The sequence below is a fragment of the Halanaerobaculum tunisiense genome (genome assembly GCF_054657635.1).
In genome coordinates this window covers 1-56,855 of sequence record NZ_BAAHYI010000012.1, presented here as the reverse complement: position 1 = coordinate 56,855, position 56,855 = coordinate 1, and the positions used below count along the sequence as shown (strand labels likewise).

67 protein-coding genes, 1 riboswitch and 1 other annotated feature (1 of these 69 running past the window's edge) are annotated in these 56,855 nt (G+C 35.3%); of the genes, 64 read left to right on the top strand and 3 right to left on the bottom strand.

Going from position 1 to position 56,855, the window contains the following annotated elements; translation table 11 throughout:
• The 5 genes from lon to ACYQ3D_RS10475 all read left to right on the top strand — a co-directional run.
• Positions 1-2,038, top strand: partial view of an endopeptidase La gene (gene lon / locus ACYQ3D_RS10495; RefSeq protein ID WP_459838324.1) — the 3' portion only. Its footprint begins 341 nt before the window's first position; the window shows 2,038 of its 2,379 coding nt (coding positions 342-2,379); its start codon lies beyond the left edge, outside the window; it ends in the stop codon at positions 2,036-2,038.
• On the top strand, positions 2,025-2,609 hold the full coding sequence (yihA, locus tag ACYQ3D_RS10490; RefSeq protein WP_459838323.1) for a ribosome biogenesis GTP-binding protein YihA/YsxC: 585 nt from the start codon (positions 2,025-2,027) through the stop codon (positions 2,607-2,609). Before lon ends, yihA begins: the two co-directional genes overlap by 14 nt.
• Positions 2,610-2,769: 160 nt before the next feature.
• Complete coding sequence (menA, locus tag ACYQ3D_RS10485) at positions 2,770-3,666, top strand: 1,4-dihydroxy-2-naphthoate octaprenyltransferase (protein ID WP_459838322.1); 897 nt, start codon at positions 2,770-2,772, stop codon at positions 3,664-3,666.
• Positions 3,659-4,228 (top strand): CPBP family intramembrane glutamic endopeptidase, encoded by a 570-nt coding sequence (locus ACYQ3D_RS10480; protein ID WP_459838321.1) that lies wholly within the window; start codon positions 3,659-3,661, stop codon positions 4,226-4,228. Before menA ends, ACYQ3D_RS10480 begins: the two co-directional genes overlap by 8 nt.
• A gap of 61 nt (positions 4,229-4,289) precedes the next feature.
• Positions 4,290-4,498, top strand: a binding site (T-box leader).
• A 96-nt stretch (positions 4,499-4,594) separates the two neighbouring features.
• Entirely contained in the window at positions 4,595-7,252 is a 2,658-nt protein-coding gene (locus tag ACYQ3D_RS10475) for a valine--tRNA ligase (protein ID WP_459838320.1), read from the top strand.
• Positions 7,253-7,307: 55 nt separating this feature from the next.
• Here ACYQ3D_RS10475 and ACYQ3D_RS10470 read toward each other — a convergent pair whose 3' ends face one another.
• Together ACYQ3D_RS10470 and ACYQ3D_RS10465 are read right to left on the bottom strand one after the other, a co-directional pair.
• Positions 7,308-7,889 (bottom strand): flavodoxin family protein, encoded by a 582-nt coding sequence (locus tag ACYQ3D_RS10470; RefSeq protein ID WP_459838319.1) that lies wholly within the window; start codon positions 7,887-7,889, stop codon positions 7,308-7,310.
• A gap of 71 nt (positions 7,890-7,960) precedes the next feature.
• Positions 7,961-8,506, bottom strand: a complete 546-nt coding sequence (locus ACYQ3D_RS10465; RefSeq protein ID WP_459838318.1) for a folate family ECF transporter S component — start codon at positions 8,504-8,506, stop codon at positions 7,961-7,963.
• Between the two features lie 220 nt (positions 8,507-8,726).
• On the opposite strand from ACYQ3D_RS10465, the gene ACYQ3D_RS10460 reads away from it, so the two are divergent.
• From ACYQ3D_RS10460 to ACYQ3D_RS10325, 28 genes are all read left to right on the top strand, one after another.
• Positions 8,727-9,995 carry a bifunctional folylpolyglutamate synthase/dihydrofolate synthase gene (locus tag ACYQ3D_RS10460; protein WP_459838317.1) on the top strand — a complete coding sequence of 423 codons (1,269 nt, stop codon included), beginning with the start codon at positions 8,727-8,729 and terminating at the stop codon, positions 9,993-9,995.
• Between the two features lie 125 nt (positions 9,996-10,120).
• A complete protein-coding gene (locus ACYQ3D_RS10455) occupies positions 10,121-10,672 on the top strand; it encodes an SPOR domain-containing protein (RefSeq protein WP_459838316.1) in 552 nt (183 codons plus the stop codon).
• Between the two features lie 56 nt (positions 10,673-10,728).
• Positions 10,729-11,097: a hypothetical protein gene (locus ACYQ3D_RS10450; RefSeq protein WP_459838315.1), complete on the top strand. Its 369-nt coding sequence runs from the start codon at positions 10,729-10,731 to the stop codon at positions 11,095-11,097.
• Between the two features lie 33 nt (positions 11,098-11,130).
• Positions 11,131-11,565: an ATP-binding protein gene (locus ACYQ3D_RS10445; protein ID WP_459838314.1), complete on the top strand. Its 435-nt coding sequence runs from the start codon at positions 11,131-11,133 to the stop codon at positions 11,563-11,565.
• Between the two features lie 30 nt (positions 11,566-11,595).
• Complete coding sequence (locus ACYQ3D_RS10440; RefSeq protein ID WP_459838313.1) at positions 11,596-12,897, top strand: [Fe-Fe] hydrogenase large subunit C-terminal domain-containing protein; 1,302 nt, start codon at positions 11,596-11,598, stop codon at positions 12,895-12,897.
• A complete protein-coding gene (locus tag ACYQ3D_RS10435; RefSeq protein ID WP_459838312.1) occupies positions 12,887-13,219 on the top strand; it encodes a DRTGG domain-containing protein in 333 nt (110 codons plus the stop codon). The genes ACYQ3D_RS10440 and ACYQ3D_RS10435 overlap by 11 nt, the downstream gene beginning before the upstream one ends.
• A gap of 1 nt (position 13,220) precedes the next feature.
• Complete coding sequence (locus tag ACYQ3D_RS10430) at positions 13,221-13,937, top strand: PHP domain-containing protein (protein ID WP_459838311.1); 717 nt, start codon at positions 13,221-13,223, stop codon at positions 13,935-13,937.
• A gap of 23 nt (positions 13,938-13,960) precedes the next feature.
• Positions 13,961-14,476: a hypothetical protein gene (locus ACYQ3D_RS10425; RefSeq protein ID WP_459838310.1), complete on the top strand. Its 516-nt coding sequence runs from the start codon at positions 13,961-13,963 to the stop codon at positions 14,474-14,476.
• Positions 14,477-14,682: 206 nt separating this feature from the next.
• A riboswitch (cyclic di-GMP riboswitch) is annotated at positions 14,683-14,766 on the top strand.
• A gap of 7 nt (positions 14,767-14,773) precedes the next feature.
• A complete protein-coding gene (locus ACYQ3D_RS10420; RefSeq protein WP_459838309.1) occupies positions 14,774-15,283 on the top strand; it encodes a hypothetical protein in 510 nt (169 codons plus the stop codon).
• A gap of 130 nt (positions 15,284-15,413) precedes the next feature.
• Positions 15,414-15,992 (top strand): DUF3793 family protein, encoded by a 579-nt coding sequence (locus ACYQ3D_RS10415; protein ID WP_459838308.1) that lies wholly within the window; start codon positions 15,414-15,416, stop codon positions 15,990-15,992.
• A gap of 212 nt (positions 15,993-16,204) precedes the next feature.
• Complete coding sequence (locus ACYQ3D_RS10410; RefSeq protein ID WP_459838307.1) at positions 16,205-17,644, top strand: glucose-6-phosphate isomerase; 1,440 nt, start codon at positions 16,205-16,207, stop codon at positions 17,642-17,644.
• Between the two features lie 484 nt (positions 17,645-18,128).
• Positions 18,129-18,587 carry a hypothetical protein gene (locus ACYQ3D_RS10405; protein WP_459838306.1) on the top strand — a complete coding sequence of 153 codons (459 nt, stop codon included), beginning with the start codon at positions 18,129-18,131 and terminating at the stop codon, positions 18,585-18,587.
• 54 nt (positions 18,588-18,641) lie between these two features.
• Positions 18,642-20,000, top strand: a complete 1,359-nt coding sequence (locus ACYQ3D_RS10400; RefSeq protein ID WP_459838305.1) for an N-acetylmuramoyl-L-alanine amidase family protein — start codon at positions 18,642-18,644, stop codon at positions 19,998-20,000.
• A gap of 102 nt (positions 20,001-20,102) precedes the next feature.
• Positions 20,103-22,316, top strand: coding sequence for an N-acetylmuramoyl-L-alanine amidase family protein (locus tag ACYQ3D_RS10395; protein ID WP_459838304.1), 2,214 nt, complete (start codon positions 20,103-20,105; stop codon positions 22,314-22,316).
• The gene (locus tag ACYQ3D_RS10390; RefSeq protein WP_459838303.1) at positions 22,316-22,810 is read left to right on the top strand and encodes a GerMN domain-containing protein; all 495 of its coding nucleotides are present in this window, start codon (positions 22,316-22,318) and stop codon (positions 22,808-22,810) included. The genes ACYQ3D_RS10395 and ACYQ3D_RS10390 overlap by 1 nt, the downstream gene beginning before the upstream one ends.
• A gap of 169 nt (positions 22,811-22,979) precedes the next feature.
• Entirely contained in the window at positions 22,980-23,792 is an 813-nt protein-coding gene (gene murI / locus ACYQ3D_RS10385) for a glutamate racemase (protein ID WP_459838302.1), read from the top strand.
• Between the two features lie 166 nt (positions 23,793-23,958).
• On the top strand, positions 23,959-24,516 hold the full coding sequence (folE, locus tag ACYQ3D_RS10380; protein WP_459838301.1) for a GTP cyclohydrolase I FolE: 558 nt from the start codon (positions 23,959-23,961) through the stop codon (positions 24,514-24,516).
• Positions 24,517-24,757: 241 nt separating this feature from the next.
• A complete protein-coding gene (folP, locus tag ACYQ3D_RS10375) occupies positions 24,758-25,552 on the top strand; it encodes a dihydropteroate synthase (RefSeq protein ID WP_459838300.1) in 795 nt (264 codons plus the stop codon).
• 3 nt (positions 25,553-25,555) lie between these two features.
• Complete coding sequence (folB, locus tag ACYQ3D_RS10370) at positions 25,556-25,930, top strand: dihydroneopterin aldolase (RefSeq protein WP_459838299.1); 375 nt, start codon at positions 25,556-25,558, stop codon at positions 25,928-25,930.
• On the top strand, positions 25,923-26,399 hold the full coding sequence (gene folK / locus ACYQ3D_RS10365) for a 2-amino-4-hydroxy-6-hydroxymethyldihydropteridine diphosphokinase (RefSeq protein ID WP_459838352.1): 477 nt from the start codon (positions 25,923-25,925) through the stop codon (positions 26,397-26,399). The genes folB and folK overlap by 8 nt, the downstream gene beginning before the upstream one ends.
• A gap of 82 nt (positions 26,400-26,481) precedes the next feature.
• Positions 26,482-26,763, top strand: a complete 282-nt coding sequence (locus ACYQ3D_RS10360) for a DUF2325 domain-containing protein (protein ID WP_459838298.1) — start codon at positions 26,482-26,484, stop codon at positions 26,761-26,763.
• Between the two features lie 78 nt (positions 26,764-26,841).
• On the top strand, positions 26,842-27,054 hold the full coding sequence (locus ACYQ3D_RS10355) for a FeoA family protein (protein WP_459838297.1): 213 nt from the start codon (positions 26,842-26,844) through the stop codon (positions 27,052-27,054).
• Positions 27,055-27,112: 58 nt separating this feature from the next.
• Entirely contained in the window at positions 27,113-28,954 is a 1,842-nt protein-coding gene (gene feoB / locus ACYQ3D_RS10350) for a ferrous iron transport protein B (RefSeq protein ID WP_459838296.1), read from the top strand.
• Between the two features lie 208 nt (positions 28,955-29,162).
• Entirely contained in the window at positions 29,163-29,330 is a 168-nt protein-coding gene (locus ACYQ3D_RS10345; RefSeq protein ID WP_459838295.1) for a DUF362 domain-containing protein, read from the top strand.
• A 165-nt stretch (positions 29,331-29,495) separates the two neighbouring features.
• Positions 29,496-29,708, top strand: coding sequence for a FeoA family protein (locus ACYQ3D_RS10340; RefSeq protein ID WP_459838294.1), 213 nt, complete (start codon positions 29,496-29,498; stop codon positions 29,706-29,708).
• 343 nt (positions 29,709-30,051) lie between these two features.
• Positions 30,052-30,465: a nucleoside recognition domain-containing protein gene (locus ACYQ3D_RS10335; RefSeq protein WP_459838293.1), complete on the top strand. Its 414-nt coding sequence runs from the start codon at positions 30,052-30,054 to the stop codon at positions 30,463-30,465.
• A gap of 13 nt (positions 30,466-30,478) precedes the next feature.
• Positions 30,479-30,961 carry a nucleoside recognition domain-containing protein gene (locus tag ACYQ3D_RS10330; RefSeq protein ID WP_459838291.1) on the top strand — a complete coding sequence of 161 codons (483 nt, stop codon included), beginning with the start codon at positions 30,479-30,481 and terminating at the stop codon, positions 30,959-30,961.
• Between the two features lie 45 nt (positions 30,962-31,006).
• A complete protein-coding gene (locus ACYQ3D_RS10325) occupies positions 31,007-31,891 on the top strand; it encodes a shikimate dehydrogenase (protein ID WP_459838289.1) in 885 nt (294 codons plus the stop codon).
• 27 nt (positions 31,892-31,918) lie between these two features.
• Here the strand turns inward: ACYQ3D_RS10325 and ACYQ3D_RS10320 are convergent, their stop codons facing one another.
• On the bottom strand, positions 31,919-32,095 hold the full coding sequence (locus tag ACYQ3D_RS10320; protein WP_459838288.1) for a hypothetical protein: 177 nt from the start codon (positions 32,093-32,095) through the stop codon (positions 31,919-31,921).
• Positions 32,096-32,350: 255 nt separating this feature from the next.
• Between ACYQ3D_RS10320 and ACYQ3D_RS10315 the strand changes: the two genes are divergently transcribed.
• The 31 genes from ACYQ3D_RS10315 to ACYQ3D_RS10165 all read left to right on the top strand — a co-directional run bounded on the left by ACYQ3D_RS10315 (position 32,351) and on the right by ACYQ3D_RS10165 (position 56,818).
• Positions 32,351-33,553, top strand: a complete 1,203-nt coding sequence (locus tag ACYQ3D_RS10315; RefSeq protein ID WP_459838286.1) for a type II secretion system F family protein — start codon at positions 32,351-32,353, stop codon at positions 33,551-33,553.
• Positions 33,554-34,021, top strand: coding sequence for a GspH/FimT family pseudopilin (locus ACYQ3D_RS10310; protein ID WP_459838285.1), 468 nt, complete (start codon positions 33,554-33,556; stop codon positions 34,019-34,021).
• Between the two features lie 9 nt (positions 34,022-34,030).
• Positions 34,031-34,387 (top strand): type II secretion system protein, encoded by a 357-nt coding sequence (locus ACYQ3D_RS10305; protein ID WP_459838284.1) that lies wholly within the window; start codon positions 34,031-34,033, stop codon positions 34,385-34,387.
• Positions 34,388-34,399: 12 nt separating this feature from the next.
• A complete protein-coding gene (locus ACYQ3D_RS10300) occupies positions 34,400-34,849 on the top strand; it encodes a PilW family protein (protein WP_459838283.1) in 450 nt (149 codons plus the stop codon).
• Positions 34,843-35,652, top strand: coding sequence for a helix-hairpin-helix domain-containing protein (locus tag ACYQ3D_RS10295; protein ID WP_459838282.1), 810 nt, complete (start codon positions 34,843-34,845; stop codon positions 35,650-35,652). Before ACYQ3D_RS10300 ends, ACYQ3D_RS10295 begins: the two co-directional genes overlap by 7 nt.
• A 3-nt stretch (positions 35,653-35,655) precedes the next feature.
• Positions 35,656-36,555: a type IV pilus biogenesis protein PilM gene (gene pilM / locus ACYQ3D_RS10290; protein WP_459838281.1), complete on the top strand. Its 900-nt coding sequence runs from the start codon at positions 35,656-35,658 to the stop codon at positions 36,553-36,555.
• Entirely contained in the window at positions 36,548-37,060 is a 513-nt protein-coding gene (locus ACYQ3D_RS10285) for a PilN domain-containing protein (RefSeq protein ID WP_459838280.1), read from the top strand. The genes pilM and ACYQ3D_RS10285 overlap by 8 nt, the downstream gene beginning before the upstream one ends.
• The gene (gene pilO, locus ACYQ3D_RS10280; RefSeq protein WP_459838279.1) at positions 37,047-37,562 is read left to right on the top strand and encodes a type 4a pilus biogenesis protein PilO; all 516 of its coding nucleotides are present in this window, start codon (positions 37,047-37,049) and stop codon (positions 37,560-37,562) included. The genes ACYQ3D_RS10285 and pilO overlap by 14 nt, the downstream gene beginning before the upstream one ends.
• Positions 37,552-38,088, top strand: coding sequence for a hypothetical protein (locus ACYQ3D_RS10275; RefSeq protein ID WP_459838278.1), 537 nt, complete (start codon positions 37,552-37,554; stop codon positions 38,086-38,088). The genes pilO and ACYQ3D_RS10275 overlap by 11 nt, the downstream gene beginning before the upstream one ends.
• Before the next feature lie 94 nt (positions 38,089-38,182).
• A complete protein-coding gene (gene aroC, locus ACYQ3D_RS10270; protein WP_459838277.1) occupies positions 38,183-39,379 on the top strand; it encodes a chorismate synthase in 1,197 nt (398 codons plus the stop codon).
• Positions 39,380-39,384: 5 nt separating this feature from the next.
• The gene (locus ACYQ3D_RS10265) at positions 39,385-39,897 is read left to right on the top strand and encodes a shikimate kinase (protein ID WP_459838276.1); all 513 of its coding nucleotides are present in this window, start codon (positions 39,385-39,387) and stop codon (positions 39,895-39,897) included.
• Positions 39,898-39,920: 23 nt separating this feature from the next.
• The gene (gene aroB / locus ACYQ3D_RS10260) at positions 39,921-41,009 is read left to right on the top strand and encodes a 3-dehydroquinate synthase (RefSeq protein WP_459838275.1); all 1,089 of its coding nucleotides are present in this window, start codon (positions 39,921-39,923) and stop codon (positions 41,007-41,009) included.
• Positions 41,010-41,438 carry a type II 3-dehydroquinate dehydratase gene (aroQ, locus tag ACYQ3D_RS10255; protein ID WP_459838274.1) on the top strand — a complete coding sequence of 143 codons (429 nt, stop codon included), beginning with the start codon at positions 41,010-41,012 and terminating at the stop codon, positions 41,436-41,438.
• Between the two features lie 542 nt (positions 41,439-41,980).
• Complete coding sequence (locus ACYQ3D_RS10250) at positions 41,981-43,048, top strand: M24 family metallopeptidase (protein ID WP_459838273.1); 1,068 nt, start codon at positions 41,981-41,983, stop codon at positions 43,046-43,048.
• Positions 43,049-43,103: 55 nt separating this feature from the next.
• On the top strand, positions 43,104-44,294 hold the full coding sequence (locus ACYQ3D_RS10245) for a BamA/TamA family outer membrane protein (protein ID WP_459838272.1): 1,191 nt from the start codon (positions 43,104-43,106) through the stop codon (positions 44,292-44,294).
• A gap of 12 nt (positions 44,295-44,306) precedes the next feature.
• Complete coding sequence (efp, locus tag ACYQ3D_RS10240; protein ID WP_459838271.1) at positions 44,307-44,864, top strand: elongation factor P; 558 nt, start codon at positions 44,307-44,309, stop codon at positions 44,862-44,864.
• 134 nt (positions 44,865-44,998) lie between these two features.
• Positions 44,999-45,949 (top strand): stage III sporulation protein AA, encoded by a 951-nt coding sequence (gene spoIIIAA, locus ACYQ3D_RS10235; protein ID WP_459838270.1) that lies wholly within the window; start codon positions 44,999-45,001, stop codon positions 45,947-45,949.
• Positions 45,950-45,960: 11 nt separating this feature from the next.
• Positions 45,961-46,470 carry a stage III sporulation protein SpoIIIAB gene (gene spoIIIAB, locus ACYQ3D_RS10230; protein WP_459838269.1) on the top strand — a complete coding sequence of 170 codons (510 nt, stop codon included), beginning with the start codon at positions 45,961-45,963 and terminating at the stop codon, positions 46,468-46,470.
• Between the two features lie 40 nt (positions 46,471-46,510).
• Positions 46,511-46,705 carry a stage III sporulation protein AC gene (gene spoIIIAC / locus ACYQ3D_RS10225; protein ID WP_459838351.1) on the top strand — a complete coding sequence of 65 codons (195 nt, stop codon included), beginning with the start codon at positions 46,511-46,513 and terminating at the stop codon, positions 46,703-46,705.
• Between the two features lie 12 nt (positions 46,706-46,717).
• Positions 46,718-47,107 (top strand): stage III sporulation protein AD, encoded by a 390-nt coding sequence (spoIIIAD, locus tag ACYQ3D_RS10220; protein WP_459838268.1) that lies wholly within the window; start codon positions 46,718-46,720, stop codon positions 47,105-47,107.
• Positions 47,108-47,120: 13 nt separating this feature from the next.
• Positions 47,121-48,296 (top strand): stage III sporulation protein AE, encoded by a 1,176-nt coding sequence (spoIIIAE, locus tag ACYQ3D_RS10215; RefSeq protein ID WP_459838267.1) that lies wholly within the window; start codon positions 47,121-47,123, stop codon positions 48,294-48,296.
• A 6-nt stretch (positions 48,297-48,302) separates the two neighbouring features.
• The gene (gene spoIIIAF / locus ACYQ3D_RS10210; RefSeq protein WP_459838266.1) at positions 48,303-48,857 is read left to right on the top strand and encodes a stage III sporulation protein AF; all 555 of its coding nucleotides are present in this window, start codon (positions 48,303-48,305) and stop codon (positions 48,855-48,857) included.
• A gap of 14 nt (positions 48,858-48,871) precedes the next feature.
• The gene (locus tag ACYQ3D_RS10205) at positions 48,872-49,441 is read left to right on the top strand and encodes a hypothetical protein (RefSeq protein WP_459838265.1); all 570 of its coding nucleotides are present in this window, start codon (positions 48,872-48,874) and stop codon (positions 49,439-49,441) included.
• A gap of 8 nt (positions 49,442-49,449) precedes the next feature.
• The gene (locus ACYQ3D_RS10200) at positions 49,450-50,055 is read left to right on the top strand and encodes a SpoIIIAH-like family protein (RefSeq protein WP_459838264.1); all 606 of its coding nucleotides are present in this window, start codon (positions 49,450-49,452) and stop codon (positions 50,053-50,055) included.
• A 213-nt stretch (positions 50,056-50,268) separates the two neighbouring features.
• Positions 50,269-52,155, top strand: a complete 1,887-nt coding sequence (gene accB / locus ACYQ3D_RS10195; protein WP_459838263.1) for an acetyl-CoA carboxylase biotin carboxyl carrier protein — start codon at positions 50,269-50,271, stop codon at positions 52,153-52,155.
• A gap of 69 nt (positions 52,156-52,224) precedes the next feature.
• Positions 52,225-53,574: an acetyl-CoA carboxylase biotin carboxylase subunit gene (gene accC, locus ACYQ3D_RS10190; RefSeq protein ID WP_459838262.1), complete on the top strand. Its 1,350-nt coding sequence runs from the start codon at positions 52,225-52,227 to the stop codon at positions 53,572-53,574.
• Positions 53,575-53,608: 34 nt separating this feature from the next.
• Positions 53,609-54,043, top strand: coding sequence for an Asp23/Gls24 family envelope stress response protein (locus ACYQ3D_RS10185; RefSeq protein WP_459838261.1), 435 nt, complete (start codon positions 53,609-53,611; stop codon positions 54,041-54,043).
• A gap of 158 nt (positions 54,044-54,201) precedes the next feature.
• Positions 54,202-54,741, top strand: coding sequence for an alkaline shock response membrane anchor protein AmaP (gene amaP, locus ACYQ3D_RS10180; protein WP_459838260.1), 540 nt, complete (start codon positions 54,202-54,204; stop codon positions 54,739-54,741).
• Positions 54,742-54,755: 14 nt separating this feature from the next.
• Entirely contained in the window at positions 54,756-54,989 is a 234-nt protein-coding gene (locus ACYQ3D_RS10175) for a DUF2273 domain-containing protein (protein ID WP_459838259.1), read from the top strand.
• 468 nt (positions 54,990-55,457) lie between these two features.
• Positions 55,458-55,886, top strand: coding sequence for a transcription antitermination factor NusB (gene nusB, locus ACYQ3D_RS10170; RefSeq protein ID WP_459838258.1), 429 nt, complete (start codon positions 55,458-55,460; stop codon positions 55,884-55,886).
• Positions 55,887-55,888: 2 nt separating this feature from the next.
• Positions 55,889-56,818 (top strand): Kae1-like domain-containing protein, encoded by a 930-nt coding sequence (locus ACYQ3D_RS10165; protein WP_459838257.1) that lies wholly within the window; start codon positions 55,889-55,891, stop codon positions 56,816-56,818.
• Positions 56,819-56,855: the final 37 nt, after the last annotated feature.

The following is a 56,855-nucleotide window of genomic DNA, read 5'->3' as shown; positions in this document are numbered from 1 at the left end:
TCAGATTACGCAAGAAGATCCTTATTTTGCAGCTGATTTTGAAGTTTTAAGAGCTGAAGAAACAGTAGAAGAGACAGAGTTAGAAGCTTTGATGCGCAGTGTAGTTAATAAGTTTGAAGAGTATGTAAAAGATAATAAAAAGTTACCGCCGGAAACAATGATGACAGTTACTAATATAGAGGAGCCAGGACGATTAGTTGACGTAATTGCTTCTCATATGTCATTAAAGGTTAAGCAACAACAGGATATCTTAGAATCTATTTCTTATCGGGATAGACTAGAAAAGATATATAGTATTTTGGAGAAAGAACTGGAAATTTTAGAGGTTAAGAATAAGATTAATGACCAAGTCCGGGAGCAGGTAGAAAAGAGACAAAAAGAGTATTATCTCAAGGAACAGATGAAGGCTATTAAGAATGAATTAGGTGATGGTGCTAATAGTGAAGTAGAAGAGTATAAAGAGAAAATTGAAGCAGCTGATTTACCAGATAATGTAACAGAAAAAGCAATTGAAGAGGCAGAGAAATTAGACAAGATGCCACCTAATGCTAACGAAGCAGTTGTAGTTAGAAAATATTTAGATTATATTTTGGATTTGCCTTGGAATGACTATAGTGAAGATAAATTAATTATTGATGAGGTTGAAGAACAGCTTAATCAAGATCACTATGGTTTAGAGGATGTTAAAGAACGTATTTTAGAGTACTTAGCAGTTAGGAAATTAAGTGATGAGATGAAGACCCCTATTTTGTGTCTTGTTGGCCCGCCTGGAGTGGGTAAGACTTCTTTAGGTAGGTCTGTTGCTGAATCAATTGGAAGAGAGTTTGTTCGACTTTCGTTAGGTGGCTTAAAGGATGAAGCAGAAATTAGAGGTCATAGACGAACTTATGTAGGAGCTAGACCAGGACGGATTATTAGTTCTATGAGTGATGCAGGTACTAAAAATCCTGTCTTCTTATTGGATGAAATCGATAAAGTTAAAGGAGACTTTAGAGGTGATCCTGCTGCTGCTTTATTAGAAGTGCTTGATCCAGAACAGAATAGTGAATTTAGCGATAATTATCTGGAGTTACCTTTTGATTTATCTGATGTACTATTTATTACTACAGCTAATACTACCGATACTATTCCTCGACCTTTATTGGACCGGATGGAAGTAATCAAAATTTCTGGTTATACAGAAGAGGAAAAAGTAGAGATTGCAGATCAGTTTTTACTACCAGAACAGGTAGAGAATCATGGGTTAGAGGAGAATGATTTAAAAATATCTCAAAATGCCTTACAACAGGTGATTAGAAATCATACCCGGGAAGCAGGAGTCAGAACTTTAGAAAGAAAATTAGCTTCTATTTGTCGTAAAGCAGCTAAGAAAGTAGTAGAAGGAAAAGAAAGATCTACTAGAGTTGATTTACGTAACCTTGAGAAGTATTTAGGAATTTCTAAATATAAATATGGTGAGATAGAAGAGGAAAATAGAGTAGGGGTAGTCACTGGTCTAGCCTGGACAACTACTGGTGGAGATATCCTTAATATAGAAGTATCTATTGTCCCAGGTGAAGGTAAACTGATTTTAACGGGTAAGTTAGGCGAGGTAATGAAGGAATCAGCCCAGACTGCTTTAAGTTATGCTCGTAGTAAAGCAGATGAGTTTGATTTTGAGGATGAATTTTATAAAGAGTATGATATACATGTTCATGTTCCCCAAGGAGCAATTCCTAAGGATGGTCCTTCAGCAGGGATTACTCTAGCTACAGCTTTGATTTCTGCTTTAGCTGATAGGCCAGTTAGTGGTAAGATTGCTATGACAGGAGAAGTGACTCTACGAGGTAAAGTACTTCCTGTAGGCGGTATTAAGAGTAAAGTATTAGCTGCGCAAAGAGCTGGTATAGAAAAGGTTATTCTCTGCCAAGAAAACGAAAAGAATTTAGAGAAGGTACCTGATAATGTAAAACAGGAGTTAGAATTTATGCTTGTAGAAGATATGGACCAAATTCTAGCTGAAGTTTTACTTCAGGAGGGTCAAGATGAAGATCAATAATCCTGAATTTATCTGTAGTGCCTACCAGAGAGAGGATTATCCTTATCATAATCTGCCAGAAATTGCTTTAGCTGGGCGCTCAAATGTAGGGAAATCATCTTTGGTTAATCAAATCATTAACCGTCATAATTTAGCTTTTACCAGTTCTCAGCCAGGTAAGACACAAGCAATTAACTTTTATAAGATAGATAATTATTTCTATTTTGTAGATCTACCGGGCTATGGTTTTGCTCGAGTGCCTGATAAAGTAAAAGAAGAGTGGAGTGTGATGATTGAGAATTATCTGTTTAATCGCTCCCATTTAGAAGGTATCATTTTGATAGTTGATGCCCGGCACAAACCAACTGATGATGATATAATGATGTATGATTGGTTATTAGAAATGCAATTGCCTACTTTAGTAGCAGCTACTAAAGTGGATAAATTAAAGAGGAGTGAACGCAAGCCGCAAGAAAAATTAATTAAAGAAACTTTGGAGTTAACTCCTTTTACTCCTTTTACTTTCTTTTCAGCTGAAACAGGAGAAGGGAAACAGGAAGTAGTTAAATTTATTAATCAATTCATTGATTAAGAGTGGGGATAGTATCTCCACTCTTTTCTTATTTAGGCTGGTTGTGTCAGCATGAGGAATCAGTGAATTTTTTACGGAAAGTTTTTATTAAAAATTTGTCTAGTATATTAAATTAACAATTGGGAAATGATATTTTTAAAGGAAAGTAAGGAGGAAAATAATGGCCAGATTAAAGTTATGGCTGAGAGCGGTGCGACCTTTTTCCTTTACTGCTTCTTTATTACCTGTTTTCTTAGGCGGAGGACTTGCTATTAAAGAACAAAGTTTTAATCTGGAATTATTCTTGTTGACTAGCTGTGGAGTCTTATTATTACATAGTGGTACTAACTTGTTGAATGATTATTATGACTATCAGTCTGGAGTGGATACTGAAGAATCTTATGGCTCAAGTGGTATTCTAGTTCAGGGACTGTTGCCAGCTAGATCTATCAAGCAAGTAGGAGTCACCTGTTTTATATTAGTTTTACCTGTTGTTAGCTATCTGGTTTATTTGCGGGGAGTGGTAGTAGCTAGTTTAGCAGTGGTAGGAATTATAGGAGGCTATTTTTATACTGCTCAACCAATTAATTATAAGTACTATGCCTTAGGAGTTCCTATAGTTTTTTGTTTGCTAGGCCCGCTAGTAGTAATTGGAACTTATTATGTGCAGACAGGTCAATATAGTGGAGAAGTATTATTTGTTTCACTACCTTTGGGGTTGTTAGTTAGTGCTATTTTACAAGGGAATGACCTGCGAGATATTGAACATGATTCTAGAGTTAATATTAAGACCTTAGCTATTTTACTAGGTAGAAAAGGTGCGGTTCGATTATATTTAGGGTTAGTTGCTATGGCTTATTTAGTTTTAGTTAGTCTAGTATTTCAGGAATTAGTTACTAACTGGGCTTTAGTTACGTTGTTGACTCTACCTGCTGCAGTTAATAATATTGTTTTAGTAAGTAACTCTATAGTTGATCCCCCACCAGGTTTAGAAAAAATTGATTTTAAAACAGCCCAACTACATGTTAGTTTTGGAAGTTTATTGGTGTTAGCTGTTATAGGGGCCAACTTTGTTTAAGTTAGGATTAATACTTGGGCTGGTGAATATTGGTTGGTTACTAGTCTTTCAAGCTGCTGTGTTAAATTTCTGGTGGCGCTTAATTATAGTAGCTAGTCTTCAGTTATTGCTAGCAGGTAGTTATAGTCGGTTAGATATTTCTTGGGATCTAGCTGATCTAGTCTGGGGTGGATTATCAGCACTTGGTTTATATTTTATTTTTTGGGTAGGAAATAAACTTAGTCCGTTGTTGTTAGTAGATGCTAAAGAAGAGATAGCTACTGTGTATCAGCTTCGTCAGCAGCTAGAATTACCTGTTATTAGTCTGATTTTGTTGGTAGTTGGCCCTAGTGAGGAGATTTTTTGGCGGGGGTTTATTCAACAGAAGTTAGGTTATTGGGTGACTGCTTTCCTGTATGCTTTACTCCATATTTGGACTGGTAATCTAATCTTAATTTTAGCTGCTTTAGTAGCTGGTTTGTTTTGGGGTTGGTTGTTTTTACAGCGTGATAGTTTATTACTAGTTATTATTTCTCATACGTTATGGGATCTATTAATCTTTGTTTTCTTTCCTGTAGCTTGAAATATAGTTGACAATTAACTTAAATAATTATATGATTATAGATGATAATAGCTAAATAAGAAATAAAGCGTAGAGGAAGAGTAGTAGATTAAGCTCTCCCTTACAGAGAGGAGTACTTATAGGGTACTCTAAGGGATCTGAATTGAAGTCGCTTCTAAGCTATCAAATTGAAGTTTAAAAGTAGGTTTGGTCGGGGCTGTCCGTTATCCAGTTAGAGTGCCTTAAGAATTAAGGTGGTACCGCGGAAGTGATTCCTCTTTCGTCCTTAACTAGGATGGAAGGGGTTTTTTAATTTAAAAGGGTTTGATTTTTATGGTTTTAACTGTAAATTGTAAATTATACACTAATATAAAGGGAGGAACTAAGATGAGTGAAGAAGAATTAGCAACAACTTATAATCCAGATCAAGTAGAAGAAAAATGGTATACTTATTGGCAGGAAAATGGTTATTTTGAGGCTGAGGTTAATGAAGATAAAGAATCATTTACAGTAATGATGCCTCCGCCAAATGTAACAGGTCAATTACATATTGGTCATGCTTTAGATATGACTTTTCAGGATATTTTAATCCGTTGGAAGCGAATGCAAGGTTATGAAGCTTTATGGGTGCCAGGAACTGATCATGCTAGTATTGCTACTGAGGTTAAAGTAGTGGATAAGATGCGGCGAGAAGAAGGCCTAGAGAAAGATGATATTACTCGGGAAGAATTTTTAGATCGTGCTTGGGACTGGACAGAAGAGTACGGAACTACAATTACTAATCAGTTAACTAAGTTAGGGATTTCCTGTGATTGGAGTAGACAAAGGTTTACTATGGATGAAGGTTGTAATCAAGCAGTCAAGGAAGCTTTTGTAGAGTTATATGATAAAGGACTTATTTATCAGGGAGATTATATTATTAACTGGTGTCCTGACTGTGAAACTACTCTGTCTGATGTTGAGGTAGAACACGAAGACGAATCTGGCAAATTATATCACTTGAAGTATAATTTCAAGGATAGAGATGATTATATTGTAGTAGCTACTACTAGACCAGAAACAATGCTGGGAGATACGGCTATAGCTGTTAATCCAGCTGATGAACGCTATCAAGATTTGATTGGAGAGACAGTAATTGTTCCTATTGTTAACCGTGAGATTGAGATTATTGCTGATGAATATGTTGATTCTGAGTTTGGTACTGGGATGGTTAAAGTAACTCCGGCTCATGATCCAAATGACTTTGAGATGGGCCAACGTAATGATTTAGAGATAATTAAAGTGATTGATGACCAAGCTAATATGACAGCAGAAGCTGGCAAGTATGAAGCTATGGATCGTTATGAATGTCGCAAGCAGTTAATTGCTGATTTAAAGTCAGCTGGATTACTAGAGGAGATTGAAGAGCATGAACATTCAGTCGGCCAGTGTTATCGGTGTGATACTACTATTGAACCATTAGTTTCCCAACAGTGGTTTGTTGCTATGGAAGAGTTAGCTGAACCAGCTATTGAAGCAGTCAAAGAGGGAGATATTAATTTTGTTCCCGATCGCTTTGATAAGGTATACTTTAATTGGATGGAGAATGTAAGAGACTGGTGTATTTCCCGACAACTATGGTGGGGCCATCAGATTCCTGTTTGGTACTGTCAAGATTGTGAGGAAGTAATTGTAACTACTGACCAGCCTACAGAATGTTCAGAGTGTGGTAGTCAAGATTTAAAACAAGATGAAGATGTATTAGATACCTGGTTTAGTTCTGGATTATGGCCTTTCTCCACGTTAGGTTGGCCAGAGGATACAGCTGATCTAGATTACTTCTATCCTACTGATGTGTTAGTAACTGGGCGGGATATTATCTTCTTCTGGGTAGCGCGAATGATCTTTATGTCTTTAGAATTTATGGAGGAAAAACCTTTCTCTGATATTTATATTCATGGATTGGTACGCGATGCTCAAGGACGGAAGATGAGTAAGTCTTTAGGTAATGGAGTCGACCCAATTGAAGTAATTGATGAATATGGAGCAGATACTTTACGATTTACCCTGATTACTGGTAATACACCAGGGAATGATATCCGTTATCGAAAAGAACGAGTCGAGGCTAGTCGTAATTTTGCTAATAAGTTATGGAATGCTTCCCGGTTTGTACTGATGAATTTAGAAGATTTTGCTTTAGAGGAGATTGATTATAGTAAGTTAGAGTATACTTTAGCTGATCAGTGGATGTTGAGTCGGTTAAATAAGAAGATCAAACAAATCACTGATCTATTAGATGATTATCAATTTGGCCAGGTAGCAGAGGAATTATATGATTTTGTCTGGAGTGAATTCTGTGACTGGTATATTGAATTAATCAAACCTAGATTATACCAAGATGAAGATGAAATTGCTTATCAGACAGCACAACATGTAGTCTGGTTTACCTTAAGTAATATTTTAAGGTTATTACATCCGTGTATGCCGTTTATTACTGAAGAGATTTGGGAGCAATTGCCAAGTGGAGCTGATAGCTTAATAGATGCTACTTGGCCTGAGCTAGATAGTCTATCTATTAATGACCAAGCAGAAGCTAAAATGGAAGTTATTATGGATGTAATTAAAAATATTAGAAATATCAGAAATGAAATGAAAGTTAATCCGGGCAAAGAAATTACTGCTATCTTAACTTCTGACCAGACTGAGAAACTAGAGACTATTGAAGAAGGTAGAGGCTATATTGCTGATTTAGCTAAGGTAAATGATCTAACAATCACACCTGAAGTTGATGATAGACCGGATAAGGCTTCTACAGCAATTACTGAACAAGTAGAAATTATTTTACCACTACAGGATTTAATTGATATTGATAAAGAAATTGCTCGGCTAGAAGAAGAGGTTGAGGAAGTAGAGTACGAAATAGAACGAGCCAAAGGTAAGTTAGCTAACGAAGGATTCGTTAATAATGCTCCTGAACATTTAGTAGAAGAAGAAAAAGAGAAGAAGGAAGAATACACTGCTAAAAGAGAACAGTTACAGGAGAGATTAGCTGAATTAAGAGAGTAAGTTTAAAATTTAAGTTTTAGCTGTTGAAGACCAGTTCCTTTGTGGGACTGGTCTTTTATAATTTACTAACTAATTTTTGACTCCAATTTTTAATTTTATTTAATTTATAGGGCCTGTCTTTAATAGGTTGCTGATCAATATTTCCTACAAAAAAAGTATCAGAGTAATCGACATTAAGTGATTTAAATAATAAGTCTATAGTCCCGGTAACGTATTTAAATCTATCTTCAGTTAGAGGTTGTCCAGCGGTAGAGATAAAACCTGCAACTCTTTTTTTATCTGCCTTAACTAAGGGATCATTAAGTACAACTTTGCTGGCCCAGAGGGCTTGGCAGCGATCAATTAGAGTCTTTAGTTGGGCCGAAACAGAATTAAAATAAAGTGGTGAGGCAAATAAGATTAAATCAGCCTGGTTGAATTTAGTATATAGCTGAGTCATATCATCTTTGATTATACAGCCCAGTTGTTCTTCACAGCTACCACATGCTTGACAAGGACTTATATCTAGCTTATTGGCTGAAATATATTCAAAATCCATTTCAGGCTTTATTTTTTTAATCTCTGTGACTGCTGTTTGTAAAAGTTGGGCATTATTTCCCTTTTGGTTAGGACTTCCTAAAATAGATAAACCTTTCATAATTTTTCTCCTTTCGATAAAGTATGATGCAGGGGCGGAGGGTAAGGTAAAAAAATTAGTTTTTATACTGATTATTTTGTTTCTCTATTTTCTTGATAGCGGAAGAAAGATTTAATTACTAAAAATTCAATTGGTCCAATAATTATTCTAGTTACTAAACGACTTGGTAATAAAGCAAGAAAAGCTTTGCCATATAATATTTTAAGCCATAAAGTATTAAAAACAAGTGAAGTTAATACTTCGACAGTTATAATAGAAAATAATAATTTTTTAATTTGGTTCTTACTGTTATCTTTATAAAAGACTAAACCAGGAATTACACCTATCAGTGCAGCACTTAAAGTGAATCCTGGAAAGTATATTCCATGAGCTCGAATAAAGAAACCTAGCAGGTCACTAGCTATTCCAGTTAAAGCTCCTGCAGTAGGTCCTATTATAATTCCCGATAATATAATAGGAATATTCCCGAGACTAATCCGAATAGAATTGCCAATCATAAAGGATAAGAATCTAGTTAAGATGATATTGATTGCCACCATTAAAGACATAATTATTAAATTTTTAGTATTAAATATTTTTTTATCTTTAGATAAGATATTGTATTTAATCTTAGACATTGAAGTTATCTCTCCTTTTATATGTTAATTTTATTTAAAATATGTTAACATAAATATTAAGTATTAGCAAACGTTTAATAGAATTAAGAATAGAGAATTGAAATTTAATCTTTAACATCAAAATTGGAAAAGTACTTATATACTAAGAATTTGACTTTTAAACTATCAACTCTCAATTATCAATTCTAAATTAAAAAATGAGTAGGAGGTACTATATATATTGCAGGCTATAGATTATTTAAATAACTTAGATAAATTTGGAGTTAAACCAGGTTTAGAACGGATAAAGCTATTATTAGACTATTTCGATAATCCCCAGCAGGAATTAGATGTGATTCAAGTTGCAGGAACTAATGGCAAAGGGTCTACTTCGGCTCTGTTAACTAATATTTATAAGGCAGCAGGCTATCAAGTAGGTACTTATAATTCGCCTCATATAGTTGACTTTAAGGAACGGATTAGAGTAAATGATGTTAATATTTCCGCTACTAGTTTAGATTCATTAGTAGAGGAGATGAAACCAGCTATTAATAAGGTAGCTAGTGAATTAGAGCATCCTACCTTTTTTGAAGTGCTGACTGCTTTAGCTATACTTTATTTTGCTCGGCAAGAGGTTGATCTAGTTATTTTAGAGGCAGGTATGGGCGGGAGATGGGATGCTACTAATGTAGTTGATAGTTTAGTCTCTGTTATCACTAATGTTAGTTTAGATCATACTGCTTATTTAGGAGAGACTATTTCTGAGATTGCCTGGGAAAAAGCAGGAATTATCAATTCTCACCAAGTGGTAATTACTGCTACTAGTAAGCAGGAAGTTTTATCTGTAGTAGAGAAAATATGTCAAGAACGAGATAGTAAATTGCTGAATATCAATCAGGAATTTAAGTGGCAGCAAGAAGCCCAAAATTTAGCTTATCAAGTCTTTTCTGCTAGTAGTAGTGAACAAGAATATAGTGCTTTGCAGTTGCCTCTATTAGGTGAGCACCAAGTAGTTAATTCTACTCTAGCTTTAGCAGTAGTTGAGGAATTACAGACTAGATTAGCAGTTACAAAAGAAGAGCTTAAGCAAGGAATATCCCAAGTATCTTGTCCAGGTAGACTAGAGGTAGTAGCTCAGCAACCGACAATTATTCTTGATGGAGCCCATAACCAATCTGCTGCTAGAAAATTAAAGAATAATTTAGCTGATCTTAACTATGATAATTTATTTTTAGTGCTTAGTATTTTAGCAGATAAAGATATACTAGGGATTGTTAAGCAGTTGGCCCCTTTAGCCCAGGAGATAATTGTAACGGAGAATAATAATTATCGTGTAGCAGATATTACCAATATAAAAGAAAAAGTAATTCCATATAACTTTAATGTAAAGTCCAAACCAGAATTACAACAGGCGTTAAATTATACCCAGCAAATAGTAACTGAATCTGATTTAATCTTAGTTAGTGGTTCATTATATACTGTAGCTGAAGCACGGCAGATTTTAAACTAAATTATGTTAATAAACAATTGTTAGGTTGCATAATATCTATTAAGACAACAGATGAACTTACAGCTGACTTATTTGATAAGCTAATTAATTGAATACAAACTTAAGTTATGAGGGGAGGTTTCCTGATGAAGAGAAATAGAGGAAATAAGTTTAAGACTGGAGTTTCTTTAGTAGTAGTGTTGGTTGTGATGGGGGGTATTATGGCTTTACTTGGTTTTACAGCTGTTAATTGGTATTTTGATTATACCTCTGGACCTCAGGAAGAATTGGAGACAGTTGATAGTAATCAGATTGTCAAAGAGGAAGAGATAGACCCTCAGCAGGAAGAATCTTCTGAAAATGGATCATCTTCTGCTGAGGCTGAACCTCAAGAGGAGGATAGTGTGCAAGAAAAGAATGTGCAACAATCTAGTTCTACTTCAACAGAGTCTGAACCAACTAATGTCTCTCAGTCAGCGGATAAGCAAAATTTATTTGCTGTGCAAGTAGGAGCCTTTAGTGAAAAGTCCAATGCACAAGGACTAGTTAACAAATTACAGAAGAAAGGATTTACAGCTTATATCACTAGTGAAGAACCTTATCGAGTCCAGGCAGGTGCTTTTAGGACTGAAAAAGCTGCTCAAGAGTTAAGTTCTAAGCTTAAAAAGGAAGGATTTTCTGTTTATATTAAGGATTAATTAGAGACCCACTATAGTGGGTCTTTTCTATAATTTCTCTAAGGAGGAGCGAAGTAATGCAGTTACAAGAAGTGAGGGATCTATTAGCAGCTGAAATAGTTTACATTGGACAAGATAGTGACTTGGAGAAGAAAGTGATTTTAACTGCTTGTGGGGCAGATTTAATGAGTGATGTACTGGCTTTTACTAAAGAAAAGACATTATTATTGACTGGTTTAACTAATCCCCAAGTAGTACGTACAGCAGAGATAATTGATATAATAGTTATTATATTTGTAAGAGGGAAGCAACCTACTGAGAAAACAATTGAGTTGGCCCAAGCTAAACAAATTCCTTTATTAGTTACTGCTAAGTCATTGTATGAAGCTTGTGGTGTGTTATATTCAGCTGGTTTAGAAGCTGAAAAATTATCAAATTTAGAGTAAATGTAGACAAGTTATTAGTTAGGAGGATGTAATATGGAAGAAAATAATTCCTTACAGACTATTTTAGAAGCTGATATTCCAGCCGGAGATTTTAGTTGTGGGGGTGAGGCTTCTAGTAATCTAAAAGAAATTTTACGTAAATTAGGAGTAACAGCTAATGAAATTAGACAGGTAGCAATTACTACCTATGAACTGGAGATGAATATTATTATTCACTCAGTAGGTGGTAAAATAAAGGGGTTAGTTAGTCCCCAAGAGGTAAGGGTAATTGCTACTGATGATGGTCCAGGAATTGCAGATGTAGAACAAGCTTTTCAACCTGGATTTTCTACTGCTAGTAATTCTGTTAGGGAGATGGGGTTTGGAGCAGGTATGGGTTTATCTAATATTAATCGTTATTCAGATAGGCTAGAAGTTGATACTGAAATAGATGTGGGAACTACAATTATAGCTGCTATTGATTTATAATTAAAAACTTTTTTAAGTGAGGGATTATTAATGAATAAGTCCCATTCTGTCCAATTAAAAGATGATAAATGTGAAGGTTGTACTAATTGTGTTCAAAATTGTCCTACTAAAGCAATTAGAGTCCATCAGGGCCAAGCTTGGATTAAAGAGGAGTATTGTATAGATTGTGGAGAATGCATTAGAAGTTGTGAACACCATGCTAAATATGCTATTACTGATGATTTAGAATTAGTAGATTATAAGTATACAGTAGCTGTAGTGCCTCCTAGTTTTTATGGTCAATTTACAAAGGAAATTAATCCAGGGCAAGTGATAGCTGGTTTACAGGAATTAGGTTTTTCTGAAGTTTGGGATGCAGCTTTAGGGGCTGAAGCTTTAACTCAAGCTACTAAAGATTATCTAACAGATCATGAAGGGCCAATTTTATCTTCGGCTTGTCCAGCGGTAATTAGATTAGTCCAGTTATTATATCCTGAGTTGCTTGATTACTTTTTGCCTTTTAAATCACCAGTAGAGTTAGTAGCCCAACAGTTAAGAGAGAGAATAGAAGCTGAGAGAGGACTGACTAGAGAGGAAGTCGGTATCTTTTTTATTACTCCTTGTCCAGCTAAGATGACAGCAATCAAGAATCCTTTAGGGATGGAAGAAAGTTTCTTTACCGGAGCAATTGCTGTAGATAAGATCTATCGTCCTTTATTACAACAGATAACAGAGATGGAAGGGAGTACACAAGAAAATTATAGTTTTCCCCAGTTAGGTATCGGTTGGGCTAATACTGGAGGCGAAAGTAGTTTATTATCTACGGAAGACACTATTTCTGTAGCTGGAATTCATAATGTGATTTCTGTCTTAGAGGAGTTAGCTCGAGATGATTTATCTCAAATTAAATTTTTTGAATTATTAGCTTGTGAACCAGGGTGTGTAGGTGGTGTGTTAAATATCAGTAATCCTTTCTTAGCTAAATTTAATATCAAACAATTGGTTAGTCAGGAGGCAGAATTTATTACTCAAGACGTAACTGACTATCAATTTGCTCTCAATAATCAATTTCAGTCTAATGCAGTAGATCCTTTAGATGAAGATTTTGATTCTGCTATAGCTAAGTTATCTAAGTTAGAAACAGAGATAGAAGCATTGCCCGGACTTGATTGTGCAGCTTGCGGGGCTCCTGATTGCGAGACATTAGCAGAAGATATTATTGCCGGTTTGGCTTCACAGTGTGATTGTGTCTTTATCTTACGTCAACAGTTGGCTGACTTGACAGATAAAATGGCGGGTTTGGCTAATTCTTTACCACCAGTTATGCAAAAGGAGGAGACAGATGAAACTTAAAGATGTTATTGCAGAGTTGGATTTGGAGGTAGTTGTGGCTGGGGACTTAGAAGTAGAAGTTAGTGGTGGTTATAGTTGTGATTTATTAAGTAATGTGATGGCTCAAGCTAAAGCAGGTGATGTGTGGTTTACAGTCCAGGGCCATCAGAATACAGTAGCTATTTCTTTATTGGTTGATCTAGCAGCTATTGTAGTAGTTGAAGATTTAGAAATTGAAGAGAAAACTATTGAACGGGCTAGAGAAAAGGAAGTTACTATTTTAAGCAGTCCTCAGTCAGCTTATCAGTTGGCTGGGCAATTATATCAGTTGGGAATTGACTAAAGTGGCTTCAATTGTGGCTGATTTACATCTGCATACTGTTTTATCTCCCTGTGGAGATCTATTAATGACTCCTCAAAATATCATTGATACTGCTTTGGATTGTGGGCTGGATTTGATTGCTATTACTGATCATAATTCGGCGGAAAATGTTCAAGTAGCTGTTGAATTAGCCCAGAAGACTCCGTTAACTATTATTCCGGGAATGGAAGTTACTACAGTTGAGGAAGTACATTTACTTTGTTTATTTGCTACAGTGGAGCAGATTTTAGACTGGCAGGAAATAGTCTATCAGGCTCTACCTGATAGACAAAATCAAGAGGATGTATTTGGCCCGCAGATAATAACTAATCAAGCTGATGAATATATAGCTAAGTTGGATAAACTATTATTAACTGCTACTGATTTGACAGTCCAGCAAGTAGTCAATCAGGTAACTGAATTAGGGGGCTTAGTGATTCCAGCTCATGTTGATAAGAAAAATTATAGTTTACTGGCTAATTTAGGGTTTATTCCTCCAGGTTTAAATATATCTATTGTAGAGATTTCAGATAAGATGAATTTTGAACAAGCAATTACTAAATTTAATCAATTGAAAAATTATTCTGTGGTAACTAGTTCAGATGCTCATTATTTAGATGATATAAGTAAGAGTATGTCCTTAAATATTAAAGAGAATAATTTTTCCGAACTAATAAATATTATTTTTAGAACTGGTTAAAATATAATTTGGGAGGTAAAGTTATGCCCAAATTCAATCTAGGAGGAGATAGAGCTATGTCAACAGTTCTAGGAGTCTTTAGTGATCAGGATGTAGCTAAGCAAGCAATTGAGGAAATGGAGAATCAAGGTGTCTCTGAGGAGCAGATTTCTCTGGTAGCGAAACAAGATGAGACTGATGATGCAGAAGCTGGAGCAGAAATGACAGAAGGTCAGAATCTAACTGATGGTGCTGCTACTGGTGGTGTTGCAGGAGGATTAGCAGGTGCTTTAGCTGGAGCAGGTTTATTAGCAGTTCCAGGAGTTGGCCCGCTTTTGGCTGCTGGTCCTTTAGCTGCAGGTTTAACTGGTGCTACTACTGGTGGAGTTGCCGGTGGTTTGGTTGATTATGGTTTAGACGAAGAAACAGGAGAAAAATATGCTATGGAAGTAGAGCAAGGTAATATCTTAGTGGCAGCAGAAGATACAGCGGAGACTAAGATTGATGATGTTGCTGATATTCTACAGAATAAGGGAGCTAATGAAGTAACAACTCAGTAGATATTGGAGGAAAGACCGTTAACCAATTTGGTTAACGGTCTTTTTATATTAATTCATCAGAAATTAAGTATTTACTTTATATATAACTAACTAATCCTAAGAATGCTATGATTAGAATGTATTTTATTGACAATTAACAGTTAATAGTGTTATAATACCTAAAAGACATCATAATTTACTTAAAATGTAAATATGAGTAATTTAATATTTAGTTAGGATACTGTGAAGTATAATCTTTATCTGGTCACCTGGATTATATGGAGTTAGTGGTGAAACCGACCTGCGCTTTTTGGAGGGATGTCTATCAAATCTTTGAAAAAATTACTAGGAATTAGTAATCAAGTATCTAGTGACCAAGTAGCCCAAGAAATAGTTAACTTAGTTAGCAAGGAGAAAATTCAAGAAGTCCAAAATCTTAAGAATGATTCTAGAATTGAAATTATTATATCTTTACTAGCAATTTATCTTTTAATTTTTAAGATAGTAATTAGAAATAATGATTTAAGGATAAGTAAAGGGAAGACAGAGGAGGTCTTTAGATATTACTCTGAGTTATTAGTTGATAGTGTAGTTGATTTTGGGAAGATGAATATTAAGCGAACTAAATTACTCCAGAAAGTTAAGGCTAAAGCAGATGAATTGTTAGAAGTTTATCAAACTGCTGAGACTAGTAATAATTTAGCTAAGATAGAAGAAGTTATTGAGAAGGTTAACTTTGCTTTAACTAAAGATATGATCTTGAGAAATGTAACATTAATCCAGGATTATCTAGTGAACAAAGCAAGAAATTATGCGATAGTAAATTAATAGTTATCTAAAGGGGTAGTTCCTAATCATTAGGAACTACCCCTTTTTTTGTAATTGACAATAGCTTTAATTGCTGATATACTAATGGAAAATGAAAACCAATATCAATTAATATATAAGGAGGATAACAATGAGGAAAGTAACTAATGAACAAGCTAGTTGTTGTCAGAAGTACTGTAAGTGTTTATTAAGAAGAATAGGAGCTACAATTATGGGGGTTAAGCCCACTGAAATGAGAAGGATTAAATTGGATGCTAGTCGTTGGCATCACTGTAAGCAGACTTTATTAGCTTATGATCAATTAGAGATTGTAGAGTTAGGTCGTAAGCAAGGGAGGCAGAAGGTTCTTTTTTATCATCAATCAGCTTTAGAAGAGCAACTTAGACAATCTAATGTACTTAAGTTTTTGCAGGAGATAGGTTATCCTCAAGATTATAATCTAGTTGGTTACATTAATTATTTAAAACAGAGATTACAACAACAGGATTTTCCTCATGAGATAGGAATTTTCTTTGGTTATCCTCTAAAAGATGTGTTAGGATTTATGGGTTATTTAGATTTAGAAGTAACTTATAGAGGTGAATGGAAGTTTTACGGTAATAAGACTATATCTTTACTACGCCAAAAGAAATTTGCAGTGGCTAGAGAATCTTTTAGAGCTAAAATAGATAATTTAGAAGAAGTAGAAGAATTTCATAAAGTAGTTTAACTACCAAGCAATGTGTTATTACACGTTGCTCTTTTTTTATTGAAAAAGATAAAAAAATAATTTTTTGCAGGAAATTAAATGATATAGTAGAATGGTATAACAGGAAGATATTATATTTATTTTATTTATTTAGAGAAGAAGATGAAAACGCTTGAAGTAGAGAATATTTTTTTAAAATAAGCTGATAATAAAATAAGAGGAGGAATTAAGAAATGAGTAAACGTTATCAAGATCAAGATTGGAAAGAGTCAATGTGTCTCAAGTTGGATGTCAATAATATGTTTGTTGATAAAATAGGAACTGAGCATGGCTATAGACGTGAAGATGTAGAAGCTATGCAAGAGAAAGTAACTCAGGGACATGAAGCTATTTTAGAAGCTAAAGAAGCAGGAGAACTGGATTGGATGGAACTTCCTGAAACTCATCAAGAGGTTGCTAAAGAGATTAAAGAATTTGCTGTAGCTAATCGCGAGGATTATGATAACTTTGTAGTAATCGGAATTGGTGGTTCTGCCTTAGGTAATATTGCCCTACAAACTGCCTTAAATGATCCTTATTATAATCTAAAAGAGGAAGCTAGAGATGGTTGCCCACGATTATTTACTCCAGATAATGTGGATCCTACTCGGTTAAACTCTTTATTAGATAAATTAGACCTGGAAAAAACAATGTTTAATGTGATTACTAAATCTGGTGGAACTGCTGAAACAATGAGCCAGTTCTTAACTGCTCGAGAAGCAATAGCTGAAGAACTTGGTGAAGATGCTGTTAGTAATCACTTTATTGCTACTACTAGTAAAGATTCTGGTAATTTAATTAAAATTGCTAAAGAAGAAGGATTTAAGACTTTTCATATTCCTGAAACAGTAGGTGGTCGCTTCTCTGTTTTAAGTCCAGTTGGATTAGTATCTGCTGCTTTTACAGGAGTTGATATTGAGGAGTTATTAGCTGGGGCTGGATATATGGCTGAATTGTGTAATACAGATGATTTATGGGCCAACCCTGCTTATTTAAATGCCGTATTACAGTATTTAGCTGACCAAGATGGTAAGTCAATGTCTGTTATGATGCCTTATGCTCATGTACTTAAGGATGTTGCTGACTGGTATCGACAATTATGGGCTGAATCCTTAGGTAAGGAAGTTGATCGAGAAGGTAATATTGTTAATGTTGGCCCGACACCAATTAAAGCATTAGGTGCTACGGATCAACATTCACAAGCTCAGTTATATATGGAAGGTCCTTATGATAAAGTTGTTACTTTCTTAGAAGTAGAGAACTTCCAGGCAGAATTAGAGATTGGATCTGAATATGAGGATATCTCTGGAGTTTCTTATCTAGGTGGTCATACATTCAATGAACTAATTACTACAGAAAAGAAAGCTACTGAATTAGCTTTAACTAAGAATAATCGTCTCAATTGTACAGTTAAATTCCCAGAAGTAAATGCCTTTACTCTAGGTCAGTTCTTCTATTTGTTTGAACTACAGACTGCTATGAGTGGAGAACTATATAATATTAATGCCTTTAACCAACCTGGTGTAGAGTTAGGTAAAAAGTATGCTTATAGTGTGCTAGGTAGAGAAGGATTTGCTAATATGAAAGACGAATTTGAGTCTCGGCCCGAAAAGGATGAAGATTTAATTTTATAAATCTAATTGGCCCCTTTAGGGGGCCATTTATTATTTTTTGGCTTCTGGTGTAATATATATATAGCAGAGATGCTTTAATAGTGTACAGTTTATAATTTACAGTTAAAATGTGGCACTTTCGTGCCACAGCTATCAGCTGTCAGCTATGTGCTATGTGCTAATTCAAATTCAAAACCACAGATCTAGTTTAACCCCTTTAAAATATAGCAATGATAAGGGGATTAGATGTTGAATTTAAAGGTTTTGAATTCCTACGAGTCCTTTGGACTCTCCGTGAAAATCTGCTGATCCTACAAGTTTCACAGAAACTTTTCGTGATAAAAAGCATCCGCACACAGCACACCTTTCGGGTCTCACGACCACTTCATGATAAATCTACAACTATGTTAGTAAATAGGAATGGTATTTTTTTAAAAAAGGATTTGTTGGTTGAACATTGAAACTTTAAAGAAGAGATTGGTTTTATCAAGGGAGGGATGATTTGGTGTGGGGAAAATTAGGTTTTAATAAATTACAGCGGATATCTTTTACTCATGTAACTGATAAAGAAATAAAAGTTAATAACTTAGAGTTGATAGACACAGAGGTTAAAGGTTTAGTTTTACTTAAAGAAGAGGATAAATTAAATTTACCTAAGTATCACCAACAGTTAGCTACTTTAGATATTGATTATAGCAATTACTTTTTAATTTATGTCACCTTAACTGAGAATAGTAGACCAGGATCTGATATTGAGATAGAGGAGATAATTCAGCATCCTGCTAATGATGAAGTAGTAATTAAAGTAAGATCTTATACTACTAAAAACCAATTTGGTTTAGAAATAATCGATATTCCCTGTGATATAGTTCAGGTTAACAAAGAGCAATTAGATTTTAGTTGTAATTTACAATTTAAATTTGTTAACCATCAAAAAGAAGTAGTAGATAGGATACAATTGTAAATTAATTTTACTACTCAATATAGTACTAGTTAATATAAGAGAGGAGCTAAGTAATTGGAGTTTAGATTTAGATTGATTCTATCTATGGTTGCTCTAATGGTTTTTCTATCTTTTCCAGTTGCAGCTGAAGAAGTTGATTTAGTAATTAATGGAGAACCAGTAACTACCGAATTAGTAATAGTTAATGGCAGAGCACTGATCTCAGCCTCTGGTTTAGCTGATCAATTTGGGGCAGAGTTAGATTGGGATTCACAGCAGGAAGTTGTGAAAGTAACTAATCGCCAGTCACAACTTTCCCTTAAAGTAGGAAGTAGAATAGCCAAGATTAATGGAAAAATTATTCCTTTACAGGCTAAGATCAGGTTACTTAATAACCAAGTATTAGTTCCCATGCGCTTAGTGCCTAAGATTTATGGTGGCCAACTGACTTGGGAAGGAAGTAGTAAAACAATCTATTATCAGTCTAATAGAGTAACTGATATAGGCACTAATATTTCAGGTGCTACTTCTCAGGTAGTGATTCAGACTACAGACCAAGTGGATTATAAGTTAGATTTATACCAGCAACCACAGCGATTAGTGGTTGATTTATATGATGTTAGTTTAGACCAGGCGACGTCTAATTTAGCAGTTAATAATCAGGCAGTTAAACAGATAAGGGTCAGTCAATTTAAGTTTAATCCAGCAGTAGTTAGAGTTGTAGTTGATCTTAAGCAGATCAGCAACTATCAGGTTAGATCTAAAGGTTCTGGTTTGGTGTTAGAGGTTGAGAGCAGCTCGCAAGTAGTTACTTCTTCAATCATCAGTCAATCATCAGCTGAAGGAAATGATCTTAAATTAAGGACGAAAAGAATAGTAGTTGATCCTGGCCATGGCGGGATGGATCCAGGGGCTATTGGACCTGAAGGTGTTAAAGAAAAAACAGTTAATTATCAAATAGCTGCTAAAGTAAATCGACTATTTCAACAGGAAGGTTTTAGGACTCAATTAACTCGTGATCAGGATCAATTTCAAACTTTGGCTAATAGATCACAACAGGCTAATAATTGGGGTGCAGATGCCTTTGTTAGTATTCATGCTAATTCCAATCCTCGAGCTGAAATTAGTGGTAGTTCTACTTATGCTCACTGGTATGCTTCCGAAAAAAATTGGGCTTTGGCCTGGTATGTCCAAAGTGAATTACAACAGGTAGCTGGTCTAATGGATAAGGGGCTAAAGGCGGCTAATTTTTCTGTCTTACGTAAGACAGAAATGCCTGCTATTTTGGTAGAAACAGCCTTTTTATCTAATCCGCGTGAGGAAGAATTATTAGCTAGTGATGATTTCCAACAGCAAGTGGCGCAAGGAATTGTAGCAGGGATTAAAGAATATTTTGCTTCCCAGAAGGATGGTCAAAAGTTAGGTAAAAGTTAGGATTTAAAAGAGGGATTTAGTTATTTGACTAGAAATAAAATTAATATAGTCTATAACATAAATAAACTAGGAGTGGATTGTCTAATTTAGGAGGCTGTTGTGATGCCGAAAAAACTGTTAATGGGATTATTAATTATAGTTATTGTAGCAAGTTGTGCTAGTTCTTTATTTGCAGCGGAGAATATTAAATTAAAGGTTAATGGAAATGTGGTTACTGCTGATTTGGATTATCAGATTGTGGACGAGAATATTTTAATTCCATTACAGATGTTATCAGATACTTTACCAGTTAAGGTTAAATGGTTTGATTCAATAGAAACTTTTCGTTTGCAGCTCAGAGATCAGGTGGTTAAGTTAAAAATGGGAGATAAGAATCTACAAGTAAATGATGAATTAGTTAAACTTCCTGTAGCTGCTAGACGAGTAGATGACCAAGTAATGGTACCTTTACAGTCTTTAGGTGAAGCTTTAGGATTAGTTATTAAGTCTGATTCTAGACAACAAGTAGTTGATATTCTCGAAGTACAGTCTCAACTCAAGGAGATCAATTACTGTCAGAAGGAAAAATACGAAGGGGTAAAGGTCAAGGTTAGTAAGCAAGTTGATTATGACTTACAATTTTTCCAGGACCCAGATAGATTAGTACTTGATCTGGAAGGGACTCACTTAGATAAGGAACTGCAGAAATTAAAAGTGGAAAGTGATTTAATTAAAAGAGCTCGAGTAGCTCAATTTAACCGTAATACTGCTCGAGTGGTACTGGATTTAAAAGCTGATCTGGATTATAAATTACTTACAGAAGAAACTAAAGATTCCTACCAGTATTTACTTAAAGTTAGTCCTTTGATTACAGGAGTGGATTATAAACAAGGTCGCTTACAGATTGCTTCTACAGGAGATCTAACTGCTGGGACACCGGTTCATTTATCAGAGCCTAATCGAATAGCTATAGATTTAAAAAATGCTGTTTTAAAAGAGGGCCAACAGCTAAAAATAGCTGATTCTTTCTTTAAACAGATTAGAATTAGCCAGTATAAGACTAAACCGGATAATATCGTTCGGGTTGTTTTTGAACCGCAAGAAGCGTTAAACCTAAGAACGATGCAGCAGGAGTCTGGATTACAGATTAAAGCTCTGTTAGCTAAATTACAAGGGGTTGATTATCAATTCAACCAGGCAAATCAAATTACATTTAATTTGAATAATCAACAGCAGCCAGAGGTTCTACCTTTAACTAATCGAGATAGATTGGTCTTTGATTTTCCTAATACAATTAATGAGGTAGACAAGGAAAAAATGGCTGTCGATTCTGACTTTATCGAGGAGATCAGGATAGCTCAGTTTAATAAAAGTACTACGCGAGTGGTTGTTGATTTAACACAGCTAGTTCCCTACCAGTTAAATTGGGTGGATGAGCAATTACAGGTTAAATTGATGAATAAATTACAGGCGGTTAAAGTAACAGATGATAAAGCACAACCTCAAGTAAATCTTTCCTTATTAACAACAGGAAATTATGAACTTTATCAGCTAACTAATCCGAGTCGGTTAGTAGTTGATCTACCAAATACAACTGTGCCAGAAGAAGTTAAATTAACAGATAAGTCAGCTATAGTAAGTAATATCCGTTATAGTCAATATTCTACTAATCCGCATAATGTCCGAGTGGTACTTGATTTAAAAGAAGATATAAATTTAAATCATCAACCACAGACAGAAATAGAAGAGATTAATGTAGCGCTTAATAGAAATAATTTAGCAGGTAAAGTAGTAACTATAGATCCTGGTCATGGTGGTAGTGACCCTGGGGCTTTGGGTTCTTCCTTGCGAGAGAAGAATGTTGTTTTAGATATTGCTTTAAAATTACAGCAGACCCTAGAACAAGCTGGGGCTAAGGTAGTTATGACTAGACAGACTGATCAGTTTGTGCCTCTGAAAGAGCGAACTGAGCTAGCTAATAAATTAAACTCCGATATATTTGTTAGTATTCACGCTAATTCTCATCAGGAGCAAAATCCTGTAGGAACTGAGACTTTTGTAGTCGACAAAGAAGGTAATGATTCTTACTTGTTAGCTAATTTTGTCCAGCAACAACTGGTTACAGAATTGGATACTCTTGATCGAGGGATAAAAAGCGATGGTCTCTATGTCCTAGAGCATACTACTATGCCAGCTATACTTAGTGAAGTAGCTTTTCTTAGTAATCCCCAACAAGAGGAGTTGCTGGCGGACTCTGAGTTTAAAGAGAGTGCTGCTGTAGGATTATATCGAGGGATTAGTAAGTATTTTAAGTTGTTGTTAGAGGAGGAAACTTAATGTTAGATCTAAGGAATAAAAAACTGGCTATTATACTTGCTATAGTAGTTATTTTAGGGTTTATTTTATTGTATCCTAAGTTATTTGCTACGCAAAAAGTAAAGTTATATTTTAGCAATCAGCAGGCCCAATATTTGGTGGTAGAAGATAGAGAGGTAAAGTTGAATAAGCTGTATCAAAATGTAATTCAGGAGTTAATCAAAGGGCCTCAGAATGATAATTTAGTAGAGACAATTTCCGAGGGAGTTAAGTTGCTTGACTTAGAGGTTGAAGAAGGAATAGCTAAAGTTGATTTTAGCCAAGAATTAGTTACTAATCACCCTGGGGGGACTGCTGGAGAGTTAATGACAGTTTATTCAGTAGTTAATACTTTAACTCAACTAGAAGATATTAATCAAGTACAGATTCTGGTGGCAGGTCAAGAAGTAGACACTTTAGTTGGTCACTTGAATTTAAAACAGCCGTTAGAATTTAAAAATAATTTAGTAGAGTAAGCGAGACACAATGTCTCGCTTTTTAGTTGCTAAATTAGCAATAATTTGGAGTGATTTAATATAAGATAGATAATATAGAATTATTAAATTTTTATATTTAAATGTTTTTTAGAATTTTTAACTGTAAATTGTTAATATAAACTGTAAATTTAATATAGGGATGGTGACTATGAAGCAAGATAATCCAATTGTGTTATTTGATTCAGGAGTGGGAGGTTTAACAATTGCGCAAGAGATAATAGCTGAGTTTCCCCAGGAGGAGATTATTTATTTTGGGGATACTGCTCATTTGCCTTATGGTGAACGTTCGCAAAGTGAAGTACAGGAGTTTGTAATTGAGATTATAGATCACTTTGTAGCTGCTGGTGCTAAGATGGTGATTATTGCTTGTAATACTGCTACGGCTGCTGGCTTGCAGTTGGCTCGAGAAGAATTTTCAGTACCAATTATTGGCCCTATTGAACCAGGAGTTAGTAAGGCTATTGACTATACAACAAATAAAAAAGTAGGGGTTATTGCTACGGAAGGTACTATTTCCAGTGGTGCTTATCAAGCTGCGCTGAGAAGTGCTGATAGTCAAGTGGAGGTATTTGAGCAGGCTTGTCCTGATTTTGTTTCCCTTGTGGAAGCAGGTGAATTATATAGTCAGCGAACTAGAAAAACTGCTCAGGATTATCTTCTTCCTGTAAAAAGGAAAGGGATTGATACTTTATTATTAGGTTGTACTCATTTTCCTTATTTAGGAAAAGTTATAAAAGAAGTTGTAGGTGAAGAAGTGAAATTAATTTATCCTGGTCGCAGTATTGCTCTTAAAGCAAGAAAAATATTAGAAACAGCAGATTTAGCAAGTGCTAGTTCAGGTGGTACAGCTAAATTTTATGTTAGTGACCAAGATAGAGTGTCAGAGAAGTTTGTTACCTTAGGGGCCAACTTTTTGAATTTTGCTCAACTGGATTTTTCTGAACTTGATTTATGGAGCTAGTTATTGATTTGACATGAAAATAAGGGCAGTATATAATTAGAAGTAGTCACTAGATATGTTAAAATGCATACAATGTAAATAAATCATCCGGGCATTTAATGTCCGGATTTATATTATCAGACTGATAGCAATGTCTTAGTAAGAATCACTGAAGGAGAGATAATAAGTGAAAGAAGAACAACTAAAGACAGCAGTAGAGAATATTCTTGAGGCAGTAGGCGAGAATCCTCAACGAGCCGGTTTAGAGAAGACGCCACAGCGAGTAGCTAAAATGTACCAAGAAATATTTTCAGGGCTTGGTCAAGATCCAGTTGAAGTACTAGAAGTATTAGAAGAAGATACGGCAGATGATTTAGTAGTAGTTAACGATATCTCCTTTTATTCGGTTTGTGAACATCATTTATTACCTTTTTACGGCCAGGTGCATATTGGTTATCAACCCCAAGAAAATAGGGTAACTGGTTTTTCTAAATTAGCTAAGTTAGTAGAGGTTGTTGCTAGGCGCCCTCAACTACAAGAAAGAATGACTAACCAGATAGCTGATACTATAGGCCAAGTTTTAGAGCCAGCAGGAGTATATGTCGTTATAGAAGCAGAACAATTATGTATGACTATGCGTGGAATTAAGCAGACAGAAGCTGAAACTATAACGGCAGCTACTAGAGGTAGTTTTAAGGAGGATGCTATTGCTAAGCAGGAAGTATTGAATTTATTAGGAGTATAGCTATGTGTCGTGTGCCGTGTGCAGATGATTTTTATCACGAAAAGTTTCTGTGAAACTTGTAGGATCAGCAGATTTTCACGGAGAGTCCAAAGGACTCGTAGGAATTCAAAACCTTTAAATTCAACATTCCCCTTTGTAATTACTATTTTCTAAGGAGGTTGTATTTATAGTTTTGAATTTGAACTAGCTGATGACACATAGCTGATAGCTGACGACTAATAGATACTAAGGAGGTAAAGTAATGTTTGATTTCGGGGACCGAACCTATATTATGGGGATTTTGAATATTACCCCCGATAGTTTTTCTGATGGTGGGGATTATTTTGCTATAGATGAGGCTTTACAAGAAGCGCAAGCAATGGTACAAGCAGGAACAGATATAATAGATATTGGTGGTGAATCAACTAGACCAGGAGCTAAAGAAGTATCAGCTCAACAAGAACTAGATAGAATCAGGCCTGTTCTTAAAAAATTAGTAGAGAAGATAGATCTACCTATTTCAGTTGATACTTATAAAGCTAAGGTAGCCCAAGAAGTATTAGATTTAGGGGCAGATATCATTAATGATGTTCGGGGTTTACAAGGAGATCAACAGTTAGCTAAAGTTATTGCAGATTATGATGTACCAGTTGTGCTTATGCATAATGCTCGGTTGTACGATAAACAAGGTGATATTATAGCTTTAGTGAAGGAATTTTTACAAGAAAGTATTAGCCTAGCTAGAGAAGCAGGAATTAAAGAAGAAAATATTATTTTAGATCCGGGGATTGGATTTGGAATTAGTACAGCAGAAAGCGAGGAAATTATGGGTCGTCTAGGAGAATTAAAGGAATTAGGTTACCCAATTTTATTAGGAACTTCTCGGAAATCAATGATTGGAGATATATTACAAGTGCCTCCTAAAGAAAGAGTGGAGGGCACAGTAGCTACTACTGTAATGGGGATTATGCAAGGTGTTGATTTAGTTAGAGTTCATGATGTAGAAGAAAATTTAGAAGCAGCTAAAGTAACAGATGCAGTTTGGAGAGTGGATTAAGTAATGGATAAAATTATCTTAGATGGGCTATCATTTTATGGATATCATGGTGCTTTAGAGGAAGAGAATAAGTTGGGGCAAAAATTTATTATAGATCTAGAATTAAAGTGTAATCTACAGGAAGCTGGTCGGACTGATCAGTTGGATAAATCAGTCAATTATGCCCAGGTTTATCAGGTAGTAAAACAGATTTGTCAACAAGAGGAATACAAGTTATTAGAAGCTGTAGGTGAGAATATAGCTAGTAAGATACTCGAGAAATTTAGTTTAGTAGAAGAAATTTCTGTTAGAGTCAAGAAGCCTGAGGCACCGATTAAAGGAATTTTGGATTATGTAGCTGTAGATATAGAAAGGAGCAGAAGTGATCAGATTGACTAGTGTTTATTTAGGATTAGGCAGTAATCAAGGAGATAGAGAGAAAAATCTAGATCAGGCAGTTGATTTGATTGCAAGTTTTCCGCAGACAGAACTAAAGGAGCTTTCTTCTGTTTATGAGACAGAACCTTGGGGTTATACTGAGCAGCCTAAATTTTTGAATTTATGTTTGGAGTTAGAGACAGAGTTGGCCCCTTATGACTTGCTAGCAGAGTGTCAAAAGGTAGAAGAAAAGTTGGATAGAACACGACAAATCAAGTGGGGGCCAAGAACGATTGATGTTGATATTTTATTTTATAATGACCTTAATTTAAATGATTCTCAGCTGACGATTCCTCATCCTAGACTTCATAATAGGGCTTTTGTCTTAGTGCCTTTGTGTGAGCTTAATCCTGATTTAGTTTTTCAAGGAGAGAAGATAACTTACTGGTTAGAAGAAGTGGATAAGGAAGGGATTAAGAAGTACTCTTGACAAAAGAGAGTAGTCCTGTTAAAATAATTATGACAGTTAATTGAAAATGATTTTCAGTACTATAGATTTAGGAGGAGGAAAAGTGTCAGTTTTAATTGTAGGTGGTGATAGATTAGGGAAGATTCCTGAGCGATTAAGTCAGTGTGGCTTCAACTGTATTAAACATATTTCCGGGCGCAAGTGCCAGAATTGTAGAGTGGCTCAAGAGATGGATATGGTATTGGTATTAACTGATTATATAGGTCATAACTTATGTGAGAAGGTTAAAGCTAAGGCTAAAGCAAGAGAAATTCCGGTATTATTTTCGAGACGATCTTGGGCTCGAATTTATAAAAAATTGGATTTTTGTGGTTTTTTAAACTAAAGAGATTATTTTTTTGTTTACTGTTGATAATGAATTTCACTTTAAAATAATTAGATTAGAAAATAGAGGAGGTTAATTATGACTTTAGCGGAAGTTGAGCAAGGAGATGCCTTTGAAATTGCTTCTATTCCTGACAGAGAGATCAGGGCCCAAGCAGTGCGCTTTGGTATTTCGGAAGGGGCTGAAGTATCTTGCGCTGAAAAAATACCTGGTGGTCCAGTGATCTTAAAGCAGAATTTACAGGAGATTGCTGTTGGAAGAAGATTAGCAGAACAGGTAGAAATTATTTAATCTAATTCTGATATTTAACGAGATAATAATTAAATAATTCTAAGGAGGAATTGATAAGATGAGTTGCTGTGATATTAGTAAACAAGTAGATATCCCAGAGGGAGCGCAAAAGATCGTTTTAGCCGGGAATCCTAATGTAGGAAAATCGATTTTCTTTAATTCATTTACGGGGGCTTATGTTGATGTCTCTAACTATCCGGGTACTACTTTAGATCTTAGTTCTGGGATGTATGGAGAGGATGTAGTAATTGATACGCCAGGAGTTTATGGTGTTTCTTCCTTTAATGATGAAGAACGAGTGGCTCGTGATGTAATTGCTTCGGCTGATGTAGTAGTTAATGTAGTTGATGCCGTTCATTTAGAACGTGATTTATTTTTAACCCAACAGATTATTGATATGGGGATTCCAATAGTAGTAGCTTTAAATATGATGGATGAAGCTAAAGCCCAAGGGTTAGAGATAGATATAGATGCTTTAAGTGCTGAATTAGGAGTACCTGTAATTCCTACAATAGCCCCTCAGGGAGAAGGACTAGCTGAGGTAAAAGAAGCAGTTAAGCAGGCTCAAGTAGGAGTTAGTGGTTTAGAGTTACAATCTGAATTAGCTGCTACCCAAGAGAAGGTTACTAATCAAGCAGAAGCAGTATTAGTTTTAGAAGGTGATCCTCATGTAGCGGAGAAGAATGGAGTTGAACCACTAGATTATCAGGAAGATATTTATAAAACAAGAAGAAAACGAGTTAATAAGGTAACTGATCAAATAGTTAGTCAGCAGGAAGAAGGGGCTAACTTTAAGACTAAACTAGGTAGATGGATGGTTAACCCTTGGACAGGAATTCCAATGTTATTAGCTGTATTATATGGCTTATATAAGTTCATTGGTGTCTTTATAGCCCAGACTATTGTTGATTTTACTGAAGGAGTTGTATTTGCTGAAACATATGAACCTTTCATTAAAGGAATTGTTGGTAACATTTTACCTCAGTCCTCTTTTATTAGTCAGTTATTAGTAGGTGACTTTGGTGTTTTAACAATGGCTGTAACTTATACTTTTGGCTTATTATTACCTTTGGTGATCGGTTTTTATTTGTTCTTAGCTATTTTAGAAGATTCAGGTTATCTACCGCGGATTGCAGCATTAGTTGATCGGTTACTAACAGCTTTAGGAATGAATGGGCGAGCAATTATTCCGATGTTACTTGGTTTTGGCTGTGTTACAATGGCTACTATTACAACACGCTTGTTAGGCTCTAAAAGAGAAAGGACTATTGCTGTCTTTTTGTTAGGTTTAGCAATTCCTTGCTCGGCTCAATTAGGTGTTATAGCTGGTTTGATAGCTCCTTTAGGTGTTAAGTACTTTATAATTTATGTAACTACTATTGTAGCTGTTTATGTATTAGCAGGTACTTTCTTAAATCGAGTTATGCCAGGTGATTCAACTGATTTACTGATTGATTTACCACCACTTAGAATGCCTAAATTAAGTAATGTAGTCCAAAAGACTTATATTAAATCTAAATCTTTTATTAAAGAGGCAGGACCTATCTTCGTTTTAGGTTCAGTAATTATTACGATTATGCAGTATTTTGGGATTTTAACAGCTATTCAAAATGCTGTAGCGCCTATTACAGTTGGTTGGTTAGAGCTACCTAAGGAAGCAGCTACTGCTTTTATTATGGGGATCGTTAGACGTGACTTTGGAGCAGCTGGTTTAAGTAGCTTAAGTATGACAGCAGCGCAGACAACTATTTCCTTAATTACGATTACTCTCTTTGTACCCTGCAGTGCAGCAATGATGATTATAATTAAGGAACGAGGCTGGAAAGAATCACTAGCAATCTGGTGTGGAAGTTGGGTAACAGCTTTTGTTGTTGGAGGACTTGTAGCCCAATTCATCTAATTATAATACTATTTTAAGTATCAGTTTATAAGCTTGGGTTTTACGGGTAGTGGCAAGAATGTGGGGAGGCTATCCATTTTTTGCTAAATGATTATGATTTTCATTTATGTTTTTAATCTACAATTGATAATTACTGCTAAATATGCTACTATATAAGTAGTGAAAATATGACTTACATAATATCATTAATTCAAAAGAGGTGACAAAAATGGCTTATACTATTACTGATGCTTGTATCTCTTGTGGAGTATGTGCGGAGACTTGTCCTACTGATGCAATTTCTGAAGGAGACACTCAATACAATATTGATGCTGATACTTGTGTTGATTGTGGAGCATGCGCAAGTGATTGTCCAACAGAAGCAATTGAAGAGTAATTAATAATTAAAGTCCCAGGCGATTTTGTCTGGGGCTATTTTCTTTTTTTGGTTAAGTTATATTGACTTTTAAGGAGGCATATAGTATAATAAAGGTAGTAAATGATAATGGTTTTTATTCTATATATTATTGAGAAAGATTATCAGTTTAAGGAGGGGTTAAATATGACTTTAGCCGATGTAAAACGAGGCGATGAATTTCAGATTACTTCTATTCCAGATAGAGAGATGCGAGCCCAAGCAGTACGATTTGGTATTTCTGAAGGGGCTGAAGTTTCCTGTGCGGAAAAGATTCCTGGCGGGCCAATCATTTTAAAAAGGAATCTACAGGAAATAGCTGTGGGGAGAAGATTAGCTGAAAAGATACAGGTTGCTTAATAGTTAGCAAGGCAGGTGGTAAAATGGAATGTGATACTAATAAACAGGTGCGAGTTTGTTCTCAATGTGGATATAAAGTTAAAGACATAGAAAAGATTAGATGTCCTCGTTGCTTTAAAATATTATTAAAGAAATGTTCAGAGTGCAATAAATGTAATTTTAGCTAAAGGAGCTGGCCTATTAGGTTAAGATCCTTTTTCTTTTTTTTGATATATAGTGGTATTTTTCAGTGTTACAGATATCAGTTTTTATTTATTTTTTGTAGATAGATGTTGTTAATTAAAAGGAGAGTTCATACAATATAAGTGATAATAATTATATTTTATTTCAGGAGGTGAAACTAATGTTAAAAGCAGCCAAACGTGGTGCTAAAAAAGCATTTTCAACTTATACTAGTTTAATTAAGGTTATTATACCTGTTTACATAATAGTTACAATCCTAAAGCATATAGGAATTATTAGATGGTTAGCTCAATTTTTTGGCCCCCTGATGAAGTTATTAGGGTTGCCGGGAGAAGCAGTGATAGCTTTGATAACTGGTTATTTGTTAAATATTTATGGAGCTTTAGGAGCAATGGCTAGTTTAAATTTAGGAATTAAAGAGATTACTATTTTAGGAACTATGTTAGGACTATCCCACAGTTTGATTATCGAGGCAGCAGTGATTAAAAAAATTAGCGGTCGGGTATTACCATTAATTTTTTTGCGAGTAGGTTTGTCTATAGCAGCAGGGATCACTTTAAATGTAGTGTTGTAGGGGGAGTGAAAATATGGAATGGTCAAGTTTATTAACTGAAATAGTAAGTGGTAGTTTTGATATGTTAAAAAAAGTTGCTTTAATTATCTTTCCCTTATTGATTGGGATTGAAATAGCTGATGAAAAAGGAGTTTTAAACAAAGTTTCTGCTTTGTTTAAGCCAATACTAAAACATTTTAAATTATCTAAAAATGCTGCTTTACCATTAATAGCTGCTCAGATGTTTGGTCTTTTGTATGGAGCTGGGATAATATTGCGGGAAGTAGAAGATGATAAACTTCATTCTCAGGATTTAATGCCGTTATCTATTTTTTTAGTTATTTGTCATGCTGTAATAGAAGATACTTTGTTATTTGCGTCGATTGGTGGTAATGTATTTATTATATTAGGAATGAGGGTTGTGCTAGCAATTATTATTACTTATTTTTATTCTAAGTATTTTGTTACTAAAGAGGAAGTAAATGTAGAGGATTTAACTGAAATAGATTGTTGTTAATAAGGTAGTCATATACAATGCGAAGTTATTCAGGGAGGAGTTAGCATGGAGCAGTTAGCAGAAACTAAGTTAGCTAATACTGAGATTACTGGTTTATTGGGAGATCCAGTGGAACATTCTTTATCTCCTGTAATGCATAATAGGGCTTTTCAGGAGCTAGGACTTAATAATTTATACCTACCGTGGGCGGTTAAAGAGGATAAGTTGGCTCAGGCAGTAGCTGGAATTCGTGGCTTAGATATTAAGGGGGCTAATTTAACTATTCCGCATAAACAACAGGTGCTTCCTCATTTAGATGAGCTCTCTGAAGAAGCTAGGTTGATTGGAGCAGTTAATACTATTGAAAACCAGGCGGGAAAATTGATTGGTCATAATACAGACGGGAGAGGATATCTTAGGTCATTGCAAGAAGAAGCTGATTTTAATCCAGCTGCTAAGAAAGTGTTAGTAGTTGGGGCTGGAGGAGCTGCCAGAGCTGTGGCTTTTCAATTAGCTTTAGCAGGAGTCAGTGAATTATATATTGCTAATCGAACAGTAAAGAAGGCTAAAGCACTTATTGAGGAGATCAATAAGCAGTTAGAGGTAACAGGAAAGGCTATATCATTAAGCAAAGAGAGGTTAGCTGAAAAGATGGAAAGATTGGACTTAGTAGTTGATACTACTCCAGTAGGGATGTATCCTCAGACAGAAGTAGAACCAGTAATCCCAGCTGATTTATTACACTCTGATTTATTAGTTTCTGATTTAGTTTATAATCCCCAAGAGACAGTTTTATTACAAGTAGCTAAGAAGAAAGGAGCAGCAACTTTAAGTGGATTAGGCATGCTTCTTTACCAAGGGGTGATTGCTTTTGAAATTTGGACAGGTAAGAAGGCACCAGTGAAAGTAATGCGGGAAGCGCTAGAGAAGGGATTAAAAAGGAATACTTAACTTTTAAGCCAGTTCAAGCTGGCTTTTTTATAATCCTTGGAGTGTTTTTTGAACATAATCATGCATGTATTTTGCCTTATTTAATTTACAAATTCCTTTTTGGTTATCAAACCAAGTACAATCTTCTTGTTGACAATTATAGTCATTTGTTCTTTTGTGAGTCGAACAATTTTTATTAGCCATCAATAATAACGGACAGGTCATGATTAAAAACTCCTTTCTTACATTAAACTTAGTGGACATAATTACAATATACATGATTATGTTATTCATGTCTAGAATTAATATTATACATCTGATTAATAAATTGAATTTTAAAGTAATAATTTTACTTTTATGTTAATTATAACACAAAAAATAAGTTATCCCAAATTACAATTTAATCCATTTCGCACTTATTAAATTCCTAATTTTGGTAAATATACTTTTATTACAGCAAAATTAGGTGGTTGATAACTAGTGGAGTTTTATTACCAAGCTGTCTCTAAAGCAGGTGAAAAGAGAGAAGGAAAGATCAAGGCTGAGGATAAAGGTCAGGTGGTTAGGAAGTTAAAGACTCGTAACTACTATATCATTTGTATTGAAGCAGCTAGTAAGTTTAGTTTTAGCAATTGGCTACCAAAATTAAATAGGGTAAGTAGCCAAGAGTTAGCTTTATTTAGTCGGCAGTTTGCTACTTTATTAGCGGCTGGATTATCATTAGTGGCAACACTTTCTATTTTAGCAGAAGAAATGACTAACCAGAGACTAAAAGAAGTTTTAGTTAAGGTAGAACAGGAGGTTCAGGCAGGAAAGTCTCTGGCTCAAGTATTAGCTAAGCATGATGCTGTATTTCCTCCTTTAATGATTAATTTAATAGCAATTGGAGAAGAAGAAGGCATTTTAGAACAGGTTTTGGAGCAGTTAGCTACTTATTTTGAAGCGCGAACAGAATTAATTCATAAGTTGCGGTCAACTTTGGTTTACCCTGTATTTATTTTGCTTACTAGTTTAGCTGTTATTATCTTCTTGGTTACTTTTATTTTACCTAACTTCAGAAATTTATTTGCTGATTACAATCTGCAGTTACCTTGGGTAACTAGATATCTTTTGCAAGCAGTAGAAATTATTCAACAGCAGTGGGTGTGGTTGTTAGGTGCAGGTGGAGTATTAGTTAGTGGATTAATTATTTATTTTAGAAGTGAATCAGGTCGATGGCGGTTTGATTATCTGCTTTTATCTTGTCCTGGGCTAGGCAGGATATTATTGCTAGTCTCTCTTATCCATCTAACGCAAGTATTAGGATTTATGTTACAAGGAGGGAGTGATTTGTTAGTAGGATTGCGCCAGCTTAAGGGAGTAATTACTAATCAAGTGGTTAAAGAAAAGATCACTAGAGTCCATACGAAGGTAGAACAAGGTCAATCTTTTAGTCAACTATTAGCCAGAGAAGAGATTTTTCCTGAATTACTAGTCCAGATGGTTAAAGTAGGAGAAAAAACAGGTAGATTGGATAAGATGTTACTTCAGGTAGCAGATTATTATCAAGAAAAGCTAGAGTATGATTTAGAAGTATTAGTTTCTCTAGTAGAACCTACAACAATTTTGTTATTAAGTGGGGTAGTTTTGTTGATTATTACTTCTGTTATGTTACCTTTGTTTAATTTAGTGAATGGGATTTAGATGAGAGAACAAGAAGCTGGTTTTACATTACTAGAAATCATATTGGTAATAACTATTCTTTCTACTTTAGCTACAATGGGGATACCTAAGTTCACTAGTTATCTTCAGCACTTAAAGTTAACTACTGCCGTTAATAATCTAGTTACAGATTTTCAATTTGCTAGAGAGCAAACAATCAGTCAGGACCAGCAGTACGGAATAGTCTTTAAACCAGACCAGAATCAGTATCTAGTGGTCAAATCCAAGTCTCAGCCCCAGGTAGTTAAAAGAATATCCTTAGAAGAAGTTAACTTAACTCAAGTTACCTTTAGCCAGTACGATTCAACTTTAGGGCAACATAAAGCTATCTTTTTTCAGGAGTTAGGGAATTTAGATGGTTCCAACGGCAGGGTGATACTCCAGTTAGCTGATTTAACTAGTAGAGAAATTATTTTTTCTTCTAATGCTGGCCAGTTAACAGTTAAGTAGGTGAGTGGAGTGAGAGATAATAAGGCTGGGTTTAGTTTATTAGAAGTTGTTTTTGTAATTGCAATTATAGGCAGTGTTTTACTTCCTCTAGTAAGTTCTTTGTTAGCTAGTGGGCAGCAGGTAACAGAAGCTCAATTAGAGACTAAAGCTATTAATTTAGCTCGGTGGAAATTAAACGAAGCAGTTGCTCAGGATTTTCAAGAGGTTACTTTTATTCCAGTAACCTCTTGTCCAATAGATCATTTTTCTGAATTTGAGTACGAGATAGAAGTTAATCAGTTACAACCTAACTTAAAAGAAGTAGTTAGTAAGGTCTATTATCAAACAGATCTTAAGGCTACTTTGGTGACAGTTATTTCTCCTTAAAGGTGTGATGATGTGCAAACTGAAGCTGGATTTACGCTCTTAGAAGTGGTGATTTTGTTAGCCATTAGTGGTTTGGTTATTAGTTCTTTAGTAACTATTAACCACTCTATATTAGAGGTATACTCTGTTTACAGATCACAAGTTGTTTTAGAACAGGAGCTGAGAGTGAGCTTGAATACTATTGTTAAATACTTACAGCAAGCAATTCAGATTACAGATATTAATTCTCATAGTATATCCTTTCGAGATCAGGAAGGTGAATTAGAGACTATAGCTTATCAACCAGAGGTAGGGTTATACATTAGTAGCCAACAGAATTTGCTTAGTCAGCGGATTTCTAATCTGCAGTTTAGCCTAACGGAAGCTAGTCTGCTACTAATTTCTTTACAGATAGCTAATCAGGAGACAGAGTTAACATTACAGACAGCTATTCAACTAGAAGAGGAGCAGTATAATTGGTAATTAGCAGTCGGCAGGAAGATGGTTATGTATTATTAGTTACTTTGGTGGTCTTGCTTGCTATAGGAATTTTAGTTCCTAGTCTGACTAGATTAGTGGAGAATGAATTTATAATTACTACTAACTATAGGCAACAGATTGAGAATTATTATTTAACTGAAGGACTGCTAGAGATAGCTAGTCAGAAAGTGAAAACTAAGTTAACAGAAGTAGATTATATTACTCAAGCTAAATTAGAAGAATTGTCTGCGCAGATTACAGGAGATCAAGCCTTGACTAATCCCCGTGAGGCGGGGGAGATTGAATTGGAGTATAGAGTGCAAGAAATAGTAGCTGAAAGTAGTAAGTTAGCTCTGGCTTCTAGTAGTCAAGAAGAGTTAGAGGCTTTACCAGAAATCGGAGCTGAATTAGGAGAGAGAATAGTAGCTAATAAACCTTACCAATCTTTAGTGGAGCTAAAACAAATTAAAGGGATTGGTCCAGAGACTTATGCAACTATTAAGCAGTATTTAACTGTAATTGGGGATAGTAAGATTAATCTGAATACTGCACCAGCAGAGGTGCTAGTTACTCTGCCTGAGATTGGAGAAGGATTAGCTGCTGAAATAGTTGATCATCGAGAAGATGATTGTTTTACAGCTGTTAGTAAGATTGAGGATGTTTCAGGAATTGGAGACAGTACTTATCAGGATCTAAAAGAGGGCAGTAAAGTTACTTCCCAAATCTTTAAAGTAACAGTTAGAGTTATCCTGCCTGACCAGCAAGTAACTAAACAAATGATTATTAATTTAGAAGAAGGGGGTTAAGCTGTGTTGTCCTGGTTTAAACCTAAATTGCCGTTAGGAGTTAATTTAGGTGAGCAACAACTTAAAATTGTGGAGTTACTACCGGCTGAGCCAGTGCCTAAGTTGCGTAAATATTTGTTAGAGAAAATTAAACCAGATTTAGCTGACCAATTGGCTACAATTAAGGAGAAATCTAATTTTAGGACTAATCAGGTAGTAGTTGGGATCCATGGTTCTCAGTTAGTAATCCGCAAAATTAATCTTCCCGCTCACCTAAGAGATAATTTAGCTGAAGTCATTAACTGGCAGGCAGATGACTATCTTCCAGTCACACCCGAGGAAGTAGTACTGGATTACGAAGTTTTGGACTGTCAGGAAGAATTGACTGTGATGTTGGTAGCAGCAAATAGAGAGGTTATTTTTGAGCAGATAGAATTATTAGCTCAGGCTGGATTTCAAGTTGTCTCTGTAGCAGCTAGTCCACTAGTCTTAAGTAGATTAGTAGGAGAGGAAAAGTTGACTAGCCGTCATTTAGCTATTTTGAATTTAGAAGCTACAGTTGCTGAGTTGGTTATCTTTAACCGAGGCGAATTTTCTTTTCGGCGTTATTTCAATGTTAAGAGAAGTAAGTTGATTAAGCAAGCTAAGAAAGAAGGAGACTTCTCTCGATTTAATTTACAGCTAGAACGTTCGTTGGATTACCAAGGAGACTTATCCTCATTATTAGTTACTGGAGGAACTGATTTACAAAAATTAGTGGAAGTATTAGATGATAAGTTAGAGTTAGAAGTAGGACTCTTTAATTTAATGCCTCAAATTCAATTTGCTCCGCAAGATATGGCTCCTCAGTTAGTACAGGCCAAATTACCTCAGCTAGCTATTAGTTTAGGGTTGGCTTTGCGAGGTAGAGTAGATAATGATTGAGTTGCTCCCAGAAGAGATTACCGATCAGAGAAGAAAGAGGAAAGTTATTAGTTATAGTAGTTTAGTAGTTGTTATCATCTTAGGGATTACCTGGGGCATAAATTTTTATTGTCAGCAGTTAATTGCTGATTACGAACTTCAATTAAAGCAGATAAAACAAGAACAGAAGAGCTTAGTAGCTAAGAAGAAGAAACTAAAGTCTAAAGTTAGTAAAATAAAGCGGTATCAAAACTTGCAGCAGGTGACTAATGATATTAGTTATTCCCGAGTAGTTAAGGATTTAAAGTTAGTTATTCCGCAACAAGTCTGGTTAACCAAATTTATTATTGAGCAAGATAAATTATTAGTTAGTGGGCTAGGGACTACTAACCGGCAAGTAATTAAGACCTTAGAGAGAGTAAATCTGTATCCCTATTTTCAAGAAGTAGATCTATCCTCTAATTCCTATCAGGAACAGAAAGTTGATTTTCAGTTGACAGGGAGGTTGGCTTATGAGCCAGACTAAATTAATTTTATTGTTACTAGTTATAGTAATATTAGTAGCTTACGGGGGAGTAGTTGGCCCTAGTTTAAGCCAGCTAGAAGCTAGAGAAGAAGAATTGAATACTCAACAACAGAAGTTAGCTGACCTAGAGGGTACAATTAACCAACTAGAGACTACACTCCAAGCAGATTCGCTACCAGCAAACAAGATAATCCAGACTCAGAATTTAAAGTTGGCCCGGATTTTAACGGCCATAGAAAAGCTAGTTACAGAATCAGAAGTTAAACTAGAACAATTAGCTCCTCAACAGCAGACTAAGGAAGATGAAGTGGTTAAATTACCTCTTGAATTATCTATAACAGGTGATTACCAAGATATTGTTCAGTTTTTGTCAGGATTAGAGGAGTTAAATTATTTAATTAGTTTTGCTAATCTAAAATTCTCCTCTACTCAGGAGATATTGGAGGCTAAGTTAGTAGTTGTTGTGTATGCTATTGAGGCTAGTGATCGAAATGAAGAATAAACAAGTTATTAGTTTAGTGGTTTTATTACTAGCAGTTGTTGTGGTCGGGACGCAAGTATTTTATTCTAGCTCTCCAAGTACAGAACCAAAAACCAGTGCTCCAGAAGTTACTCAGCCTCCTCCTCAATCAGCCTACCCTGAATTTAAAACAGCAACTTTATACGATAAGATTCCTACTCGAAAATCTCCTTTTTTAAGTGGTCAAGATCAAGCAGCTGAATTTGTTTATCAATCTACTAGCGACAAAAAAAGAAATAATAACCAGAAAGAAGCTGATTCAACAGCTAACCAAACTACTTCTAGAGAGCCTAAAGTAAAAGAGTTACAACTTGATCTAGAGGTAACAGGTCTGATCAAAAATCAGGATAAACAATTGGTTATTATTAAAGATCAGTCCCAGAGTTATATATTACAGGTAGGAGAGAGGATTAAAGGATATCGGTTAGTGGAGATGAAACCTGAAAAGATGAAGCTTAAAAAGGAAGAGCAATTATATAAATTCACTTTTCAAGTGGCAGATTATTGATTTAATACTATTTAATTTATTTTAGGCCTGATTTTTTTTTATAAATCTGATATAATGCCACTACTAATTAATATAGAGTATAGAGGAGGCAAATATGCGTTATTTAACGGCAGGAGAATCACATGGGTCAGCAATTACAGGAATTTTAGAAGGAGTACCAGCCAATTTAGAGATTAAACCAGAAGATATTAACCGGGAATTAACTAGACGACAAGGTGGTTATGGTCGCGGGGGGAGAATGCAGATTGAGACTGATTTAATTGATATTTTATCGGGGATTAGAGGAGGTAAAACGTTAGGTAGTCCAATTACTCTCCAAATTACAAATGATGATTGGGAGAATTGGGAAGAAGTATTAGCCCCCTTTGGTGATTGTGGCTATGATCAGACTGAAGTAGAGATAGAAAAAGAAGATAAAATCAAACGAGTTAAGCCTAAAGTTACTAAACCTCGCCCGGGGCATGCTGATTTAGCAGGGGCTTTAAAATATAATCAAGCTGATTTACGTAATATTTTAGAGCGGGCCAGCGCTCGAGAAACAGCTGTTAGAGTAGCTATTGGAGCAATAGCTAAAGTTTTATTAAAAGAATTGGATATTGGAGTAACAAGTCATGTTATTCAATTAGGTAGCGTAGAACTAGCTGATTATCAAGCTGATTTTGCAGAGATTAAAAACAAGAGTGCTCAATCTGAAGTGCGATGTATTGATCAAGAAACTACTAACCAAATGATAGCTGAAATTGATGACTGTAAAGAGCAAGGTGATTCTTTAGGTGGGATTTTTGAAGTCAGAACTACTAAGTTACCAGCTGGATTAGGAGGGCATGTGCAGTGGGATAAAAAGCTAGATGGTAAGTTGGCCCAATCTTTAATGAGTATTCAAGCTATTAAAGGTGTAGAGGTTGGTTTAGGATTTGAGGCTGCTAAAGCACCTGGTTCCCAAGTCCATGATGAAATAGGTTATAATGATGGTTTCTTTAGAAGCTCTAATAATGCCGGAGGAATTGAAGGTGGAATGAGTAATGGTGAACCACTTGTTATCAAGGCAGCAATGAAACCAATTCCTACTCTCTATCAACCTTTAGCTTCAGTTGACTTAGAGACTAAAGAAGAATTTAAGGCTAGTGTAGAACGATCTGATGTAACAGCAGTACCAGCAGCTAGCGTAGTAGGTGAGGCAGTAGTAGCTTTTGAATTAGCTAAAGCTTGTCTGGCTAAGTTTGGTGGCGATAGTATCGAGGAGGTTAAGGCTAATTATAAAAACTTTTTAGAAATGTTAGAGCAGAGGTAATAAAAATGAATATAGCATTAATCGGTTTTATGGGAACAGGAAAAAGTACTGTTGGTAGGAAGTTGGCCCTAAGATTGGATTATCAATTTGTAGATTTAGATGAGCAAATTATAGCCTGTGATGGTCGAAAGATACCTACTATTTTTGCCCAGGATGGTGAAGCCTACTTTAGAGATTTAGAGACAGAAGTAACTGCTCAAGTAGCTCAGCAGGATAGCCAAGTAATTGCTACTGGTGGGGGAATAGTGCTGAGAGAAGAAAATATTGCTTATTTAAAAGAGAATGGAATCGTTATTTTACTCCAAGCTACCCCAGAAGAAATACTACAGCGGACTCAAGATGATGATAATCGTCCTTTATTAGACGTAGAAAATCCGTTAGCAAAAATTAAGAGTATGTTAAAGCAAAGACAGGAACAATATGATTGTACTCCTTATCAGATAGATACCACTGGATTATCAGTAGTAGAAGTGGTGGAGGAAATAATGGAGAATGAACAATTAAGAATTAAACCGTAAATTAGTTATTGGGAGGGGATAGGATGGAGACAGTTGGGGTTGATTTAGAGGACAGAAGTTATCAAATTAAGATTGGTGAAGATATACTACAAAATCTCGGTGATTACTTAACTGAATTAGAGATAGGCTCTAAAGTGTTAATTATTACTAACCCCTTAGTTGATAGTTTATATGGGCAAGAAGTAGAACAAGCTATTAGTAAAGCTGGTTTTGAGGTAGAAAAAGCTTTAATTCCTGATGGAGAAGAGTATAAATCTTTAGCTACTGCTCGTGATTTATATGATCAGGCTGTTGAGAGTGGATTAGATAGAAGCTCTACTATTGTAGCTTTAGGTGGTGGGGTTGTAGGTGATATAGCAGGATTTATTGCTGCTAGTTTTATGCGGGGGATTAATTTTGTGCAGGTGCCTACGACAGTATTGGCCCAAGTTGATAGCAGTGTTGGGGGGAAAGTAGCTGTCAATCATCCCCAAGGTAAAAATCTAATCGGTGATTTTTATCAACCACAATTGGTAGTAGCCGATAAAAAAGTATTACATACTTTAGAAGAAAGAGAATTAAAAGCTGGCTTAGGGGAAGTTGTTAAGTATGGTGTGATTTGGGATGAAGATTTCTTTAGTTTTTTAGAACAGAATAAAACTGATATTTTAAATTTAGAGAGGACAGCTTTAATTCACTTAATCAAAAGATCATGTCAGATAAAGGCTAAAGTAGTAGCTCAGGATGAGCGAGAAGAGGGTTTGCGAGCTATTTTAAATTATGGGCATACAGTTGGCCATGCCTTAGAAGCAGTTACTAATTATCAACGTTATCGCCATGGGGAGGCGATAGCAATAGGAATGATTGCTGCTGCTAAATTAGCTGGTAAACTTGATTTACTGGATAAAAGTGCTGTAGAACGGCACAGAAAACTTCTTAAAGATTTTGGGTTACCAGTATCTTACCAAGAAATAAGTAAGGACCGAATTATTAAGGCCATGGCTAAGGACAAAAAGGTACAGAATGGAGTAGTAAGGTTTATTTTAGCTAACCAAATTGGTGAGGTAAGTATTACTTCTGATATAGCAGATATTAAGTTAAGAGAAACACTAACAGAGTTAGGAGGAAGATAGATGATATTAATTATGCACGGGCCAAATTTAAACTTATTAGGTACTAGAGAGCCAGAAGTATATGGGGCCAAAACTCTAGAGGATATTAATCAGTCTTTGCGCGAGATTGCTTCCGAAAATAATTTAGAACTAAAGATAGTTCAGTCTAATAGTGAAGGAGAGTTGATTGATATTATTCACCAGTCCCTAGAACAGAGAATAGAAGCAATTATTATTAATCCAGGCGCCTTTACTCATTATAGTATTGCTATTCGTGATGCTTTAGCAGCAGTAGAAGTGCCGATTATAGAAGTTCATTTGAGTAATATCTATCAACGAGAAGAATTTAGACATAAATCTGTAATTGCTCCAGTAGCTACAGGACAGATTTCTGGATTTGGAGTTGATAGTTATACTCTAGCTTTACAACAAGTAATTAAATTAATATAATGTTTAACTTTTTAATAAAAAGTTAGCAATAAAAATTCAACAGCCATTTCGAAAAAGCTACAAAGTAGCTTTTTTTCGAGTAACTTTTATTAAAATATAAAAGTTACCAAAAGATTTCAAGTATAGAACAATCAATGCTTTCTACTGTTAAAAAGTTACTAAAGATAGCAAAGAATATTAGTCCATACCCAAGAGTATTTCCTCATTTTATTCGGGGCACTGATTGTTCTAATTTTAATTACTAGGTAAGAGTTTCACAATGACATTTTAATTTTTTAGTAACGAATCTTAGCGAATTGGAGTAAAAATAAGGCTTGGATTATCTAATTTGTAGGACATTAAATTAGATTAGCCTTATTTTTAAGCAGTGAGCTCTAGATGAGTTTGAAAAAAATTAGAAAGTGAGAAAACTATTACCTAGTAAACTATAAAAGTTACACTTTATATCGATAATACTACAATGGATTAAGATTTATTTTTTGTTATCAACTGTATATTATAACTGTGAATTATATACTGCTAATGTAATAGGAGTGATAATTATGCAAGCTAGAATTGAGCGATTAAGAGATCTCTTAGAGGAAAAGGGGATTGAGGCACTATTAATCAATGATCCTCAGAATAGACGTTATATGACAGGCTTTACTGGGACAGCAGGAACAGTACTAATCACGTTAGAAGAAGCTATTTTAATTACTGATTTTCGTTATACAGCTCAGGCTAAAGAAGAGACTAGTGGTTATCAGGTAGTAGAGTTTAAAAAGAACAAATTGGATCTATTATCCGATTTGTTAGCTGATTTAGGAGTAGAAGAGTTAGGTTTTGAAGCTAAATATGAGGATTATAGTACTTATCTTAAATATAAAAATAAATTAGAAGTTGATCTCCAAGCTACTCAGAACTTAGTTAAGCAGTTAAGGTTGACTAAGGAAGAAGGAGAAATTAATAAACTACAACAGGCTGTGAGATTAACTGACCAAGCTTTTAGTATGATCTGTACTGAACTAGCTGCAGGTAAGAAAGAAGAAGAGATAGCTTTAGAATTAGAATTTTGGCTAAAACGACATGGTGCCAGTGCTAAAGCTTTTGATTTTATTGTTGCCTCCGGGACTCGTTCTGCTTTACCACATGGGGTAGCTAGTGAAAAAGAAATTGCAACAGGTGAGTTTGTTACTATGGATTTTGGCTGTGTCTATCAAGGATATCATTCTGATATGACGCGTACTGTAGTAGTGGGCCAAGAACCTACTGATAAGCAACAAGAAATTTATAATCTCGTTTTAAAAGCTCAAAAGAAAGCTATTGAGGCAATTAAGGCTGGTAAGAAAGCTAGTGAGATAGATCAGGTAGCTCGAGATATAATTTCTACCGCTGGTTATGGGGATTATTTCGGTCATGGTCTAGGACATGGAGTCGGTTTAGGAATTCATGAAGGACCTAAATTATCGTGGCGTGATGATACAGTTTTAGAACCAGGGATGGTAGTTACTGTAGAACCAGGAGTTTATCTACCAGACTGGAGTGGAGTTAGAATTGAAGATATAGTAGTAGTTACTGAGGATGGCTGTCAAATTCTAACTGAGTCAGAAAAAGAGCTTATAGTCATTTAGTAATGAGTAACAAGAAGTTACACTAAGATTATAATTTTAGAGAGGGGTAATGATAATGCAGGTTAGAAGAAAAATCAGGACAAGATTAGTAGTTAGTTTTATATTAATAATGTTAGTTATCAGTCCTAATGTTAATGCCAAGCAAGATTTTGTAGCTAGTGTTCGGGAGGTTGTTGGCCCGAAAATGGAAGGAGAATCGGGAAAGGTTCCTTTTGTTTCCTATATCAGTGAAGGGGGATTAATGGCAGGAGAATTCTTTTATGACTCTAATTTATTTGATAAGGGGGCCAATTTCACTTCAGTTAATCTGATCTCCCCAAGTACTGGTATTTTTACTTCCTTTACTCAGATTAGAGATTATAATCTAACAGATAAGTGGAAGTTAGGTGGGAATTTAAGTCTTATTAAGTATAATGAGATTAATGTAGGGGGCGTGGGTAATAATAGTCCTAATCAAGAGATTTCTGCTGATACATTAGATGGGTACCAAAGGTATGAAGGATGGAATAATCGAGCAGCAGTCAATTTAACCTATGAACTTGATCAGTATAATTCTATTATTACTGAATATGCGTATGAAATCTTGACTAGTCAACAGAGAGATTATAAATCTGATACAGTTTCTTTAGCCTGGGAAAATAAGGAGCTTGATAATCAAAAAAATCCTCGCCAAGGTCATAAGATTATTACTAAAGCTAAAAAGAGTTTAAATCTGTTAAGCCATGATAATGAAAATGATTGGGATTATACTAAACTAACTTTTGATGCTCGAAAATATATTCCAGTCTTTGCTAACTCTACTTTAGCTTTTAGATTTAGAACGCAGAGTGTTTCAGGTACTGATGTGCTCGATGAAGAACGAACTGCTTTAAAAAAGCTTTATACAGGCAAACCTGATGCTAAAGTTTATACGCCAGCACCTTTTTTTGATATGGCCTTATTAGGTAATTTAAATACTATGAAAGGTTATCGTTATTATAGATTTTATGATAATCATTCTGCCTTATATCAAGCCGAATTCAGATTTCCAATGGATTATCTATTATCTGGTTTACAAGGAACCTTATTTGCTGAAGCAGGTCGAGTAAGTAATAGCTTCAATAGTCAATTGTTTACTGAAGATATGCATTATAGTGGTGGATTAGGTGTGAAATATTACTTTAATGATGATATAATTGTTCGTGGTGATATTGGTCATTCTGAGGAAGGAACACAGGTTAGAATGAATATTGGGCAAACTTTTTAGGGAGGTAAAATAATGATTACTACTAAAGATTTTCAAACTGGGTTGACTATTAAATTAGATGGTGAGTTATATAAAATCGTTGGTTATGACCACACTAAGCCTGGAAAAGGCGGGGCTTATTTACAGACTGAGCTAAAAAATTTAGAAACTGGTCAAACAATTAATAAACGGTTTAAATCAGGAGAGAAGGTTGAACAAGCTTACATAGATACTAGAACATTTCAATTTTTATATCAGGATGGGGAAGGCTATGTCTTTATGGATCAAGAGAACTATGAACAGATTAGTCTAAATCAAGATCAAATTGGTGATGCTGCTCAGTTTATTAAAGAGAATTCAGAGATTAAAGTAGAAATGTATCAAGACAAGCCAATTGGAGTAGAATTACCTACTTTTGTAGAATTAGAAGTTACTGACGCTCCTCCGGCAGTGATGGGAGATACAGTTTCAGGGGGTACTAAGCAGGTAACTGTTGAAACTGGGGCTGAAATCGAAGTGCCTTTATTTATTGAAGAAGGAGATGTACTAAAGATAGATACTAGAAGTTGTGAGTACGCAGAAAGAGTTTAAAAGCATATTAAATATTATTTAGGTGATTAAGCAACCGTTATTGGTTGCTTTTTTTATTTTTTGTTGTGATTTTTTATTTATTATTCATATTTTTACCAGGTATTTAATATGCTTAAATAGTTGAGGTGATATCTGTGCAGGTAACTCAGATTTTAGAACAGAGTATCCTACCTAATTTGGCTTCTCATTTACAAGCAATAATTAGACAAGTTGCCCAGAGAGGATTAGAGGATCTAGTAGAGATCAGATTGCGAGCTAATCAGCCGTTATTGTTGGAGACAACTAGGCAGGAATTAATGGTTAATAAACAAGGGCGGATAATAACTACAACTAGTAAAGCATATGAAATTACTAAAGAGGATATCCAAGAAACTTTAAATTTAATGACTAATAGTTCGTTATATGCTCTAGAAGATGAATTAAGATCTGGTTTCCTAACACTACCTGGAGGACATAGAGTAGGCCTAGTAGGTCAAGTGGTAAGGAATAAAACAGGTATTGAACGGATTAAACATATTTCAGGCTTGAATATTCGGATCTGTCAAGAGGTTATTGGGGCAGCTGATAGTGTGATTAACCAGGTGATTAGTAGATCCCAGGATATCCATAATACTTTACTTATTTCCCCGCCAAGATGTGGTAAAACAACTCTACTACGGGATTTAGTCCGCCAGATTAGTGATGGAGTCGCTAGATTAGGATTTAAGGGGTTAAAGGTAGGAGTCGTTGATGAACGATCAGAGATTGGTGGGGCTTATCAGGGAGTAGTCCAGAATGAACTAGGCATTAGAACTGATTTATTGGATAGGGCTCCTAAGCCAGAGGGGATCTTATTGTTAATTAGATCAATGTCTCCTGACGTAATTGCTACCGATGAGATAGGTACTAAAGAAGATGTTGATATTTTAGAAGAAGCCTTACATGCTGGGGTGCGCATAGTGACTACTGTCCATGGTAGTAGCTTAGCTGAAGTACAGTCTAGACCTAGTTTACAAGGTTTATTTAAAAGAAATACTTTTCAGCGGATGATTATTTTAAGTAGACGGCAAGGCCCAGGTACAATAGAAAGGGTTATCAAGCGTTAGGAGGGAAGTCAGTGAAGTTAATTGGAGTTTTATTGATTGTTGTAAGTAGTAGTGGTTTAGGATTTTTAAAGGCTAGAGAATTTGTTTTACGGACTCGGCTGTTAAAACAAGTCAAGTTAGCTTTGCAATTATTAAAAACTGAAGTAAGTTATGAAGTCAATCCTTTACCCCAAGCTTTTGCAAAAATAGCAACAGAATTAGAAGCACCACTTGCTGATTTTTTTAGTCAGGCCCAAACAGGATTAAGGACTGGCTTAACAGCAAAAGAGGCTTGGCAACAAGCGGTCCAGGAGGTGCTTGTTGATACTGTTTTAGAAGAAGAAGATCGGGAAGTGTTAGTCAATCTAGGCTGTAATTTAGGTCAGTCAACTAGTGAGGACCAATTAAGGTATTTGAGTTTGGCCCAGGATTACATAGATGATCTTTACCAAGAAGCTAGTAATGAACAACAAAAGAAAGTTAAGTTATGGCGTTACTTAGGAGTTTTAGGAGGAGCATTTATAGTGATTTTAATTTTGTGATTGATTCAGTCTGTTTAATCAGGGGGGCAGAAGTCAAATGATGAATATAGATTTAGTCTTTAAAATTGCAGGCTTAGGGATTCTGATTTCAGTCTTTAATATGGTACTTAAACAGGCAGAAAAGGAAGAACAGGCTCAGATGTTGACTTTAGTAGGAGTTATTATTGTGTTAATGGTTATTATCCAGTTGATTGATCAATTATTTTCTAATATTCGTAGTATCTTTGGCTTTTAAGGAGTGCAGACTATGGAGACTATAGTCCAGATTGTAGGCGTGGGATTAGTAGGGGTTATACTTGCTTTGGTTTTAAAACAGTATAAGCCAGAATTAGCTCTCCAGCTAAGTTTAGTGGTTGGATTGATTATTTTTATCTTTATGTTGAATAAGATAATTGTCATTATTGATACTCTACGTGAGTTAGCTACTAAGGCTCAGATTGATCAAATTTATCTAAATACTATCTTGAAGGCAATCGGAATTGCTTATATTGCAGAATTTGGAGCTCAAATATCTCGTGATGCTGATGAGGGGATTATAGCTTCTAAGATAGAGTTTGCTGGTAAAGTCTTAATTATGATTTTAGGACTACCTATTATGATGGCTGTTTTAGAATCAGTATTACAACTTCTACCTTAAAGGCGTGGTAATTATGAAGAAGTTATTTCTGGTGTTCTGTTTACTATTTATCTTAGTAGTTCCTACCCAAGCTGCAAATGAGCAACCTAGCAAAGAACCTGGTCAGATAATTGAGGGCCAACTCCAAAACTTGGATTTAAGTGAGTTAGAAAAAGAGGTTGACAAGCTAAATAAAGAAGCTGGTGACTATTTACCTCCTCTAGAGTTAAGAGATATTATCAGTCTCTTCAGTCAAGAGGGATTTCAAAATAAGTTCTCTCAGGTGCTCCAAGGGTTACTGCGTTATCTATTTGATGAGCTACTCGTTAATAGTAAGTTGCTAGGCAAGATAATTGTGTTAGCAATGATTGTAGCAGTACTTAAGAATTTCCAGGCTAATTTTGCCCAAGCTAGAATTAGTCAATTGACTAACGGAATCATCTATTTAGTATTAGCTATTATAGCTCTTAATTCTTTTAAGGTAGCAGTAACTATTGGCCGGGAGACAATTAGCGATATGGTAGGTGTGATGCATGCTATTGTGCCTGTTTTATTATCCTTATTAATCAGTATTGGAAATTTAACTTCAGCTTCTTTATTTCATCCAGTGACTTTTTTGATAATTAATACTTTAAGTTCAGTAGTTCGGAATGTAGTCTTTCCCTTTCTTTTCTTTTCTACTGTCTTGGATATAGTCGATAATATCTCGGAGAGTTTTAAGATATCAGGTTTAGTTAGTCTCTTACGACAATTTGCTATGGGAGGCTTAGGTGTAGTTACTACTATCTTCTTAGCTACTATTGTAACCCAAGGAACAGTAGCTACTGTTAGTGATGGAGTAACTATTAGAACAGCTAAGTATTTAACAGGTAATTTTATTCCAGTAGTAGGTAGCTTTTTAGCTAATGCTTTAGATGTTGTAGTTGGTGGATCGTTATTGATTAAGAACGCATTAGGTATCTTTAGTGTTTTAATAATTTTAGTCTTTTGTTCTTTTTCTGTAATTAAGATAATTGCCCTAGCTTTGATCTATCGGTTTGCTGCTGCCACTATTCAGCCTGTTAGTGATCAACAGATCGTAAATTGTCTCAATATCTTAGCTAAGAATTTATTTTTTATTTTTGGGGCAGTAGCTGTGGTAGGAGTTATGTTCTTTGTAGTAATTATTATTGTGGTTGGGACTGCTAATTTTTCGGTCATGATGAGGTGATTAGTTATGGAGATGTTAAAGGCTTGGATTAGAAATTTAGTCCTAGTAATCTTGGTGGCCCATTTTATTGAATTACTATTACCTAGTAGTAAAATGCAGAAGTATGTGAAAGTAGTTGTGGGTTTTTTTGTTATTTTGATGATTTTAAACCCAGTTTTAAGATTAGCTAACCAAGGATTAGGACAGCCTAGTTTTAATTTGATTGATAATCAAAAGCCTTCTTGGGAGCAGATAGTTGAGCAGGGTCAAAAACTAAAACAGGAAAATAATCAACAAGCCCAACAGAATTACAAACAAGATTTAGTCCGGCAGATAACTGCAGTTGTTAAATTAAATTCTAACTTAGAGGATATTAAAACAGATGTTAAGTTAGACCAGAGTAATAATCTAGCTAGTGTTACAATAGTAGGTAGTGAGGACAGGGTAGAACCTATAGAAGTTGACTTATCATCTTCGCAGCAGGAGTCCAAGCCAAGTCCAAGAGTGGAGCATAAAGTGCAAGAGGCAATAGCTACTTTATACAATCTGACTCCTGACCAAGTTCAAGTAAAATTAGACTAGAAAGGGGTGAAGTAATGTTAGAAAAATTCTTTAGTGGTGAAGATAATTGGGCCCAACCTAAAACTTTATTGTTGTTAGGTTTAGCCGGAATGGTTTTTATTTTATTAGGTGATTTTACTGGTAACTTTACTTCCTCTAGTCCAACTACTTCTAAGGAAATTAGTAATCAACAGTCAACTGATAATATTTCAGTAGAAGAAAAGATAGAAGGAGAATTAGAACAAATATTATCTTCTGTTGCTAATACTGGTCAAGTACAGGTTGATGTAACTTTGGATACAGGAGTAGAACGTATTTATGCTCGTGATAATAATAGTTCTCATAAGGATGTAGTAGAAGAAGATGAGCAGGGAGGGACTAGAAAAACAGTAGAGAAAGAAGTAGAGGATAAGTTAGTTGTTCTTAATCAGGGAGGTAGCGAAGAAGCAGTAGTTAAAAAGAAGATTAAACCTAAAATTAGAGGAGTCCTGATTGTTGCTGAAGGAGCTCATAATTCTTATGTAAAAGCTAAATTGATTAAAGCAGTCAAAGTAGGTTTAGGAGTTCCGAGTTATAAAATTTCAGTATTACCAAAAGAAAGGTAGGAGATAAGATGGAAGTTAATATTTGGAGTAATAGGAAGTTAAAGAAGAGAGCAGGTTGGTTTTTGGTACTCATGGTTTGGGTAGGTATGGTAACGGCAGTAATTTTGCACCAAACTCCTCAGAAAAATCAGTTAGCAGAAGTTTCTTCCAAGGTTGATATCGAAACCAAAAAGCAGGTTGAGGAGACTCCAGAAGATGAATTAGAAGCTGCTGAATCACTAGAGGTAGCTGAAGTGGAACAACAGGCGCAAAAGAATAGTAAAGATTTTTTTGTAGAGTATAGAGTTGAACGTGATCAAGCTCGCAGTGAACAGATTAATTTATTACGCGAGATGATTAATAATCCTAATTCTGATAAAGAGCTAAAGGCGCAGGCTCAAGAGTTATTATTGAATATAACTAATAATATTGAAAAAGAGATGGAGATTGAAAGTTTAATTAGAGCTAGAGGGTATGAAGATGGAATTGCTTTTATTCATGATGATTCTGTGGAAGTAGTAATTGCTACGCAAGGTTTAGAAAGAAAAGATGCAGCTAAGATAGGGGATATAGTAATTAATACGACTGATATTCCTCGCCAAGAGGTTACTATTATTGAAAAGAAACCCGAATAAATTGACAAAATATTTTAAAAAAGATATAATTATAGAACACGTTACTCTATTACTCAGGTGAAATCTTCGTTAACCTGGGTTTTTTATTTTAAATAGAGAGGTTAATAAATTATAATAACAAATGTATAGATTTAAGTATAAGATTAAGTAAGAAAAAGGAGTTTGATTTTTCTTATAGAATACAAATAAAAGAGTAGTTTAGGAGGGAGAAGTATGAGTCAAGAAGTAAGAATTACTGATACCACTTTAAGAGATGCTCATCAATCCTTATGGGCGACAAGAATGAGAACTGAGGATATGTTACCAATAATTGGAAAAATGGATCAAGTGGGTTACAGTGCAATGGAAGTTTGGGGTGGGGCAACTTTTGATGTTTGTATGCGTTATCTTAATGAGGATCCCTGGGAGAGGTTACAATTATTAAATAGATATATAACTAAGACTCCCTTACAGATGTTATTAAGGGCGCAGAATGTTGTTGGTTATAAACATTATCCTGATGATGTAGTAAAGGAATTTGTTTATAAAGCAGCAGAGAATGGAATAGATATTTTTCGTATTTTCGATGCTTTAAATGACGTTAGAAATATGAAAACAGCTATTGAAGCAGTTAAAGAAACTGGGAAGCATATTCAGGCTACTGTTGTGTATACTATTAGTCCAGTGCATACTGTTGAGCACTATTTAGAGACTGCTGTAACTTTACAAGAGATGGGAGCCAATTCGATCTGTATTAAAGATATGGCAGGTTTACTAAAGCCTTATCGAGCTTATGAATTAGTATCAGCTCTTAAAGAAAAGGTTGATATTCCGATTGAGTTACACAGTCATTATATTGGTGGAATGGCTATTTCTACCTATCTTAAAGGAGTAGAAGCAGGAGCAGATGTAGTTGATACTGCTACTGCATCTTTAGCTTTTGGTTCCTCCCAGCCACCTATAGAAACTATGAATGCAATTTGGAAGAATACAGAGTATGATATAGGTCTAGATTTTGATCTATTATTTGATATAGATAGTTACTTTGAAAGAATCAGAAAGAAGCGTGGCTTTAATCGAGGAGTTACTAAGATTACTGATATGCAGACTTTTTCTCATCAAGTACCAGGAGGTATGATCTCTAACTTAGTTTCTCAATTAGAAAAACAGGATGCTTTAGATAAGATCCATGATGTATTAAATGAGATTCCTAGAGTAAGAGAAGATTTAGGTTATCCGCCATTAGTAACCCCAACAAGTCAGATTGTAGGAACGCAAGCTGTCTTTAATGTTTTATTAGGGGAGCGATATAAAGTTATTCCTGATGAAGTTAAATCTTATATTAAAGGTTATTATGGTCAACCTCCAGCAGAGATTAATCCGGAGGTACAACAACAAGCAATTGGTGAGGAAGAGCCAATTACTTGTCGGCCAGCTGATTTATTAGAGCCGACTTTGGATAAGATAAAAGATGAAGTTGAACAATATGTGGAAAAAGAAGAAGATTATCTATCTTATGCATTATTTCCACAAATAGGATTAAAATATTTAAAAGAAAGAAAAAAAGAAAGAGACATTTTTGGTGAAGAAGAGCCACAACAAGAAGAAATTAATGAGGAGGCCCAGGAAGATATGGAACTTAAAGACGTCAAGGAATTAGTTGAAATGCTGAATGAAACTGATATTGCAGAGATTAATCTAGAAGATGATGGAACAAAGGTAAGTATTAAGAAAGATCAAGGAGGTCAAGTAGTCACGCAGGGGGCTACTACTGAAGCAGCTCCTGTCCAACAACCAACTACTACTCAGGAAGTACAGTCCACTCCAGCAACTACTAAGCAAGAAACTACAGGAGAGACTGAAGAATCTACTGAAGTAGAGGGCGAAGAAATCGAAGCTCCAATGGTAGGTACTTTCTATCGTTGTCCATCTCCTGATGCTGATCCATTTGTAGAAGTCGGAGATGTTGTAGAAGAGGGAGATACAGTCTGTATTATTGAGGCTATGAAGTTAATGAATGAAATTGAAGCTGAGTTTAAGTGTAAGATTGTTGATATTGTAGAGGAAGATGGCGAACCAATTGAGTATGGTCAGCCATTATTTATAGTGGAAAGATTATAGTAGTATATTAACTTTAAATTGAGTGAAAAATAAATTAGATAGTTATAAACTGTGAGGTGTAGTGATAGAATGTTTAATAAGGTATTAGTCGCTAATCGAGGCGAGATTGCTGTCCGAATTATTAGAGCTTGTCATGAATTAGATATTGAAGCAGTAGCGGTCTATTCTGAAGCTGATAAAGATGCTTTACATGTCCAATATGCCGATGAAGCATATTGTATTGGCCCAGCTTCTTCTAATGAGAGCTATCTTGATATTCCTAGTTTGATTAGTGTAGCAGAGATAGCTAATGTTGATGCTATTCATCCGGGATATGGTTTCTTATCAGAAAATGCTCACTTTGCTGAAGTATGTGCTGAATGTGGGTTTAAATATATTGGCCCTAGAGCTGAATCGATTGCTAAGATGGGAGATAAATCTGTAGCTCGAGAAACTATGATTGAGGCTGGGGTACCAGTAGTACCAGGGACTGAAGGAACTTTATCTGGTAAGGAAGAAGCTATTGCTAGGGCTGAGGATATTGGCTATCCAGTTATTGTCAAGGCTTCCTTTGGAGGGGGAGGTCGTGGGATGAGGATTGCTCATAGTGAAGAGGAAGTAGCTAATGCAGTCCAGACTGCTAGTTCAGAGGCAGAAGCTGCTTTTGGTAGTGCTGAAGTATACTTAGAAAAATATGTAGAAGATCCGCGGCATATTGAATTCCAGATTTTAGCTGATGAACATGGTAATGTAGTTCATTTAGGAGAGCGAGACTGTTCTATTCAACGGCGCCATCAGAAGTTAATAGAAGAAGCTCCTTCTCCAGCAATAGATGAGGAATTAAGACAAGAAATGGGCCAAGCGGCTGTTAAAGCTGCTGAAGGTGTAGATTATTATAATGCTGGAACTGTTGAAATGTTATTAGATAAGCATGATAACTTTTATTTCATTGAGATGAATACTAGAATCCAGGTCGAACATCCAGTCACAGAATGGGTAACTGGCATTGATATCGTTAAAGAACAGATTAGAATTGCTGCTGGAGAAGAGTTAGGATATACACAAGAGGATATTGAGATTGAAGGAGCAGCAATTGAGTGTAGAGTTAATGCTGAAGATCCAGCTAAAGACTTTAGACCATCGCCTGGTAAAATTGAAAAATATATTACGCCTGGTGGTTTAGGAGTTAGAATTGATAGTGCTGCTTATCCTGATTATATGATTCCGCCTCACTATGATTCTATGGTAGCTAAGTTGATTGTCTGGGGCGCAGATAGAGAAACTATGCGGAAGCGAATGTTACGTTCTCTAGATGAATTTGAAATTGGAGGCATTAAGACTACTATTCCTTTCCATCGGGAAGTATTACAGAATGATGAGTTTATTGCTGGGACATTTAATACTGGGTTTATTCCTAAGCATTTTTCTGATGAAGAGTAGGAAGACTAAGTCTTAATAAAAAGGAGGCAGCAATATGGCAGAAGAGGAAAATGGTGTAGGTGCTATTCGGATTGCTAATGAAGTAGTTAGTATTATTGCTGGTTTAGCTGCTACTGAAGTTGAAGGAGTAGCAGGTATGAGTGGTGGTTTAGCTGGTGGTATTGCTGAGATGTTAGGACGTAAGAATCTATCTAAAGGTGTTGAAGTTGATGTAGGAGAAGTAGAAACTGCTGTAGATTTATATGTGATCATGCAGTATGGAGTTGAGATCCCAGAGATTGCTTGGCAGATTCAGGACAATGTTAAGCAAGCTATAGAAAACATGACGGGACTAGATGTAGTAGAAGTTAATGTTCATGTGCAGGGAGTCAGTTTCGAAACAGAAACAGAAGAGGAAGAAGAAACAGAGGCTGAGACTGCTGAGACAGAACAACCAGAAGAAGCTACTGAATTACCTCGAGTTAGATAATTAGTAAAATAAGCTAAACTCTTTAAAAGCTAACTCTTTTTGAGTTAGCTTTTTTCTTCTTCTTAGTTGGAATAAGTTTTTAAGATTAGTGAATGCTATTTGTTAAGCATGAAGGTAACAGAACTTTAAGATATTTGGTTGTAGAAAGGGGATTAGATATGCAGTATTTAGACCGTTTTTTTGTATTGCTGCTTACTGTACTGTCGATTGTTATTTCTCTATCTATGATAGGGTTAACTTTAGGTTGGGTTGATACTTCAGTTGTGATAGAGTTACTTAATCAGGATTTACAGTTAACAGGAATTGTAGGTGGTGTGCTATTTTTAATTTCTCTTCGGATTCTCCAGTTGTTTTTACCGCACCGAAAAAGTCCACAACAGACTATAATTGCTCATGGTGATCTAGGAACAATCCAAATTAGTTTAGAAGCAATTAAGAGATTAACAACAGAGATAGTTAATCAGGAAGTAGATGCTAAGGAGATTAAGACTAATGTTGAGGTTATAGAAGGTGGAGTTAGTATAGTATTAAATTTAGCAATTATCTCTCAAGCTAATGTTTCTGAGTTAGGAGAGCAGTTACAAGCACAAGTTAAAGAGCAGGTTCAAGCTTCTACAGGAGCTCAGGTGGAGCAAGTAGAAATTTTGATTAATGAAGTTAGTCGTACACAGGAATCTAAAGATGTTATCCTAGACTAAAAGAGGTGTTAATAGTGGCCAAACTTGACAACTTAGAACAGATATTGGCCTTATTTCGTGATTATAGAGGACGAATTTTAGGGGTAGTGTTAGGATTATTAGCTGCTATACTAATTATTAGTTTTGGAGTTATTCCTGCGATTTTTATTATGATGTGTATGGGTCTTGGTTATTATTTAGGAGCTCGTTATGATAATCAGAAAGATGTTAAAGATGTTCTAGAGGAGATTTTTCCTTCGCAAGAATAGGGAAAGTGGCACTTTCGTGCCACAGCTATCTGTAAATGGTTTTTATTACGGAAGGTCTGTTTTCTAGACCTGTAGGGTGAGCTGTGAGCTATGTGCCAAAAGCTTTAAATTCAAAAAACTTAAAAGAATATTAAGATGATTTTAATTTTTTATCAGAGAACAATCAGTGCCCTATAATTAAAACCAGCAAGTAATATATTAACTAAGATTGCCTAAATATTATAGTAATTTTTTTATTGGCAGAAAACATTGATTGTTCTTCCTTGAAATCTTTTGGTAACTTTTATAGTTTGATAAAAGTTACTCGGAAAAAAGCTACTTTGTAGCTTTTCCGAACTAGCTGTTAAATTTTTGCTGATTACTTTTTATTAAAAAAGTGAAGTATTATATCAATAATACATCATTTATTTAGTGGTAAAATAAATATTGTAATCGATTCAATTATAAATCATATAGAGGAGGAAGATTATGGAACAACAGATTAATAGACGCCAAGCTAGAGAGATTGCAGTCCAGTTTTTATATCAAGCTGATATCAATAAGGAAGGATTAGTTAGTAATTTAGAGAAACTACATGAAGAACAACCAGGATTAAACCTTAGAGGTAGCTTTTTATCTGATATAATTGAAGGAACCTACCATAAGATGCATGAGTTAGACCAGATGATAGATGATAATATATCCAACTGGAAGATTGAGCGATTAGGGAAGGTGGAGTTAAGTGTTATCAGATTAGCTCTTTATGAGATGTTATATGAAGCTGATATTCCTGTTGCTGTTTCTATTAATGAAGCAATTGAATTAGCCAAAAGTTTTAGTGATGACCAAGCAGCTAAGTTTGTTAATGGAGCATTAGGTAGATTAGCTGATGAGTTAGATTTAAGTAAGGAGGAGTAATCTTGATTTTAGGAATTGATACTAGTAATTATACTACTTCTGTGGCTCTAATGAAGCAAACAGGTAGATTAGTAACTCAAGCTAGAGAGTTACTAAAAGTAGCCGAAGGACAAAGAGGTCTACGTCAATCTAAGGCAGTCTTTCAGCATATTAATCAGCTACCAGCAGTAATTAAGAAAGTGCTCGAGAAAACAGATCAAGAACTGACTAAAGTGGTAGTCAGTGATAGACCACGGGCTAATAAGGATTCCTATCTACCTGTCTTTAGAGTAGGCGAGAGCCAAGCCAAGACTCTAGCTAATACATTAAATATCCCCTTGGTGAAAGTATCTCATCAGGAAGGACACCTCCAGGCCGGAGTTTGGTCTTCTTCTTTAGAAGCTCAAGAATTTCTAGCAGTACATATTTCCGGAGGAACTACTGAGTTATTAAAAGTAACTTCAGTTCCAGAAGAGATAGGCTTTGAGGTAGCTACTTTAGGTGGAAGTGAGGATCTACATGCTGGGCAATTTGTAGATCGGGTAGGAGTTGAGTTAGGTCTTTCTTTTCCAGCTGGCCCAGACTTAGAGGAGTTGGCCCAAGAAGGTAAGGCAGGTGCTGTAGAGGTTCCTACTGCAGTCCAAGATTATCAGATTAGCTTTTCTGGACCTGCTTCTGCAGCCATGCGACTGATTGAGCAAGGAAAGAAGAAAGCTAATATTGCTCTAGCAGTCCAACAAGCCATTGCTGATAGTTTACAGGAAGTGCTAAAAAATGCTATTCAAGGCGAAGAATTAAAAGATGTATTGATTGTAGGTGGAGTAGCAGCTAATCAGTATATTAGAGACAGATTACATAATAGATTACAAGCTGAAGCTAATTTATATTTTGCCGATCCTCAATGGAGCAGCGATAATGCTATAGGAACCACTGCACTTGGTATAAAGAACTAGTAACTTTATTTTAGAGATAACCTATTAGGTTATCTTT

What these genes read in the sequence shown, in the direction of transcription:
- yihA (WP_459838323.1), top strand. Translation starts at nt 2,025, where the DNA reads ATGAAGATCAATAATCCTGAATTTATCTGTAGTGCCTACCAGAGAGAG.
- menA (WP_459838322.1), top strand. Translation starts at nt 2,770, where the DNA reads ATGGCCAGATTAAAGTTATGGCTGAGAGCGGTGCGACCTTTTTCCTTT.
- ACYQ3D_RS10475 (WP_459838320.1), top strand. Translation starts at nt 4,595, where the DNA reads ATGAGTGAAGAAGAATTAGCAACAACTTATAATCCAGATCAAGTAGAA.
- ACYQ3D_RS10470 (WP_459838319.1), bottom strand. Translation starts at nt 7,889, where the DNA reads ATGAAAGGTTTATCTATTTTAGGAAGTCCTAACCAAAAGGGAAATAAT.
- ACYQ3D_RS10465 (WP_459838318.1), bottom strand. Translation starts at nt 8,506, where the DNA reads ATGTCTAAGATTAAATACAATATCTTATCTAAAGATAAAAAAATATTT.
- ACYQ3D_RS10455 (WP_459838316.1), top strand. Translation starts at nt 10,121, where the DNA reads ATGAAGAGAAATAGAGGAAATAAGTTTAAGACTGGAGTTTCTTTAGTA.
- ACYQ3D_RS10450 (WP_459838315.1), top strand. Translation starts at nt 10,729, where the DNA reads ATGCAGTTACAAGAAGTGAGGGATCTATTAGCAGCTGAAATAGTTTAC.
- ACYQ3D_RS10445 (WP_459838314.1), top strand. Translation starts at nt 11,131, where the DNA reads ATGGAAGAAAATAATTCCTTACAGACTATTTTAGAAGCTGATATTCCA.
- ACYQ3D_RS10440 (WP_459838313.1), top strand. Translation starts at nt 11,596, where the DNA reads ATGAATAAGTCCCATTCTGTCCAATTAAAAGATGATAAATGTGAAGGT.
- ACYQ3D_RS10435 (WP_459838312.1), top strand. Translation starts at nt 12,887, where the DNA reads ATGAAACTTAAAGATGTTATTGCAGAGTTGGATTTGGAGGTAGTTGTG.
- ACYQ3D_RS10425 (WP_459838310.1), top strand. Translation starts at nt 13,961, where the DNA reads ATGCCCAAATTCAATCTAGGAGGAGATAGAGCTATGTCAACAGTTCTA.
- ACYQ3D_RS10420 (WP_459838309.1), top strand. Translation starts at nt 14,774, where the DNA reads ATGTCTATCAAATCTTTGAAAAAATTACTAGGAATTAGTAATCAAGTA.
- ACYQ3D_RS10415 (WP_459838308.1), top strand. Translation starts at nt 15,414, where the DNA reads ATGAGGAAAGTAACTAATGAACAAGCTAGTTGTTGTCAGAAGTACTGT.
- ACYQ3D_RS10410 (WP_459838307.1), top strand. Translation starts at nt 16,205, where the DNA reads ATGAGTAAACGTTATCAAGATCAAGATTGGAAAGAGTCAATGTGTCTC.
- ACYQ3D_RS10395 (WP_459838304.1), top strand. Translation starts at nt 20,103, where the DNA reads ATGCCGAAAAAACTGTTAATGGGATTATTAATTATAGTTATTGTAGCA.
- ACYQ3D_RS10390 (WP_459838303.1), top strand. Translation starts at nt 22,316, where the DNA reads ATGTTAGATCTAAGGAATAAAAAACTGGCTATTATACTTGCTATAGTA.
- murI (WP_459838302.1), top strand. Translation starts at nt 22,980, where the DNA reads ATGAAGCAAGATAATCCAATTGTGTTATTTGATTCAGGAGTGGGAGGT.
- folP (WP_459838300.1), top strand. Translation starts at nt 24,758, where the DNA reads ATGTTTGATTTCGGGGACCGAACCTATATTATGGGGATTTTGAATATT.
- folB (WP_459838299.1), top strand. Translation starts at nt 25,556, where the DNA reads ATGGATAAAATTATCTTAGATGGGCTATCATTTTATGGATATCATGGT.
- ACYQ3D_RS10355 (WP_459838297.1), top strand. Translation starts at nt 26,842, where the DNA reads ATGACTTTAGCGGAAGTTGAGCAAGGAGATGCCTTTGAAATTGCTTCT.
- feoB (WP_459838296.1), top strand. Translation starts at nt 27,113, where the DNA reads ATGAGTTGCTGTGATATTAGTAAACAAGTAGATATCCCAGAGGGAGCG.
- ACYQ3D_RS10345 (WP_459838295.1), top strand. Translation starts at nt 29,163, where the DNA reads ATGGCTTATACTATTACTGATGCTTGTATCTCTTGTGGAGTATGTGCG.
- ACYQ3D_RS10340 (WP_459838294.1), top strand. Translation starts at nt 29,496, where the DNA reads ATGACTTTAGCCGATGTAAAACGAGGCGATGAATTTCAGATTACTTCT.
- ACYQ3D_RS10335 (WP_459838293.1), top strand. Translation starts at nt 30,052, where the DNA reads ATGTTAAAAGCAGCCAAACGTGGTGCTAAAAAAGCATTTTCAACTTAT.
- ACYQ3D_RS10330 (WP_459838291.1), top strand. Translation starts at nt 30,479, where the DNA reads ATGGAATGGTCAAGTTTATTAACTGAAATAGTAAGTGGTAGTTTTGAT.
- ACYQ3D_RS10325 (WP_459838289.1), top strand. Translation starts at nt 31,007, where the DNA reads ATGGAGCAGTTAGCAGAAACTAAGTTAGCTAATACTGAGATTACTGGT.
- ACYQ3D_RS10320 (WP_459838288.1), bottom strand. Translation starts at nt 32,095, where the DNA reads ATGACCTGTCCGTTATTATTGATGGCTAATAAAAATTGTTCGACTCAC.
- ACYQ3D_RS10310 (WP_459838285.1), top strand. Translation starts at nt 33,554, where the DNA reads ATGAGAGAACAAGAAGCTGGTTTTACATTACTAGAAATCATATTGGTA.
- ACYQ3D_RS10285 (WP_459838280.1), top strand. Translation starts at nt 36,548, where the DNA reads ATGATTGAGTTGCTCCCAGAAGAGATTACCGATCAGAGAAGAAAGAGG.
- pilO (WP_459838279.1), top strand. Translation starts at nt 37,047, where the DNA reads ATGAGCCAGACTAAATTAATTTTATTGTTACTAGTTATAGTAATATTA.
- ACYQ3D_RS10275 (WP_459838278.1), top strand. Translation starts at nt 37,552, where the DNA reads ATGAAGAATAAACAAGTTATTAGTTTAGTGGTTTTATTACTAGCAGTT.
- aroC (WP_459838277.1), top strand. Translation starts at nt 38,183, where the DNA reads ATGCGTTATTTAACGGCAGGAGAATCACATGGGTCAGCAATTACAGGA.
- ACYQ3D_RS10265 (WP_459838276.1), top strand. Translation starts at nt 39,385, where the DNA reads ATGAATATAGCATTAATCGGTTTTATGGGAACAGGAAAAAGTACTGTT.
- aroB (WP_459838275.1), top strand. Translation starts at nt 39,921, where the DNA reads ATGGAGACAGTTGGGGTTGATTTAGAGGACAGAAGTTATCAAATTAAG.
- aroQ (WP_459838274.1), top strand. Translation starts at nt 41,010, where the DNA reads ATGATATTAATTATGCACGGGCCAAATTTAAACTTATTAGGTACTAGA.
- ACYQ3D_RS10250 (WP_459838273.1), top strand. Translation starts at nt 41,981, where the DNA reads ATGCAAGCTAGAATTGAGCGATTAAGAGATCTCTTAGAGGAAAAGGGG.
- ACYQ3D_RS10245 (WP_459838272.1), top strand. Translation starts at nt 43,104, where the DNA reads ATGCAGGTTAGAAGAAAAATCAGGACAAGATTAGTAGTTAGTTTTATA.
- efp (WP_459838271.1), top strand. Translation starts at nt 44,307, where the DNA reads ATGATTACTACTAAAGATTTTCAAACTGGGTTGACTATTAAATTAGAT.
- spoIIIAC (WP_459838351.1), top strand. Translation starts at nt 46,511, where the DNA reads ATGAATATAGATTTAGTCTTTAAAATTGCAGGCTTAGGGATTCTGATT.
- spoIIIAD (WP_459838268.1), top strand. Translation starts at nt 46,718, where the DNA reads ATGGAGACTATAGTCCAGATTGTAGGCGTGGGATTAGTAGGGGTTATA.
- spoIIIAE (WP_459838267.1), top strand. Translation starts at nt 47,121, where the DNA reads ATGAAGAAGTTATTTCTGGTGTTCTGTTTACTATTTATCTTAGTAGTT.
- spoIIIAF (WP_459838266.1), top strand. Translation starts at nt 48,303, where the DNA reads ATGGAGATGTTAAAGGCTTGGATTAGAAATTTAGTCCTAGTAATCTTG.
- ACYQ3D_RS10205 (WP_459838265.1), top strand. Translation starts at nt 48,872, where the DNA reads ATGTTAGAAAAATTCTTTAGTGGTGAAGATAATTGGGCCCAACCTAAA.
- ACYQ3D_RS10200 (WP_459838264.1), top strand. Translation starts at nt 49,450, where the DNA reads ATGGAAGTTAATATTTGGAGTAATAGGAAGTTAAAGAAGAGAGCAGGT.
- accB (WP_459838263.1), top strand. Translation starts at nt 50,269, where the DNA reads ATGAGTCAAGAAGTAAGAATTACTGATACCACTTTAAGAGATGCTCAT.
- accC (WP_459838262.1), top strand. Translation starts at nt 52,225, where the DNA reads ATGTTTAATAAGGTATTAGTCGCTAATCGAGGCGAGATTGCTGTCCGA.
- ACYQ3D_RS10185 (WP_459838261.1), top strand. Translation starts at nt 53,609, where the DNA reads ATGGCAGAAGAGGAAAATGGTGTAGGTGCTATTCGGATTGCTAATGAA.
- amaP (WP_459838260.1), top strand. Translation starts at nt 54,202, where the DNA reads ATGCAGTATTTAGACCGTTTTTTTGTATTGCTGCTTACTGTACTGTCG.
- nusB (WP_459838258.1), top strand. Translation starts at nt 55,458, where the DNA reads ATGGAACAACAGATTAATAGACGCCAAGCTAGAGAGATTGCAGTCCAG.